Origin of the sequence: Nocardioides lentus (genome assembly GCF_039529515.1) — a bacterium.
Classification (GTDB): domain Bacteria; phylum Actinomycetota; class Actinomycetes; order Propionibacteriales; family Nocardioidaceae; genus Nocardioides; species Nocardioides lentus.
In genome coordinates this window covers 278,139-331,821 of the sequence record NZ_BAAAMY010000007.1, presented here as the reverse complement: position 1 = coordinate 331,821, position 53,683 = coordinate 278,139, and the positions used below count along the sequence as shown (strand labels likewise).

Here is a 53,683-nt window from a genome sequence, read left to right as displayed (position 1 = left end):
CCACAACGAGTTCTCCGGCCGTCTGGCCGCGGGCTTCACCGCCATCAACGACGGCCGCGGCAGCAGCGACTGCAACGGCCACGGCACCCACGTCGCCGGCACCGTCGGCGGCACCACCTACGGCGTCGCCAAGCAGACCACCCTCGTGCCGGTCCGGGTGCTCGGCTGCGACGGCAGCGGCACCAACTCCGGCGTCATCGCCGGCATGGACTGGGTCGCCGGTCGTGGCGGCCCGGCCGTCGCCAACATGAGCCTGGGTGGCGGCGCCAGCACCGCCACCGACTCCGCCGTGGCGCGCATGACCAGTGCGGGCGTGACCACCGTCGTGGCGGCGGGCAACGAGAACCAGAACGCCTGCAACGTGTCCCCGGCGCGCGCCTCCTCGGCGATCACCGTGGGTGCGACGACCAGCAGCGACGCGCGCTCGTCGTTCTCCAACTGGGGCTCCTGTGTCGACATCTTCGCTCCGGGGTCCTCGATCACCTCGGCGTGGATCGGCAGCAGCTCGGCGACCAACACCATCTCGGGCACCTCGATGGCCTCGCCGCACGTCGCCGGCGTCGCCGCGCAGTACCTGCAGCTCAACCGGGGCGCGAGCCCGGCGACCGTGACCAACGCGATCGTCGGCAACGCCACGACCGGCGTGGTGTCCGGCACCAACGGCTCGCCGAACCGCCTGCTGTTCACCAACTACTGAGCAGCCCGGCCCGCAGGGCCGCGCCTACTCCGCCCCCTCCGGGGGTGCGGGATCTCGGGGAGACAGGGCCGTCCGCCACCCGGCGGGCGGCCCTGTCGCGTCCGTGCTCCGGCACCGGTCTAGTCATTTCGCGGAATCCGTGACGTCCGCGGTGCTGGCATCCCTAGGCTCACCGGACAACGGTGCCGCGAGGGGCCGTGGTCACAGGAGGCACAGATGAGCACCTGCCCGCGGTGCGGCAACCAGCTCTCGGCAAACGACACGCTCTGCCCGTTCTGCTCGCTGCCGGTCGGCGGCGACGGGGAGAGCACCCGCATGGCCCCCGGGTCGTCCGGACCGCAGGGGTGGCCCCCGCAGGGTCAGCCGCCCCAGGGCCCGCCGCAGGGCCCGCCGCAGGGCCCGCCGCAGGGTCCGCCGCCGTACGGGCAGCAGGGCTGGGCGGCGCCGCCGGCGGGCCAGCAGCCCTACCCTCCGCAGTCCTACCCCCCGCAGGGCTACGGCCCCCCTCCGGGCTACGGGTCCGGGCCCGGGCAGGCCTACGGCTCCCCGCCGTACGGACCCGGCCCCGCGCCGGGCCGCCCGGGCGGCCCGGGCGGCCGGCGCGGGCCCTCGCCGGTGGTGCTCGCCGCGGTGGCCGTGGTCGTGCTGCTCGTGGTGGGCCTCGGTGCCTGGGCGCTGACCGCGGCGCTGTCCGGCGACGACACCGACACCGCGCAGCAGGGCACCGATCCCGCGACGACGGAGTCCTCGAGCAGCGCCACGCCCTCGGAGTCGCCGAGCCCGACCGAGTCCGAGACCCCGAGCCCGAGCCCGTCCGAGTCCGCCTCGTCCGGCGGCGGAGGTGGCGACTCGCGCACGACGTTCGACCTGTCCGACGGCGAGGTCACCATCCCGCTGACGGTGACCTCGACCGGCCGACTGGTCGTGACCGCCGACCCCGACGACGACGACATCACCCTGACGATCACCGACCCCGACGGCGAGGAGGTGTGCGACGTGGACGCGTCGTTCACCGAGGAGGAGTGCTCGTTCCAGGCCGGGACCACCGGCGAGTACTCCATCGTCATCGGCGTCTACGGCGGCGGCACCGGCGGCACCGGCGAGGTCAGGATCGAGTGACGGCCCGGCGCGCGGCCCACCACGACCGCAGCGTCCCGACGGCGCCCGTGCACCACAGCGCCCAGACCACGAGCAGCGGCTGGAAGAGGAGCCGGACCGCCCGGCCCGCGTCGGTGTCGAGGCCGAAGCCGTCCGCGCGGGTCAGGAGCTGACTGACGTTGCCGGGGAACACGGCGACGAACAGCGCGGCGACCACCAGGCCGACCCGGGGCCGCTGCGACGCGGGAGCCAGGAGCAGGGCCAGCCCGAGTGCGAGCTCCACCACCCCCGAGACCCACACCACGACACGGGGCGCCGGCAGGAACGGCGGCACCTGGGCGAGGAACTCGTCGGTCACGGCGAAGTGGGCGGTGCCCGCCAGGAGCAGGAACGCGGCCAGCAGCAGTCGCCCGAGGGTCCGCGCCCGTCCCGCCCCCCCGCTCATGGGCGCGACACCAGCCGCGCGCGGAGCGCCGCCTCACGACCCAGGCGGCGGGCGTCGCGCTCGCGGCGCTCGGCGACGACGGCGGCCAGGAACGCCTCGGGCGGCGTCCCGGGTGGGGGCGCCGGCGCGACGTGCGTCAGCACCCGGCCCGCGAGGTCCTCGGCGAGCGCCGAGCGGCGACCCGCGTCGAGGCCCGCGGAGCGGGACAGGTACTGCCGCACGGCGAGCGCGAGGGGTGTCGGCAGCGCCGTGATGTCGGCACCGGACGCCCAGGCGGCCAGGGGCGGCGGCATCAGGGGCGGGGGGACCAGCCTCAGCGGCACGCGCTCGCGCACGACGTAGGTCCCCGCGGCGTAGTCGCCGAGCCGCTTGCCCTTCGAGGACAGCAGGGCCGAGAAGAAGGCGGGCACGCCGGTGAAGGCGTAGATCTCCACGAAGCCGATCATCGATCGCACGATCGCGTGCTGGAAGGAGATCGGGCCCGCGTCCTCCCGGACCGTCCGCAGCCCGAAGCACAGCTTGCCGAGCGACCGGCCGCGGCTGAGGGTCTCGACCGTCGTGGGCAGGACCAGGAACACCAGGACGAGCAGACCGACGGACCCGATGCCCTGGACGGCGCCGCTGCCGCCGCTCACCGCGAGCAGCACGGTGAAGGCCCCGACGACGAGCGCCACGAGCGTCACCACGACGTCGACCGCGCCCGAGCCCATCCGCAGCGCCAGCCCCGCCGGGGGCAGGTCGAGCGCCACCGCCTCGCCGGTGACGAGGTCGTCCTCGGTGAGCGTCGCGAGCTCCGGTCGGCCCGACCGCGGACCGTGGGTCGCGGGCGGCGACGTGCGCGGGGCGTCCACGGGGGTCATCGTAGGCGTCGAGGCCCCACGCGGTCGGGTGCCGCGTCCCTAGGATGGTCGGGTGGACCTCGACTCCTACGTGGCCGCCCACGCCGGCGAGTGGCGCCGCCTCGACGAGCTCGCGCGCCGCCGCCGGCTCAGCGGTGCCGAGAGCGACGAGCTGGTGGAGCGCTACCAGCGGGTCGCGACCCACCTCTCGGTGGTGCGGACCTCCGCGCCCGACCCGTCCCTCGTGGCGCACCTGAGCTCCCTGCTCGCGCGGGCCCGGACCCGCTCGGCCGGGGCGCGGGTCACCACGTGGCGCAGCGTCGCGGGCTTCTTCACCGAGCGGTTCCCCGGTGCGCTGTACCGGCTGCGGTGGTGGTGGTTGAGCACGCTCGCGGCCAACGTGGTGGTGACCGGCGTGATGATCCTGTGGCTGCTCGCGAACCCGGCGGTCGAGCAGACGCTGCTCAGCCCCGAGCAGGTCGACGCGCTCGTCGCCGAGGACTTCGAGGACTACTACAGCGAGTACGCCGCGCAGGAGTTCGCCGCCCAGGTCTGGATCAACAACGCCTGGGTCAGTGCGCTGTGCCTGTCGCTGGGCATCCTCGGGCTCCCCGTGGTCTACCTGCTGTTCCAGAACCTCGCGAACCTCGCGGTGATCGGCTCGATCATGCACCGCAACGACGAGGGCCCGCACTTCTGGGGCCTGCTGCTGCCCCACGGCCTGCTGGAGCTCACCGCCATCTTCGTGGCCGCGGGCGTCGGCCTGCGGCTGTTCTGGTCGTGGGTCGCGCCGGGGGACCGGACGCGGGCGGCGTCCCTGGCACGCGAGGGCCGCACCGTCGGGACCGTCGCGCTCGGTCTGGCCGCCGTCCTGCTCGTCAGCGGCCTGATCGAGGGCTTCGTGACACCCTCACCGCTCCCGACGTGGGCGCGGGTCGGCATCGGCGTCGTGGCCGAGGTCGCGTTCCTGGCCTACGTGTTCGTGCTCGGACGCGCGGCGTACGCCCGGGGCCACGACGGCGACCTCGACGCCAGCCTGCTCGAGGACCGCGTCGCCACGGCCTCCTGAGCCGCGCCTCGCCTCGCAGGCTCGGCCGTGACGGCTCAGAGCAGGCCGCGGGCCTTCAGCGAGAGGTAGTGGTCCGCGAGGGCCGGCGGCAGCCGCTCGGCGTCGGCGTCGACGACGTCCACGCCGAGCGCGCGCAGCAGGTCCGCGGTCCGGCGGCGCCGGCCGAGCGCCTGCTCGGCGGCCGCAGCGCCGTACACCTCGGCGACGGTCCCGCGCGAGGCCGCCAGCCGCTCCAGCTCGGGGTCGCGGACCGAGGCGAGCACCACCCGGTGGGTGCGCACCAGGCTGACCAGCGCCGGCAGCAGGCTCTCCTCCACCGCGGCCGGCTCGAGCGGCGTCAGCAGGACCACCAGGCAGCGGCGGCGACCGGTCTGCGCGACGGCCGCGGCCAGGGCGGTCCAGTCCGCCTCCGCCAGCACGGGGTCCAGGTCCGCCATCGCGTCGGCCAGGACGCCGGCGACCGCGCGGGACCCGCCGGAGCGGACCCGCGCCCGCACGCGGCGGTCCCCGGCCAGGAAGTCGACCCGGTCCCCGGCCCGGGCGGCGAGGGAGGCCAGCAGCAGCGCGGCGTCCATGGCCGAGTCGAGCCGGGGGACGTCGTCGACCCGGCCGGCCGAGGTGCGGGAGGTGTCGAGGACCAGCACGACCCGCCGGTCCCGCTCGGGCTGCCAGGTGCGGACCACGACGGTGCGGCTGCGCGCGCTGGCGCGCCAGTCGATCGAGCGGACGTCGTCGCCCTCGACGTAGTCGCGCAGGGAGTCGAACTCCGTGCCCTGGCCCCGCACCCGCACGGCGGCGCGCCCGTCGAGCTCGCGCAGTCGCGCCAGCCGGCTGGGCAGGTGCTTGCGGGACGCGAACGGCGGGAGGCTGCGGACCACGCCGGGGACCTGCCGGGTCCGCTGGCGCCAGACGAGACCCAGCGGGCCCCGGACCCGGACGGTCACGCCCACCGCGCGCAGGTCGCCGCGACGGACCGGCCGGAGCGGCGTGACGAGCCGACGACCGGCGCCGGCGTCGAGCCGGAGCCGGTGGCGGTTCTCGGTGGCGCCGGCGGTGGGCTGCCAGGCGTCGCGCACGGCGACCTCCAGGGCCCGGGTGCCGGTGTTCTCGACGACGAGCGTCGAGCCGGTCGCCTCACCGGTGCGGACCGGGGCGGTCGGCTCGCGGCGCGCCACGACCCGCTCGGGCGCTCCGGCCAGCAGCCGGTCGACGAGGACGGCGAGCGCGACCAGGCCGACCCACGCCCAGCCCGTCGCCGCGCCGGGCCGCAGCACCAGGGGCAGGACCCCCACCACGAGCAGCAGCGGCACCCGGCCGGTGATCACCACGGGCGTGCCGTCCTCACGTCCCCGTCCTCATCGGGGCACCGGGACCGACGCGAGGGCCGAGGCCAGCACCTGCGCGACGTCGGTGCCCTCGAGCTCGGCCTCGGGCCGCAGGCCCAGCCGGTGCGCGAGGGTCGCGTGGGCCAGGGCCTTCACGTCGTCGGGCGTCACGTAGTCGCGGCCGTTGAGCCAGGCCCAGGCCCGGGAGGTCCGCAGCAGGGCCGTCGCGCCGCGGGGGCTCACGCCCAGGCTCAGGGACGGGGCCTCGCGGGTCGCCCGCGCCACGTCGACGACGTAGCCGACGACCTCCGGCGCCACCTGGACCCGGCCCACCGCCGCGCGCGCCGCGGCGACGTCGGCGGGTCCGGCCACCGCCCGGACGCCGGCGCCCGCGACGTCCGTGGGGTCGAACCCGGCGGCGTGGCGCCGCAGCACCTCCATCTCCTGCGCGCGCTCTGGCACGCCGAGGACGACCTTGAGCAGGAACCGGTCGAGCTGCGCCTCGGGCAGCGGGTAGGTGCCCTCGTACTCGACCGGGTTCTGGGTCGCGGCGACCATGAACGGCACCGGCAGCGAGCGCGACGTGCCGTCGACCGAGACCTGACCCTCCTCCATCGCCTCGAGCAGGGCGCTCTGCGTCTTGGGCGGCGTGCGGTTGATCTCGTCGGCGAGCAGGAGCTGGGTGAACAGCGGGCCCTCGCGGAACCGCAGGTCGCCGCCGCCCGCGTCGACGACCATGGAGCCCGTGATGTCGCCCGGCATGAGGTCGGGCGTGAACTGGACCCGACGGGTGCCGACGTCGAGCGCACCGGCCAGCGTGCGCACCAGCAGGGTCTTCGCGACCCCCGGCACCCCCTCCATCAGCACGTGGCCCCCGCACAGCAGGGCGACCAGCAGGCCGGACACGGCGGCGTCCTGGCCGACGACGGCCTTGGCGACCTCGGTCCGCACGGCGGAGAGCCGTTCGCGCACGGCGTCCGGGACGTCGGGGCCGTCGGGGCCGTCGGGGCGCCCGGGGGCGTCGTGCGCGCCGTGGGGGTCGCCGGCGGGATTCGGGCCGGGGACGGGGGTGGTGGTCACGGGTGTCGTACCTCTCTGTCGAGCTCGGCCAGGCGGCCGGCGAGGGAGCGGAGCTCCTCGTCGGAGCCGGGGGCCTCGGCGGTGGGGGAGATCAGCCACGCCACCTCGTCGGGGGTGCGCCCGGTGTGGCGGGCGACCTCCACGACGAGGGGGTCGGCACGGGGGTCGGCACGGGGGTCGGGGTCCCGGACGGGCAGGCCGAGGCGGACCGCCGTCCGCTGCCGGGTCCCGCGCCGCAGCGCGGCGGCGGCGTGGCCGCGGTCCCGGGCGCGGTGGTAGAGGCGACCGCGGCTCACGGTCGTCTCCGTGGCCCGGACCGTCACGGGGAGCGGCTCGGTGACGAGCGGGCCGAACCTCCTGCCCCGCCAGAGGATCGCGACCAGCGAGGCCCCGAGGAGCAGCCACAGGGACGGCACGAGCCAGGCGGGCAGCAGCGAGCCCACGGTGACCGCGTCGTCCGCCGAGACCTCCGTGGGGTCGGGCACGTACCAGACCAGCCGGTCGCCGGCGCCGAGCAGGCGCAGCGCGACGGCGGCGTTGTCGGCCTCGAGGACCCGTCCGTTGGAGAGCGTCTGCTCGGCGCCCAGCAGGAGCAGCCCCGGCCGCACCTGGGCGAGGACCGCGGCGCCGTCGACGACGAAGCAGCCCGGCAGGGGATAGGCGTCCGCGCCGTCGGCGGCCAGCGACAGCCCCGCCAGGTCGACGCCCACCCTCCGGGCGTCGCAGGCGGCGGGGACGTCCCCTCCCGGGGCCGCGAGCACCGGGGAGGTGTCGGCGTCGAGGAGGTCGAGCACCGCGACCCCCGGGCCGGCCACGACCACCCGGCCGGCCGCGGCGTCCTCGAGCAAGCGCCGCGCGGTCGTCGAGCCCAGGGACGAGGGTGACGTGACGAGCACCGTCGTGCGGTCGTCGACCCCCGCCGCCGTCAGGGCGTCGGCGTCGCGCACCACCTCGACCTCCACCCCCTCGTCGGCCAGCACCCGTGCGAGGGCCTGCCCGCCCGCGGAGTCCGGGTTGTCCGGGTCGAGCGGGTCGCTGCGGTCGGCCGTCGCGGCGCCGAGCACGACCACGCCGAGGGCCGCCAGCACCGCGAGGACCACCACGACGGTCGAACGACGGGGGAGCAGGCGGCGACCCGGGCGGGTGCCGATCCCGGCGCTCACCGCCGTCCCGCCAGGTCGTCGTCCAGGCGCATGACCGCGGTGACCTCGTCGGCCCCGACCCGCCGGTCGCCGTAGGCGACGCCGTCGAAGAGCCGGGCGGCGCGGTGCAGGCCGGCCGCACGGTCGCGGCGCCCCGGTGCCGGGCCGCCGGCCGGCTCCGCCACCTCGGCCAGGGCGGCCGCGACCTCGCGCGCCGTGGCGCCGGGCTGGTCGGCCAGCCGCCCGGCCTCCACCTGACGGACCGCCAGCGCGCGGAACGCGTCGAGCAGCGCCTCCTCGGGGCGGCCGGCGGCGAGGGCGGCCTCGGCGCGCGCGCGGAGGTCCCCGGAGCCCAGCCCGGTCCCGGTGATCGCGTCGGGGCCGGGACGACGAGGGTCCCGCTCCGAGCGGGCTCGGGCCACCAGCCAGGCCAGCGCCAGCGCTCCGGCGAGCAGCACGACCATCACCGCGGCCGCGACCAGCGGGTCGGCGGCCCCCGCCGCCGCGAGACCGGCGTCGAGCCGGCGTCCCAGCCACTCGAGGAACCGCAGGACGGGGTTCTCGGCGTTGTACTCGGGGCGCAGCAGCTCGCGTCGCAGCAGCGCGCGGCCCTCGTCGCCGTCGGGCGACAGTCCGCTCATGCGCCCGTGATCCCGGCCCGGGTCATCAGCTCGACGTCGAAGGCCTCCTTGCGCATCCGCTGGTCGACGTACTGCAGCGAGGTGACGGCGGCCGTGAAGGGCGACACGAAGGCGGCGGCGACGACGGTCGACAGCGCCTGGGCGAGCACGAAGACGAGCAGCTCGTAGCCCGCGAAGAGGGGGAGGACCAGGGCGAGCTGCGACAGCAGGGAGATCGGGACCGTGAGGACGCTGCTCGCGACCTGCGTGATCAGCGAGGTCAGCAGCGCGATGCCGAAGGTCCGCCAGAACTGGCGGCGCGTGAGCGTGAAGGCCCGACCGAGGGAGCCGAACACGCCCCGCCGCTCCAGCATCAGCGCCGGGACGGCCAGGTAGGAGACCCGGATCCAGGCCCACACGAGCAGGGCGAGGAACGCCGGCACGGTCACGAGACCGAAGAGCACGAGGACCACCGGCTCGCCGACGGCGAGCACCAGGACGACCCACAGGCCGATGTAGAGGCCCACGACGACGCTGGTGGCGGCCCCGACCAGGACGACCAGGCCGACCAGGCGCCAACGGGCGCCGTGCGTGGCGCGCCACGCCTCGCCCAGGGAGAGCCGACGGCCCACCGCCGCCGCCATCGTCACGTGGGCGACCATCCCGGTCACGAGGATCAGGCCCAGGGACTGGGCGAGCACGCCGAGGACGAGCGCCCCCAGCACCCCCAGGATCCCGAGCGCGTCGCCCAGGTCGGTGGGCTCGCCCTGGGGCGTCATCGCCGTGCCCGACGAGGTGAGGCCCAGCGAGAGGTCCATCGTCAGCGACAGGACGGCGGTGACGAGCACCGGCAGCGCCATCGCGGCCGCGGCGACCAGCACCGCCGAGCCGACCGTCGCCCGGGGGTTGAAGCGGATGATCCGGAACGCCGCGTCGTACATGTCGCCGAGCCGCAGCGGGCGCAGGGGGACGGCGCCGGGCTTGTGGGCGGCCGCCGCCGCGAACCCGGGACCGCCGGGTCCCCAGGGCGTCGGGCCCGACGGGGGACCGGACGGAGGACCGGACGGGGGACCGGACGGGGGACCCGGCCAACCGCTCGCGGGGGGACCCGACCCGGTGGCCGGCGGAGGACCCGGCGGTGTGGGCGGTCCGGCTGGACGCGACGATGGGGCTCCCGGGGCGGGGAACCGGTCCTCGGACGTCATGCACCTCTCCTTGCTGGGCCCTCGCTGGCGCACCGGCGAGCCGCCATCCTGTCAGGCGGGGGCGCGATTTGAAGTCGCCCGGCGACCTCTGCCAAGATGTCCAGGTTGCTCCGGCGGGTTGCCGGGGTGTGGCTGGACTTGACCACTTCATCGCGTGTCCCAGGGATTCTGCGGTTCGTGGTGCGGCCACACCGATCCTGGAGACCCGATGCGCCTCATCCCGATGAGGCGGCTCAGCCGGCCGGCACCTCCCGCGTGCGCACGATCGTCCGGAAACCAGGACGACACGCCCGACCGCGGGGGTCGGCGGAACGAGTGAGCGTGACGCGGAACGGCCCAGCCCGGGTCGGCGCCGATGACCGAGCCGACCGGGCACGCACGACCAGCCCCGGTACACGTACGAGTTAGGACACCTCAGACCTATGGCGGGACAGAAGATCCGCATCAGGCTCAAGGCCTACGACCACGAGGTGATCGACACCTCCGCGCAGAAGATCGTCGACACGGTCACGCGGACCGGCGCGCGCGTCGCGGGCCCGGTGCCGCTGCCGACCGAGAAGAACGTGTACTGCGTGATCCGCTCGCCCCACAAGTACAAGGACTCGCGCGAGCACTTCGAGATGCGCACGCACAAGCGCCTCATCGACATCATCGACCCCACGCCGAAGACCGTCGACTCGCTCATGCGTCTCGACCTGCCTGCCGGCGTCGACATCGAGATCAAGCTCTGAGGTCTGACGACATGACTTTCGAACGCACCCTCAAGGGCCTGCTGGGCACCAAGCTCGGCATGACCCAGACCTGGGACGCCGACAACCGCGTCGTCCCCGTCACGGTGATCGCCGCGACCACCAACGTGGTGACCGCGATCCGCCGCCCCGAGACCGACGGCTACAACGCCGTCCAGGTCGGGTTCGGCGAGATCGAGGGCCGCAAGGTCACGAAGCCGGTCGCCGGACAGTTCGCCAAGGCGGGCGTCACCCCTCGCCGCCACGTCGTGGAGATCCGCACCGCGGACACCTCCGGCTACGAGGTCGGCCAGGAGATCACGGTCGAGGAGTTCGCCGTGGGCGACGCCGTCGACGTGACCGCCACCAGCAAGGGCAAGGGCTTCGCCGGCACGATGAAGCGTCACGGCTTCTCCGGCGTCGGCGCCTCCCACGGCGCGCACCGCAACCACCGCAAGCCGGGCTCCATCGGAGCCTGCGCGACGCCCGGCCGTGTCTTCAAGGGCACCCGGATGTCCGGCCGGATGGGCGCGGAGACCGTCACCACCCAGAACCTCACGGTGCACGCCGTGGACGCCGAGCGCGGCCTGGTGCTCGTCAAGGGCGCCGTCCCCGGTCCCCGCGGCGGCGTCGTCGTGGTGCGCACCTCCGCCAAGAAGGGGGTCACCCGATGAGCAAGGTCGACGTCACCCTGCCCGCCGAGATCTTCGACGCGAAGACCAACGTGTCGCTGATCCACCAGGTGGTCGTGGCCCAGCAGGCCGCCGCCCGCCAGGGCACGCACGCCACCAAGACCCGCGGCAACGTCCGCGGCGGTGGCCGCAAGCCGTACCGCCAGAAGGGCACCGGTCGCGCCCGCCAGGGCTCGACCCGTGCGCCCCAGTTCGCCGGCGGCGGCACGGTCCACGGCCCGCAGCCGCGTGACTACAGCCAGCGCACCCCGAAGAAGATGAAGGCCGCCGCCCTGCGCGGTGCCCTCTCCGACCGGGCCCGCAACGGCCGCGTCCACGTCGTCGACGGCCTCGTCGACGGCGACGCGCCCTCGACGAAGGCGGCGCTCGCGGTGCTCCGGGGCCTCTCGGACCGCACCCGCTTCCTCGTGGTGCTCGACCGCGACGACCACCTGGGCTGGCTCTCGCTGCGCAACGCGCCCGAGGTCCACCTCATCGTCGCGGACCAGCTGAACACCTACGACGTGCTCGTCTCCGACGAGGTCGTCTTCAGCCAGACCGCGTACGACGCGTTCGTGGCGGCCCACAGCAAGGGCCGCGCCGCGGGCGAGGAGGGCGACAAGTGAGCACCCTGCACAAGGACCCGCGCGACATCCTGATCGCGCCCGTGGTGTCGGAGAAGAGCTACGGGCTCCTCGACGCGAACAAGTACACGTTCGTCGTGCGCCCCGACGCCAACAAGACCGAGATCAAGATCGCCGTCGAGAAGATCTTCGGCGTCAAGGTCACCTCGGTCAACACCCTGAACCGCCCCGGCAAGGCACGCCGCACCCGCTACGGGATCGGTCGTCGCAACGACACGAAGCGCGCGATCGTCAGCCTCGCCGAGGGTGACCGCATCGACATCTTCGGCGGTCCGACCGCCTGAGGCGGTCGCGAGCAGAGGTAGAAGGACACCCACATGGCTATCCGCAAGTACAAGCCGACCACCCCGGGCCGCCGCGGCTCGTCGGTCGCCGACTTCGTCGAGATCACCCGGACCACTCCGGAGAAGTCGCTGACCCGCCCGCTGGCGAAGAAGGGCGGCCGCAACAACCAGGGCCGCATCACCACCCGGCACCAGGGTGGCGGCCACAAGCGTGCGTACCGCGTCATCGACTTCCGTCGCTACGACAAGGACGGCGTGCCGGCGAAGGTCGCGCACATCGAGTACGACCCGAACCGCACCGCGCGCATCGCGCTGCTGCACTACGCCGACGGCGAGAAGCGCTACATCGTGGCGCCGCGCGGTCTGCGTCAGGGCACGGTCGTGGAGTCGGGCCCCGGCGCCGACATCAAGACCGGCAACAACCTGCCGCTGCGCAACATCCCGGTCGGCACGACGATCCACTGCGTCGAGCTGCGCCCGGGCGGTGGCGCCAAGATCGCCCGCTCGGCCGGCAACTCGGCCCAGCTGGTCGCCAAGGAGGGCTCGCGCGCCACGCTGCGCATGCCGTCCGGCGAGATGCGCTTCGTCGACGCCCGCTGCCGCGCCTCGCTGGGCGAGGTCGGCAACGCCGAGCAGTCCAACATCAACTGGGGCAAGGCCGGCCGCATGCGGTGGAAGGGCAAGCGCCCGACCGTCCGCGGTGTCGTCATGAACCCGGTCGACCACCCGCACGGCGGTGGTGAGGGCAAGACCTCCGGTGGTCGCCACCCGGTCTCGCCCTGGGGCAAGCCGGAGGGCCGCACGCGCAAGCGCAAGGCCAGCGACAAGCAGATCATCCGCCGCCGCCGCACCGGCAAGAAGCGTTAAGGGAAGTAGACGATGCCTCGCAGCCTCAAGAAGGGCCCCTTCGTCGACGACCACCTGATCAAGAAGGTGGACGCGGAGAACGAGAAGGGCAGCCACAACGTCATCAAGACCTGGTCGCGCCGTTCGATGATCGTGCCGACCATGATCGGTCACACCATCGCGGTGCACGACGGCCGCAAGCACGTCCCGGTCTTCGTGACCGACGCGATGGTCGGCCACAAGCTGGGCGAGTTCGCCCCGACCCGCACGTTCCGCGGGCACGTGAAGGACGACCGGAAGGGACGCCGCCGATGAGCACCGCAGAGCGCCAGCGCACCAGCGCCCGCCGCAGCTCGCTGCTGGGCGACGCCCCCGGCGCCTTCGCGAGCGCCCGCTTCGTGCGGATCACGCCGATGAAGGCCCGCCGGGTCGTGGACCTCGTCCGCGGCCTCCCGGTGGAGGAGGCCCGCGCCACGCTGCAGTTCGCGCCGCAGGCCGCCTCCGAGACGGTCCTGAAGGTGCTGGAGAGCGCCGTGGCCAACGCCGAGTCCACCGAGGACCTGCCGGCGGGCGACCTGGTCGTCTCCGTCGCGATGGTCGACGAGGGCCCCACCATGAAGCGGTGGCGCCCCCGCGCCCAGGGCCGGGCCACCCGGATCAACAAGCGCACCAGCCACATCACCCTCGCGGTGCAGCCGGCCTCCGTGGTCGGCTCCGCCCGCGGCACGAAGGGACGGACCGCCTGATGGGTCAGAAGATCAACCCGAACGGGTTCCGCCTCGGCATCTCGACCGACCACCGCACCCGGTGGTACGCCGACAAGCTCTACAAGAGCTACGTCGGCGAGGACGTCGCCATCCGCAAGCTGCTCTCCAAGGGCATGGAGCGGGCCGGCATCTCCAAGGTCGAGATCGAGCGCACCCGCGACCGGGTCCGCGTCGACATCCACACCGCGCGCCCGGGCATCGTCATCGGCCGCCGCGGCGCCGAGGCCGACCGCCTGCGCGGCGAGCTCGAGAAGCTCACCGGCAAGCAGGTCCAGCTCAACATCCTCGAGGTGAAGGGCGCCGAGACCGACGCCCAGCTCGTCGCGCAGGGCGTGGCCGAGCAGCTGTCGGGCCGCGTGCAGTTCCGCCGCGCGATGCGCAAGGCGATCCAGACCTCGATGCGCTCCGGCGCCAAGGGGATCCGGATCCAGTGCTCGGGCCGCCTCAACGGCGCCGAGATGTCCCGCACGGAGTTCTACCGCGAGGGCCGCGTGCCCCTGCACACGCTCCGCGCCGACATCGACTACGGCTTCTACGAGGCCCGCACGACCTTCGGCCGCATCGGTGTGAAGGTCTGGATCTACAAGGGCGAGGTCGCCGGCACCCGCGCGGAGCGCGAGGCCCAGGCCGCCGCCCGCGCCGGGGCCCCGGGCCGCGGCCGTGGTGGCGCCGGTGCCGCCCGTGGCGGCGAGCGTCCGTCGCGCGGCACCCGCGGCGACCGCCCCACCCGTTCGGCCCGCGAGGGTGCGGCTGAGACCGCCCCCACCGCCGAGGCCACGACCGCGCCCGCCGAGGCCCCCGCCACCGCGGCGGCCCCGACCGGCCAGGAGGGCTGAGAACCATGCTGATGCCCCGTCGCGTCAAGCACCGCAAGCAGCACCACCCCAAGCGTCGCGGCGCCGCCAAGGGCGGCACCCGCCTCGCGTTCGGTGACTTCGGCATCCAGGCCATCGAGGGGTCCTACGTCACGAACCGCCAGATCGAGTCGGCGCGTATCGCGATGACCCGTCACATCAAGCGTGGCGGCAAGGTGTGGATCAACATCTACCCCGACCGCCCGCTGACCAAGAAGCCGGCCGAGACCCGCATGGGCTCCGGCAAGGGCTCGCCCGAGTGGTGGGTCGCCAACGTCAAGCCCGGACGCATGATGTTCGAGCTGTCCGGTGTGAGCGAGGACGTCGCCCGCGAGGCGCTGCGTCGCGCCATGCACAAGCTCCCCATGAAGTGCCGCTTCGTGTCCCGTGAGGCAGGTGACCTGTGATGGCGACCAAGACCAGCAAGGCGCACGAGATCGACGACCTCGAGACCGCCGAGCTCGAGACCAAGCTGCGCGAGGCCAAGGAGGAGCTCTTCAACCTCCGCTTCCAGGCCGCGACCGGTCAGCTGGAGAACAACAGCCGGCTGCGCACCGTCAAGAAGGACATCGCGCGCATCTACACGGTCATCCGCGAGCGCGAGCTCGGGATCCGCACCGGGGTGGACTCCGCCGGCACCGACGACACCAAGTCCGAGACCGAGGAGGACGGCGCCGCATGAGCACCGAGTCCAGCGCCACCGAGCGCAACACCCGCAAGGTCCGCGAGGGCCTCGTGGTCAGCGACAAGATGGACAAGACCGTCGTGGTGACCGTCGAGGACCGCGTGAAGCACGCGCTCTACGGCAAGGTCATGCGCAAGAGCAGCCGCCTGAAGGCGCACGACGAGCAGAACCAGTGCGGCGTCGGCGACCGGGTCCGGATCATGGAGACCCGTCCGCTGTCCGCCACCAAGCGCTGGCGCATCGTCGAGGTCCTCGAGAAGGCCAAGTGAGCGGGGGCCGCACGCGGCCCGCCTCCACCGAGCTCCACCCGTCCGTACGCAGTTCCCCCAGGCTCACCTCCGCGTGAGAACCGGGGCGACAAGGAGAAGGCAATGATCCAGCAGGAGTCGCGGCTCAAGGTCGCCGACAACACCGGTGCCAAGGAGATCCTGTGCATCCGGGTTCTCGGTGGCTCCGGGCGCCGTTACGCCGGCATCGGCGACACCATCGTCGCCACCGTCAAGGACGCGATCCCGGGCGGCAACGTCAAGAAGGGCGACGTGGTCAAGGCCGTCGTCGTCCGCACCGTCAAGGAGCGCCGTCGGTCCGACGGGTCCTACATCCGATTCGACGAGAACGCCGCCGTCATCCTGAAGCAGGACGGCGAGCCCCGCGGCACCCGCATCTTCGGCCCCGTCGGCCGCGAGCTGCGCGAGAAGCGCTTCATGCGCATCGTCTCGCTCGCCCCCGAGGTGCTGTGATGCCCGCCAAGAAGGCCGCGAACCAGCCGAGGAAGTCCATGAAGATCAAGAAGGGCGACACCGTCAAGGTGATCGCCGGCACCGACAAGGGCGCCCAGGGCAAGGTCATCAGCGTGCTGCGCGAGCAGCAGCGGGTGATCGTCGAGGGCGTCAACCGGGTCAAGAAGCACACGAAGGTCGTCGACGCCGGCGGCCGCTCGGGCAAGTCCGGCGGGATCATCACCACCGAGGCCCCGATCCACGTGTCCAACGTGATGCTCGTCGAGGGCGACGGCGTGACGCGCGTCGGCTTCCGCCGCGACGAGGTCACCAAGCGCCGCAGCGACGGCTCGACGTACACCGCGCACCGCTCCGTGCGGGTCTCGCGCTCGACCGGTGAGGAGATCTGAGATGGCCGACACCGACGTGACCCCCATCGAGGAGCGGATCGACCCGGACCTGGACGTCGAGTCCAGCCCGACGATCTCCGCCCGCGAGATGCCCCGGCTCAAGAAGCGCTACCGCGCCGAGATCCTCCCCGCCCTGAAGGCGGAGTTCGAGATCGGCAACGTCATGCAGGTGCCCGGCCTGACCAAGATCGTGGTCAACATGGGTGTCGGCGAGGCGGCGCGCGACTCGAAGCTGATCGAGGGCGCCGTGCGCGACCTCGCGCTGATCACGGGCCAGAAGCCCGCGATCAACCGGGCCAAGAAGTCCATCGCGCAGTTCAAGCTGCGCGAGGGCATGCCGATCGGCGCCCACGTGACGCTGCGCGGCGACCGCATGTGGGAGTTCCTGGACCGGCTGCTGTCGGTCTCCCTCCCGCGTATCCGTGACTTCCGCGGCCTCGAGCCCCGCCAGTTCGACGGGCGCGGCAACTACACCTTCGGTCTGACCGAGCAGGTCGTGTTCCACGAGATCGACCAGGACAAGATCGACCGCACCCGCGGCATGGACATCACCGTGGTCACGACCGCCACGGACGACGACCAGGGTCGTGCGCTGCTCAAGCAGCTCGGCTTCCCGTTCAAGGAGAACTGACATGGCGAAGACTGCTCTGAAGGTGAAGGCGGCGCGCAAGCCGAAGTTCGCCGTCCGCGGCTACACGCGCTGCCAGCGCTGCGGCCGTCCCAAGGCCGTCTACCGCAAGTTCGGCCTGTGCCGGATCTGCCTGCGCGAGATGGCCCACCGCGGCGAGCTGCCCGGGATCACCAAGTCCTCCTGGTGAGCCCCACCCCGACGACCGCTGAAGGTCGCGACGCCCACGGCGCCGCGAAACCACAGAAGAGAGAGACCCACGCATGACGATGACCGACCCGATCGCAGACATGCTCACGCGTCTGCGCAACGCCAACCAGGCGTACCACGACGAGGTGTCGATGCCCTACTCCAAGCTGAAGGCCGGCGTCGCCGAGATCCTGAAGCAGGAGGGGTACATCACCTCCTTCGGCGTCACCGAGCCCGCCGAGGGCGAGGTGGGCCGCACCCTGACCATCACCCTGAAGTTCGGCCGCAACCGTGAGCGCTCGCTCGCGGGCGTGCGCCGCATCAGCAAGCCGGGCCTGCGGGTCTACGCCAAGAGCACCGGCCTGCCGCGGGTGCTCGGCGGGCTCGGCGTCGCCATCATCTCGACCAGCCAGGGTCTGCTCACGGACCGCCAGGCCAACCAGAAGGGCGTGGGTGGGGAAGTCCTCGCCTACGTCTGGTGAGGAGGAGTCACCCATGTCCCGCATCGGCAAGCTCCCCATCACCGTCCCCTCGGGCGTGGACGTCGCCATCGACTCCTCGCTGGTGACGGTCAAGGGGCCCAAGGGCACCCTGAGCCACTCCGTCGTCGAGCCCATCACGGTCTCGCAGTCCGACGGCGTGCTCTCCGTCGAGCGTCCCGACGACGAGCGCCTCAGCCGCTCCATGCACGGCCTGACCCGCACGCTGATCGCCAACATGGTGCACGGCGTGACCGAGGGCTTCGAGAAGCGCCTGGAGATCCACGGCGTCGGCTACCGCGTGCTGTCGAAGGGCCCCACCCAGCTGGAGTTCCAGCTCGGCTACTCCCACTCGATCACGTTCGACGCCCCCGAGGGCATCACGTTCACCGTCGACAACCCCACCCGCCTCGGCGTGCAGGGCATCGACAAGCAGCTGGTCGGCGAGACCGCGGCGAAGATCCGCGAGCTGCGTCGCCCCGAGCCCTACAAGGGCAAGGGCGTGCGCTACGCCGGCGAGCACGTCCGCCGCAAGGTCGGAAAGGCAGGTAAGTGACCATGGCGATCTCCCTGAAGCGCCGCAAGCACACCGCTCCGCGGGTCCGTGCGCGACTCCGCCGCCAGGCGCGTGGCCGCAAGCACATCAACGGCACCGCCGAGCGGCCGCGTCTCGTGGTCACCCGCAGCGCCAAGCACATCTCCGTGCAGGTCGTCGACGACCTGGCCGGGGCCACCCTGGTGCACGCGTCGTCGATGGAGGCCGACCTGCGGTCGGCCGACGGCGACAAGACCGCCACGGCCCGTCGCGTGGGTGAGCTCGTCGCCGAGCGCGCCACCGCCGCCGGTGTCTCCGCCGTGGTCTTCGACCGCGCCGGCAACAAGTACCACGGCCGGGTCGCGGCACTCGCCGACGGCGCCCGTGAGGGCGGCCTGACCTTCTGACCCGACGTCCACGGGGCCCCCGGGCCCCGGACGTCCTCCGAGCAAGAGAAAGAGGAGAACCATGAGCGGACCCCAGCGCGGTCAGCGCGCCGGTGGTGAGCGCCGTGGCAGCCGTGACGACCGCCGCGGCGGCCAGGCTGCCGACAAGACCGCCTACGTCGAGCGCGTCGTCGCCATCAACCGTGTCGCCAAGGTCGTCCAGGGCGGTCGGCGGTTCAGCTTCACCGCCCTCGTCGTGGTCGGCGACGGCGACGGCATGGTCGGCGTCGGGTACGGCAAGGCCAAGGAGGTGCCCGCGGCGATCGCCAAGGGCGTCGAGGAGGCCAAGAAGAGCTTCTTCCGCGTCCCCCGCAGCCAGGGCACCATCCCGCACCCGGTCCAGGGCGAGAAGGCGGCCGGCGTCGTCATGCTCCGTCCCGCCGCCCCCGGTACCGGCGTCATCGCCGGCGGCCCGGTGCGTGCGGTGCTCGAGTGCGCCGGCATCCACGACGTGCTGAGCAAGTCGCTCGGCTCGTCGAACCAGATCAACATCGTGCACGCGACCGTCGAGGCGCTGCGCATGCTGGAGACCCCCGAGTCGGTCGCGGCGCGCCGCGGCCTGCCCGTCGAGGACGTCGCGCCGGCGGCCCTGCTGAAGGCCCGGGCGGAGGTGGCTCCCTGATGTCGCAGCTCAAGGTCCAGCAGAAGCGGTCGAGCATCGGCTGCAAGCAGAACCAGCGGGACACCCTGCGTTCGCTCGGTCTCAAGCGCATCGGTGACGTCGTCGTCAAGGAGGACCGCCCCGAGATCCGCGGGATGGTGCACACCGTGCGCCACCTCGTGGAGGTCGAGGTCCTCGACGGCGCCGTCGAGAAGGGGGCGTGACCATGTCGCTCAAGATCCACCACCTCAAGCCCGCACCGGGCTCCAAGAAGGCCAAGACGCGCGTCGGTCGCGGTGAGGCCTCCAAGGGCAAGACCGCCGGCCGCGGCACCAAGGGCACGAAGGCCCGCAACCAGGTGCGCGTCGGCTTCGAGGGCGGGCAGATGCCGCTGCACATGCGGCTGCCGAAGCTCAAGGGCTTCAAGAACCCGTTCCGCGTGGAGTTCCAGGTCGTCAACCTGGACCGCCTCGACGCGCTCTACCCCGACGGTGGCCAGGTCACCGTCGAGGACCTCGTGGCCCGCGGCGCCGTGCGTCGCAACCAGCCGGTCAAGGTGCTCGGCACCGGGTCGATCGGCAGCCGCGTCGAGGTGAGCGCGAACGCGTTCTCCGCGTCCGCCCGCACCAAGATCGAGGCCGCCGGGGGCACGACGACCGTCGTGTGAGTCCCCGGACCGAGGCCCGGTCCACCCTGCAGCACCCAGCGCGACCCCCGCGCCGCCCCGTCGTACGAGCACCGTCTCGCCCGACGTGGGAGGCCGGGGGTCGCCTGTTAGGCTGCGACGGTTCTCGCGGAAGTCGGCGGGAGCCGTGCCGCTGGAGAGGAAGAGGAACCCGTGCTCAGCGCGTTCGCCAACGCATTCCGCACGCCGGACCTGCGGCGCAAGCTGCTGTTCGTCCTGTTCATCGTCGCCGTCTTCCGGCTGGGCTCCCAGGTGCCCGCCCCCGGGGTCGACGTCGCGAACGTGCAGCAGTGCATCTCGCTGCAGGAGGACTCCAGCGTCTTCAACCTGATCAACCTGTTCAGCGGTGGTGCGCTCTTCCAGCTCACCATCTTCGCGCTGGGGATCATGCCGTACATCACGGCGAGCATCATCCTGCAGCTGCTGGTGGTGGTGATCCCACGGCTGGAGGCCCTCAAGAAGGAGGGCCAGTCCGGTCAGACGAAGATCACCCAGTACACCCGCTACCTCACGCTCGCCCTCGCGGTCCTGCAGGCCACCGGCATCGTCGCGCTCGCGCGCTCGCGCCAGCTGCTGCAGTGCGACCTGCCCCTGCTGCACGCCGAGGACAGCATCGCGTCGTTCCTCGTCATCGTGGTCACGATGACCGCCGGCACCGCCGTGATCATGTGGCTCGGCGAGCTGATCACCGACCGTGGCGTCGGCAACGGCATGTCGATCCTGATCTTCACGCAGGTCGTTGCCACCTTCCCCTCGGCGCTCTGGCAGGTCCAGGCGCAGGAGGGCTGGGTCACCTTCGTCATCGTCATGGCCATCGGGCTCGTGCTCGTCGCGGCCGTGATCTTCATCGAGCAGGCCCAGCGCCGGATCCCGGTGCAGTACGCCCGGCGGATGGTCGGGCGGAAGATGTTCGGCGGCAGCTCGACCTACATCCCGCTGAAGGTCAACCAGGCGGGCATCATCCCGGTCATCTTCGCCTCCTCGCTGCTCTACCTCCCGGGGCTGGCGGTGCAGTTCAACGCCAACAGCACCTCGGGCTGGGTGTCGTGGCTGAACCGCTACTTCGTCAGCGGCGACCACCCGCTCTACATGGCGGTGTACTTCGCCATGATCATCTTCTTCACCTACTTCTACGTCTCGATCACCTTCAACCCTGAAGAGGTGGCGGACAACATGAAGAAGTACGGCGGCTTCATCCCCGGGATCCGGGCGGGCAAGCCGACGCAGGACTACCTCTCCTACGTCCTCTCCCGGATCACGCTGCCGGGTGCTCTCTACCTGGGTGTGATCGCGCTGATCCCGCTGGTCGCGCTGGCGCTCATCAACGCCAACCAGAACTTCCCGTTCGGCGGCACGTCCATCCTGATCATGGTCGGCGTCGCCCTGGACACGGTGAAGAAGATCGAGAGCCACCTGCAGCAACGGAACTACGAAGGATTCCTCCGCTGATGCGTCTGATCATCATGGGCCCCCCCGGGGCCGGCAAGGGCACCCAGTCGACCCGCATCGCGGAGACCTACGGCGTGCCCGCCATCGCCACCGGCGACATCTTCCGCGCCAACGTGCGCGAGGGGACGCCGTTGGGCGTCGAGGCGCAGCGCTACATGGACGCCGGCGACTACGTCCCGGACAGCGTCACCAACAGCATGGTGCGCGACCGGCTCGCCGCCGACGACTGCGCGGACGGCTTCCTGCTCGACGGCTACCCGCGCACGCTCGCGCAGGTCGACGAGCTCGACGGGATGCTCAAGGAGAACGACGTCGCCCTCGACGCCGTCCTCGTGCTCACCGTCGACCCCGAGGAGCTCGTCGAGCGTCTGGTGAAGCGGGCGGAGTCCGACGGGCGCTCCGACGACACCGAGGAGGTCGTCCGGCACCGCCAGGACGTCTACGCCGAGCAGACGGCGCCCCTCATCGAGGTCTACGCCGAGCGGGGCCTGCTCGTCACCGTCGACGGCATGGGTGAGGTCGACGAGGTGTCCGCGCGCGTGCGCACGGCCCTCGACGGCGTCGCCTGAGACCGGTCGTGGTCGCGCCGCTGCTGCGGCGGCTGCGGGGGATCGAGCTCAAGACCCCCGAGCAGGTCCGTGCGATGCGGGTCGCCGGGCTCGTCGTGGCCGACGCGCTGGCGGCGCTGCGGGACGCCGTCGTGCCCGGGGTGACGACGGCCCAGCTCGACCGGCTCGCCGAGACGGTGATCCGCGACGCGGGCGCGACCCCGTCGTTCCTCGGCTACCAGGGCTTCCCCGGCACGCTGTGCACCTCCGTCAACGACGTGGTGGTCCACGGCATCCCGGACGACACCGTGGTCCGCGAGGGTGACCTCGTCTCGCTCGACTGCGGGGCGATCGTCGACGGCTGGCACGGCGACTCCGCCCTCACCGTGGCGGTCGGCGACGTGTCGGCCGCCGAGCAGCACCTCGTGCGGGTGACCGAGGAGGCGATGTGGGCCGGGATCGTCGCGGCCCGCCCCGGCGCGCGCGTCGGTGACGTCTCCCACGCCGTGGAGAGCCATGCCCGCGCCGCCGGCCTGACGGGGATCGTGGCGGACTATACCGGCCACGGCATCGGGACCGCGCTCCACCAGCCCCCCGACGTCCCCAACGTGGGCCGACCCGGCCGGGGCGTCCGCCTCGAGGTCGGGATGGTGATCGCCGTCGAGCCGATGCTGACCCTCGGGGAGCCGGACACCGACCTGGACGAGGACGGCTGGACCGTCCGCAGCGCCGACGGCACGCGCGCCGCCCACAGCGAGCACACGGTCGCGCTCACGGAGTCGGGGCCCTGGGTGCTCACGGCCGCGGACGGTGGCCGCGACGCGCTGTCGCGGCGCGGCGTCACCCTCAGTCGGGACGCGGTGTAGCGACCGGGCCCGCGGGCGGCGCCCGTGGTCTAGCGTGACCTCCGAGGCGGACCAGGGGGGACACACTCGATGACCGATCAGCAGCACGCGGGCCCACCGGCCGGCGCCGGCGGGCCGTCCGTCCGGGTGACCCACCCGGGCGGCAGTGCCGTGCTCGGAGGCCCGTCGGTGACCATCGGCCGCGACGGACGCTGCGAGGTCGTCGTCGCCCACGACGACGTGTCGCGTCGCCACGCGGAGCTCCGTCGGTCCGGCGAGGGATGGTTCCTGGTCGACCTCGGGAGCACCAACGGCACCTGGGTCGACGGCCAGCGCATCAGCCACCTGCGCCTCGACGGGCACCCGGTGCCCGTGCGGCTGGGCGGGCGCGAGGGCCCCCTCGTCGAGGTCCAGGCCCTGGGCGCCGGGGTCGCACCCTCGCCCGTCGCGCCGCCGGCAGGCCCGCCGGGCGGTCCGTCGGGCGGGGCGCCCGGCGCGCTGCCGCCGACCCCCGCGTGGGGCAGCCCGCAGGCCCCGCCCCACCCGGCGACCCCGCCGTACGGGGCGCCGCCACCGTGGCAGGGCCCCCCGCCGCAGGGCCTCCCGCCGCAGGGCCTCCCGCCGCAGGGTGCCCCGGCGTACGGGGAGGGCCACCGGGGTCGGCCCGGGGGGGACCCCGGACGACCGGTCGTCGCGCCGCCCGGGCTCGTGGCCCACGGCCACACGGTGCTGCCGGACGCGCGCCCGGCCGGTCCGGCGGTGCTCACCATCGGCCGCAGCCGCAGCAGCGACGTGTTCATCGACGACCCGCTGGTCTCGCGCCAGCACGCGTCGCTCGAGCTCGGCCCCGTCCAGCCCGTCCTGCGCGACCTCGGCAGCTTCAACGGCACCCACGTCAACGGCGCCCGCATCACCGGCGCGGTCGGGCTGCGCGGCGGCGACGAGGTGGCCGTCGGCAACCAGACGTTCGTGTGGGACGGCTACCAGCTCGTCTCGCGCGCCGGGCGCAGCGACCTCACGCTCGGGGTCGAGGGCCTGACCCACGTCGTCAAGGGCGGCAAGCGGCTCATCGACCAGATCTCGTTCCAGCTGGAGCCCGCCACGCTCACCGGGGTGATCGGCCCCTCGGGCGCCGGCAAGTCCACGCTGCTCGGCGCCCTGACCGGGCTCAACCCCGCCTCCCACGGCAACGTCGTCTGGCAGGGCCACGACCTCTACACCCACTACGACCAGATGCGGTTCCAGATCGGCCTGGTGCCGCAGCAGGACATCCAGCACCCGCAGCTCACCGTCCGGCAGGGCCTCACCTACGCCGCCCGCCTCCGGCTGCCGCCCGACACCTCGCCCGAGGAGCTCACGTGGCGGGTCGACGGCGTCGTCGCCCGCATGCAGCTGCAGCGGCAGGTGGACAACCGCATCGGCACGCAGCTCTCCGGGGGGCAGAAGAAGCGCGTCTCCATCGCCACCGAGCTGCTCACCGCGCCTCCCCTGCTCTTCCTCGACGAGCCCACCTCGGGGCTCGACCCCGGCCTCGACCGCGACGTGATGCTCCAGCTGCGCGACCTGTCCGACGAGGGGCGCGTCGTCGTCGTGGTCACGCACTCCGTGCTCGCCCTCGACACGTGCGACAACGTCGTGGTCCTGGCGCCGGGCGGTCGCGTCGCCTACTTCGGACCCCCGTCCGGCGTCCTGGCGCACTTCCGGTGCGCGACCTACCCCGAGGTCTTCGACCTCCTCGACGAGCCCGACCTGTGGCAGCGGATCCCGCCGCCGCCGGGACCGCCGGGCGGCCACGCGTCGGCCGCCGGCGCCAACAGCGCGGTCACCCCGCCGCCCCCGCAGTCGCTCACCCGCCAGCTCGGGACCCTGGTCCGGCGCAACCTGTCGCTGCTCCTCGCCGACCGGCTGCTGCTCGCGATGCTGCTCCTGATGCCCCTGGTGCTCGGCGGGCTCAGCCGCCTCGTGCAGGGCGACGCCGGGATGTCGATGGCCGAGGCGGGCCTCAGCATGGGCGAGGCCCGGCAGCGGCTCACGATCCTCGTGGTCGCGGCCGCGCTGATGGGGGTCGCGGTGACGATCCGCGAGCAGATCAAGGAGCGGGCCATCTTCAAGCGGGAGTACGCCGTGGGGCTCTCACCCGGCGTCTACCTCGCCTCCAAGATCCTCGTGCTCGGCGTCGCCTGCTTCGGACAGGGCGTGGTGGTGACCGTCATCGGCACGGTCGGACTGCCGGGCCCCGACGACGGCGGGGTGCTCGGGCTGGGCACCGTCGAGCTCACCCTCGCGATCGGCGCCCTGGCCTTCACCATGGCCGTCACCGGGCTGGCGTGCTCGGCCGCGGTGACGAGCTCGGAGCAGACGATGCCCATCCTCGTCGGTCTGGTGATGGTGCAGCTGGTGCTGTCCGGGGCGTTGTTCGACGTCGACGACCGGCCGTTCCTCGAGCAGTTCGCCTGGCTGGCCCCCGCGCGCTGGGCGTACGCCGCCGCCGCCTCCTCGGTCGACATCCACGGGCCGCTCGAGCAGCAGCCGGGCGCCGTGCCCGACCCGCTGTACTCCTCCACGGCGGGCCAGTACCTGGGGGACATGCTGATGCTCGGGGTGCTGTGCGCGGCCACCGTGGTCGTCGCCTTCGTGCTCACGCGCCGCAGCGCGACCGCCCCCGACCGCTGAGGGAACAGCAGCCCCCCGCGCGTCGTTGTGCCGGGTGATGACTGACGTGACCACGACCGACGTGATGCCCGCCCTCTCCGTGCTCGACCTGGTGCCCGTGCGCAGCGACCAGACCAGCCCGGACGCCGTCGCGGCGGCACGCACGCTCGCCCGCACCGCGGACGAGGCCGGCTACCGCCGGTTCTGGGTGGCCGAGCACCACAACATGCCGGCCGTGGCGGCCACGAACCCGCCGGTGCTGATCTCGATGCTGGCCGCCGCGACGACGCGGATCCGGGTGGGCTCCGGCGGCGTCATGCTGCCCAACCACGCGCCCCTGGTCGTGGCCGAGCAGTTCGCCCTGCTCGAGGCGGCGTACCCCGGTCGCATCGACCTGGGGCTCGGTCGCGCGCCCGGCAGCGACCCGGTGACGAGCTGGGCCCTCCGGCACGGCGGGGGAGGGGTCGAGGAGGACGCGGCGCAGCGCTTCGCCGACCACGTCGACAACGTGCTCGCGATGATGGCGCCCGAGGGCGTGGGCATCCGGGCCGGTGGGTCCACCCACGCGCTCCGGGCCACGCCGCGGGCGACGTCGGTCCCGGACGTCTGGCTGCTGGGGTCCTCGGACTTCTCCGCGCGGCTGGCCGCCCGCAACGGGATGCCCTACGTCTTCGCGCACCACTTCGCGGGCCAGGGGACCGCGGAGGCCCTCGAGCTCTACCGCTCGCAGTTCCGTCCCAGCCCCGAGCTGGCCGAGCCGCGGACGTTCCTCACCGTCAACGTCGCGGTCGCCCCCGACGCCGACGAGGCGCGCCGCACCGCGCTGCCCCAGCTGCTCGCGATGCTGTCGCTGCGCACGGGCGGGCCGCTGGAGCCGCAGCTGCTGGTGGAGGAGGCGGAGAAGGTCGAGCTGCCCGCCCCGCACCGCGAGATGCTCGAGGCGATGGCCGAGCGCTGGGTGATCGGCGACCCCGTGAGCGCGCGCCGGCGCCTGGTGGAGCTCGCGACCCGGTACGAGGTCGACGAGGTCATGGTGCACCCGGTCGGCGGGGCCTTCACGGGCACCGAGGCCGACCGCTCGCCCGCCCGCGAGGAGACCCTGCGACTGCTCGCCGCGTGAGGCGCACCCGCCGGCCCGGCGCGGGCCGCTGCGGATTACCGGTCGTGGGCCCCCGTGACCTAGAGTGATTCCTTGGCCCCACGTGGGCCTGTCTCGTGGCGCCCAGCGGCTGCCCGCCTCGTGCGGGATCGGGAGTCACGTGGCCGTTCCACGAGGTCCGTCCGCCTCAGCGTCGCCACCCGGTGACGGGAGGCGGGGAGGTTCTGCGGGCCAACGGTAGACCAGCACCCCATCCGACGAGTCGAGACAAGCGAGGACATGCCGAAGAAAGAAGGCGTGATCGAGATCGAGGGCACCGTGATCGAGGCCCTGCCGAACGCGATGTTCCGCGTCGAGCTGAGCAACGGTCACAAGGTCCTCTCGCACATCAGCGGCAAGATGCGGCAGCACTACATCCGGATCCTCCCCGAGGACCGCGTGGTGGTGGAGCTCTCGCCGTACGACCTGTCCCGCGGGCGGATCGTCTACCGCTACAAGTAGGGCCGCCAGAGCGCCCTGCTGCTCCACCGACCAGCCGATCCCGAGAGGACCCTCCGCCGTGAAGGTCAAGCCCAGCGTCAAGAAGATCTGCGACAAGTGCCAGGTGGTCCGCCGCCACGGCCGCGTCATGATCATCTGCGACAACCCCCGGCACAAGCAGCGCCAGGGCTGAACGCAGCCGATCAGCAGCTCCCGCACCACCGCAGCACAACTCCATCGCACGACGTGATCGCTGACCCGGGGCAGCCCCGGGCCACCCACCTCCGGAGCAGGGGCCGGAGCCCGCAGCACGACCGCGGGACGCGACACGCCTCGACACCCCTGTGAGACCCGAAGGGACACCGCCAGCACATGGCACGCCTCGTTGGAGTCGACCTCCCGCGCGAGAAGCGCGTGGAGATCGCTCTCACCTACATCTACGGCATCGGCCGTACCCGCTCCCGTCAGCTGCTCGCCGCGACCGGCGTGGACCCGGACACCCGGGTCCACCAGCTGGGCGACGACGAGCTGGTCAAGCTGCGCGACGAGATCGAAGCGAACTTCAAGATCGAGGGTGACCTGCGCCGCGAGGTGCAGGCCGACATCCGTCGCAAGATCGAGATCGGCAGCTACCAGGGCCGCCGCCACCGCCAGGGCCTGCCCGTGCGTGGCCAGCGGACCAAGACCAACGCGCGCACCCGCAAGGGCCCCAAGCGCGCCGTCGCCGGCAAGAAGAAGGCCAGGTGACCTCCGTCGTCCCCGCCACCGGCGCGGGACGACGTCGCAGCACCTGACCGACCACCACCCAGCACAGGAGCGAACGCATGCCACCCAAGAGCCGCAGCGCGGCCGGCGCCAAGAAGGTGCGCCGCAAGGAGAAGAAGAACGTCGTCCAGGGCGAGGCTCACATCAAGAGCACGTTCAACAACACGATCGTCACCATCACCGACCCCACCGGGGCGGTGATCGCGTGGGCCTCCGCCGGCACCGTCGGCTTCAAGGGCTCCCGCAAGTCCACGCCGTTCGCCGCGCAGATGACCGCCGAGGCGGCGGGCCGTCGGGCGATGGAGCACGGGATGAAGAAGATCGACGTCTTCGTGAAGGGCCCGGGTTCGGGCCGCGAGACGGCGATCCGGTCGCTGGGTGCGATCGGCCTCGAGGTCGGCACCATCCAGGACGTCACGCCCACGCCCCACAACGGATGCCGGCCGCCCAAGCGGCGCCGCGTCTGAGCCCCGTCGACCCCAGCACCCCGAGGAGCACCTGAGACATGGCCCGCTACACCGGCCCCATGACCAAGAAGTCGCGCCGACTCGGCGTCGACCTGGTGGGAGGCGACGCCGCGTTCGAGCGACGCCCCTACGCGCCCGGCCAGCACGGCCGCGGTCGCATCAAGGAGAGCGAGTACCTCCTGCAGCTGCGCGAGAAGCAGAAGGCCCGCATCTCGTACGGCATCCTGGAGCGCCAGTTCTTCAACTACTACGCGGAGGCCTCGCGGCGCACCGGCAAGACCGGTGACAACCTGCTCCAGCTGCTGGAGTGCCGCCTGGACAACGTCGTGTACCGCGCCGGCTTCGCCCGCACGCGTCGCCACGCGCGCCAGCTGGTCAACCACGGCCACTTCCTGGTGAACGGCAAGAAGGTCAACATCCCGTCGTACCAGGTCAGCCAGTACGACATCATCGACGTCAAGCAGAAGTCGCTCGAGACCACGCCGTTCATCGTGGCTCGTGAGACCCACGGCGAGCGCGTCGTCCCGGCCTGGCTCCAGGCGCTGCCCGACCGCATGCGGATCCTCGTGCACCAGCTCCCGGTGCGCGCGCAGATCGACGTGCCGGTCCAGGAGCAGCTGATCGTGGAGTTCTACTCCAAGAAGTGATCCCCGCCCGCCGGCCCCCGCGACCCGGGGGCCGGCGGCGTCACCACGGCTGCACCGCCACCCACCGCAGCCACGCCTCGCCTCCGCCGCCACGCAGTTCGGGCCCGTCAAATAGTGGGTGGGCCCGGAAAGGACAGAACCAGTGCTCATCGCACAGCGCCCCACCCTCTCCGAGGACGTCGTCGACGACTTCCGCTCGCGGTTCGTCATCGAGCCCCTCGAGCCCGGCTTCGGCTACACCCTCGGCAACTCCCTGCGCCGGACGCTGCTGTCGTCCATCCCCGGCGCGTCGGTCACCAGCATCAAGATCGACAACGTGCTCCACGAGTTCTCGACCATCGAGGGCGTCAAGGAGGACGTGACCGAGGTGATCCTGAACCTCAAGTCGCTGGTCGTCTCCTCCGAGCACGACGAGCCCGTCACCATGTACCTGCGCAAGTCCGGCGCGGGCGAGGTCACCGGCGCCGACATCGCGCCGCCGGCCGGCGTCGAGGTGCACAACCCCGACCTGGTCCTCGCGACGCTGTCCGACAAGGGCCAGCTCGAGATGGAGCTGGTCGTCGAGCGCGGTCGCGGCTACGTCTCCGCCGTGCAGAACAAGGGCGCCGACAACGAGATCGGGCGCATGCCGGTCGACTCGATCTACAGCCCCGTCATGAAGGTGACCTACAAGGTCGAGGCCACCCGTGTCGAGCAGCGCACCGACTTCGACCGTCTCGTCATCGACGTCGAGACCAAGCCGTCGATCCGCCCCCGCGACGCGATCGCCTCGGCCGGCAAGACCCTCGTCGAGCTGTTCGGGCTGGCCCGGGAGCTCAACGTCGAGGCCGAGGGCATCGACATCGGTCCCTCGCCGGTCGACGAGCAGCTGGCCGCCGACCTGGCGCTGCCGGTCGAGGACCTGCAGCTCACCGTCCGGTCCTACAACTGCCTCAAGCGCGAGGGCATCCACACCGTCGGCGAGCTGATCAGCCGGTCCGAGCAGGACCTGCTGGACATCCGCAACTTCGGTGCGAAGTCCATCGACGAGGTCAAGGCCAAGCTGGTCGAGATGGGCCTGTCCCTCAAGGACAGCGCGCCCGGCTTCGACCCGACCGCCGCCCTCGCGGCGTACGGCGACGACGACAACGACGACGCCTACGTCGAGGACGAGCAGTACTGAGCACCACCCGCCCACCGCACGTCACCCACTGAGGTCGCTCCCACCCGGGAGCGGCCGACTACCCCGGTACCTGGAACGGCCGGAGGAGTTGGAGAAGAACCATGCCGAAGCCCACCAAGGGCCCCCGTCTCGGTGGCAGCCCCGCCCACCAGCGGCTGATCCTGCGCAACCTCGCGACCTCGCTGTTCGAGCACGGCAAGATCACCACCACCGAGAAGAAGGCGCGGGTGCTGCGGCCCTACGCCGAGAAGCTGATCACGAAGGCCCGCAAGGGCGACCTGCACAACCGTCGCCTGGTCCTGCGCGAGCTCTTCCCGAGCGTCGACCGCGCCGCCGAGGCCGAGGGGGTGCACGTGGTCAACAAGTACCCGCAGCACCGCCTCTTCACGGAGATCGCGCCGATGCTGGCCGACCGTCCGGGCGGCTACACCCGCATCACGAAGCTCGGCCCCCGCAAGGGCGACAACGCGCCGATGGCCGTGATCGAGATCGTCACCGACGCCTACACGCCGTCCAGCGGCACCAGCAAGGAGACGACCGTGAGCAGCAGCGACGACACCGCCCCCGCCCCCGTGGCCACCACGGACGAGCCGACCCTGGTCGACGAGTCCGCCCGCGAGGAGGAGGCCGGCGAGGCCCCCACCGCGCAGGACGCCACCGGCGGGGAGTCCGGCACGGACGCGGTCGTGGAGGAGGCCTCCGCGGAGGCCGAGCCCGCGGCCGGGACCGACGACCCCGCGACGCAGGCCGCCGCGGAGGACGCCGCCCCCGCGAGCGAGGACGACAAGAAGAGCTGACCCCCAGCGCTTCGTCGCCGACCCGTCGTCCCCCCGGACGGCGGGTCGACGTCATTCCCGGGGTGTCACGTCAGCGGGTCGCCTCGGGGTCGTTCCAGGTGCGGGCGACGAGCGCGGCGGCCTCGTCGGCCCCGACCCCGGCGCGCCGGGCGGCCGCGACGTAGGCGGCCACCGCCGCCGCCAGGTCGATCCCGCCGCTGCTCCGCGCGACGAAGGTGCCGCGACGGCCCTCGGTCACGACGACGCCGTCCGCCTCGAGCTCGCGGTAGACCCGCGCGACGGTGTTGACGGCGAGACCCTGGTCGGCCGCGAGGCCGCGGACGGTGGGCATCCGCGTGCCGGGCGCCAGCCGCCCGTCGGCGGCGCGGGCCGCGATCGCCGCTCGCAGCTGCTCGTACGGCGGTCGGGGGTCGTCGGGGTCGGCGACGGGCAGGTCCACGGGGGCGTCCACGCCGTCACGCTAGCCGGGGGCCGTGCGGTAGAAACCACCCATGAGCCACCCCGATGCCGCGACCGCCGTCCCCACGGTGCTGGTCGTCGGCGAGGCGCTGGTCGACGTCGTCCGCGCCGACGACGGCACCACCACGGACCACCCGGGCGGCAGCGCCGCCAACGTCGCGGTCGCGCTGGCACGCCTGGGCCGGCCGGTCCGGTTCGCGACCTGCTTCGCCGACGACCGCCTGGGTCGGCTGCTGGCCGACCACCTGGCCCGTGACGCCGTGGGGCTCGCCGCGGAGCCCGGGGCGGTGGTGGACCACACCTCCTCGGCCGTCGTCACGCTCGCGCCCGACGGGTCCGCGACCTACGAGTTCGACCTGGACTGGCGCCTGGGCCCCGTGGAGGCGGGTCCCGGGACCGTCGCCGTGCACGCGTGCTCGCTGGGCGCCGTGCTCGAGCCCGGCGCCGCCGACGTCCTGGCGCTGGTGCGGGCGCTGGCGCCCCAGGTCCTGGTCTCCTACGACGTCAACGTGCGCGCGGTCGTCACCGGCACCGGGGCGGACGTCGTCGCCCGCGTCGAGGCGCTCGCGGCCCTCTCCGACGTCGTCAAGGCCTCCGACGAGGACCTCGCCCACCTCTACCCCGACCGTGACGTGACGGCCGGCGCCCGTCACGTGCTCGGGCTCGGCCCGGCGGTCGTCGTCCTGACGCGCGGGGCCGACGGTGCGACGTGGGTCGCCGCCGACGGGGAGACCTCCGTGGCGGTCCCGCGGGTCGTGGTCGCCGACACGATCGGCGCGGGCGACACCTTCTGCGCCGCCGTCGTCGACGCCCTGTGGTCCCGTGGTGCCGTCGGGCCCGGGGCCCGCGAGGCCGTCCTCGCCCTCGACCACAGCGCGCGGGCGGACGTGCTGACCCGCGCCGCGGCCGCGGCGGCGGTGACGGTGTCCCGCCCCGGCGCGGACCCGCCGTACGCCGCCGAGCTGGCGGGCGGGCCGACCTCGCGGCCCGCCGCACCCGGTCGCGGTCCGGACCCGATCGGGTGAACCGCTGTCGGCCGGCGGCGGGGTGACCTAGCCTGGCCCGGCGCCCGACCGCTTCCCCCGGTGCGTCGCCCGCCGCCCCCGAGAGCCAGGACCGCCCCGTGATCCCTCCCCGCCGACGAGCGCCGGGCCGGCGCGCGACGCTGCCCGCGACCCTCCTCCTGACGCTCGTCCTGACGCTGCTCGGCGCCCTGGCGCCCTCCGGCGCGGGCGCCGCCAGCGACGTGCCGCGCACCAACACCGAGCGCTTCTACGCCGGCGAGCCCTACACGGGGATGTTCGCCGACCCCGCCGTCATGCGGGTCGGCGGTCGCTTCTACGCCGTGGCCACCAACCACGACGGCCTCAACCTGCCCCTGATGAGCTCCACCGACCTGCGCACGTGGCGGCCGCGGGCGCCGCTCACCGACTACCGCCGGTGGACCGACTGGCGCGGCTACAACGACGCCCTCCCGGGCCGACCCGCGTGGGCGGCGTCCATCGCGACCACGTCCAAGCCCCAGTTCAGCCAGTGGGCGCCGTCGGTGGCGCGGGTGAAGGGCCGCTTCGTCGCGGCGTACTCCGCCGCCCAGACGCTCGAGACGCCCCGCCGGCCGCGTCGCAGCTGCATCGGGCTCGCGGTGGCCGACCGCGCCGCCGGGCCGTACGTGCCGGTCTCGCGGGAGCCGACCGTCTGCTACCCGCCCTCCCCGCGCGGCGTGATCGACCCCGACCTGCACGTCACGCCGGACGGCACGGCGTACCTGCTGTGGAAGCAGGAGGGCGTCGTGGACCGCTCCGAGCCGAAGCTCATGGTCCAGCGGCTGTCCGCCGACGGCCTGCGGCTCAAGGCGGGCTCGCGGCCGGTGGAGCTGCTCCCGCTCGTGCGCGGCACGTGGAAGGGCGGCGTCATCGAGAACCCCTCGATGGTGCGTCACGGGGGCCGGACCTACCTCTTCTACTCCGCCCACGACTGGTACTCCGCGGACTACGCGACCGGGTACGCCGAGTGCGCGGGCCCGCTCGGACCGTGCGTCGACCGCACCCACGCCCGCCCGCTGCTGGCCTCGGACGGGGCCGTCAAGGGCCCCGGGGGGGCGGACGCCTTCACCGACCGCGAGGGCCGGCTGCGTCTCGCGTACGCGGCGTGGGACCCGGGGCGCGTCGGGCCCGGGGGCACCCACGCCCGGATGCTGCACGTCGCGCGGCTGCAGCGGGTCGGGGGAGCGCTGCGCGTCGCCGAGCGCGGCTGAGACGGGTACGGCGGGCTCGCGGGGTGCTGGCTACCCTCCCCGTGTGAGCGACACGGACGAGGCGACCCGCGACGAGGTGCAGCAGTGGCGTGAGGCCCACGCCAGGGTCGTGGGACTGACGACCGGCCTGTCGCCCGACCGGGCCTCGACGCCGGTGCCGGCCTGCCCGGACTGGAGCGTCAAGGACCTGCTCGCCCACGTCGTGGGCGTGGCCGCGGACGTGGTGGGCGGCGACGAGCCGGACGACCACAACGAGGCGTGGACGCAGGCCCAGGTCGACGCGCGACGCGACGCGGACGTCGCGGACCTGCTCGCCGAGTGGGCCGGTTCCGCGGAGCGGCTCGTGGCGTGGATGGGCGAGCACGGGACCCGGCCGCTCAACGACGTCGTGATCCACGAGCAGGACCTGCGCGGCGCCCTGGGGGAGCCGGGCGCCCGGGACACGACCGGGCTCCGCACGATCCGCGACCGCATGGCCGCCCGGTTCTCCACGGCTGCGGAGGCCCTGCCGCCCCTGCTGATGGTCGAGCACCGCGACGACGACGTCGAGCCCTGGCACCACGTCACGCGTGGCTCCGAGAACGACGCCGCGGTGGTGCTGTCCGCGGACGGCTTCGAGCTGTTCCGCGCACTGACGTCCCGCCGCACCGCGGAGCAGGTGCGCGCGATGACCGTGCGCGGCGACGTCACGCCGTACCTGGACGCGCTCGCCGGCCTGGGTCCGCTGCCCGACCGGCCGCTGCCGGAGTAGCCGACCCCGGACGGTCCGCCGACCGTGTAACGCCCGCGGCGGCTCGGGGCAGGAGGAGGGTGAAGCCCCCTCGGGGGACCCTCCCGCCCCACGAGGTGCGCTGTGCCCGCCGACCGCGTCCCGCCCCTGCGCCCGGGCGCGGTGTGCCCGGGGGAGCGGTGGACGTCACCCGGCCGACGGGGCCCGGGGCGGACGGATCTGCTCGGCGGGGGCGGCCGGATCCCCCGGACGCTCGCCCAGGTGCTCGCGCAGTCGACGCAGCCCCCGGTGCCGGGCGACGCGGACCGCGACCGCGCTCACGCCCAGTGCCCGGGCCGCGGCGGCGTTGTCGAACCCGAGCCCGTCGACGAGGCCGACCGCGTCCCGCTCCCGCGGTGGGAGCGTCGACAGCGCGTCGCGCACCCAGTCCGCGCCCTCGAGGACGAGGGCGTGGTCCGCGGCCTGGAGGTGGTGGGCCTCCAGGTCGCCGGGCTCGGTGCGACGTCGCTCGGAGCGTCGACGGTTGCCGGCGCCCAGCTTGCGGGCGATGCCGAACAGCCAGCCCGCGAAGTCGGACGAGGACCCGGAGAAGTCGGCGATCTTGGCCGCGGCGACCAGCCAGGCCTCGTTGGCCACGTCCTCGGGCGCGGCCATCGCGTCGCCGGTGGGTCGGGTCGACAGCCACGCCACGAGGCGGCCGGCATGGGCGGAGTGCAGGGCGCGCCAGGCGTCGGGGTCGCCGCCCTTCGCGGCGGCGACGAGGTCGTCGTCGCTCATCCGCGTCCCGGAGCGGCGGCGGGGCCCTCGTCCGACCCGCGGCCCGCACCGGCGGACCGCCCCCGGTCCTGACCGCGGGCCCGGTCGCCCCCACGGTCGGCGCCACGGTCGGCGCCACGGTCGTCGGGCCGCCGGTCGAGGCCCGGGGGCGAGGTCGGACGCGCGCTGGCGGGCGGCGAGGCCGGCGTCGTGGGCAGGTCGGAGGCGCGCGGCCGCCCCGCGGGCGTCGTCGGTCGGGACGGGGCCGCGCCGCCCGAGCGGTCCCCGGGACCCGCGGTGCCGGTGTCGCGGCCGGTGTCGCCGCCGTCGCCGCCGTCGCCCTCGGTGTCGTCCCCCGCGGCCGGACCCGTGGCGGAGGACCCGTTGCCGCCGGGGCCACGGCCGTCGTCGGGCCGGGGGTCGCCGTCGGGCCCCGTGCTCGGCCCGGTGCTCGGCCCGGTGGGCGTCGAGGTCCCGGGGTCACCGGGGCCGGTCCCGTCACCGGTGCTGCTGCCGGGAGTCACCGGGCCGGTGGGCGAGGGGCGGATCACGTCGGGCGTCGGCAGCCCGGGCACGGTGACGGCCCCGGTCGCCCACGCGGCGCCGGCGGTGAGCGTCAGCGCACCCAGCACCCCGGCCACGGCCGTCGCGGCGCGCCCCACCGGGGTCGGCGACGGGGAGCTGTGCTCGGCGAGGGCGGCGAGCCGCTCCGCGAAGCCCCGGGGGGCCTCGACGTCGGGGACCTCCAGGCGCAGCTCGGGACGTCGCGGCACGGCCGGCTCCTCTCGGGTGGACGGGGGACGACCGTCCGCCGTCGGACCAGCCGGGGGGGGAGGAGGGCCGACGGCGGCGGCCGTCGCAGGGTTCCTGCCGCGAGGGCTCGGGGTCGTTACGCCGTCGGCGGAGGGTTCTCCGCGACTTCCCGTCCCCGCCCGGGCTCAGCGCTTCAGGAGCTGGCGTGCCATGACGACGCGCTGCACCTGGTTGGTGCCCTCGTAGATCTGGGTGATCTTCGCGTCGCGCATCATCCGCTCGACCGGGTAGTCCCGGGTGTAGCCGGACCCGCCGAGCAGCTGCACGGCGTCGGTGGTGACCTCCATCGCGACGTCGGAGGCGAAGCACTTCGCCGCCGCCCCGAAGAAGGACAGGTCCGGGTCGTCGCGCTCGGACTTGGCGGCGGCGACGTACACCATCTGACGGGCGGCCTCGAGCTTCATCGCCATGTCGGCGAGCATGAACTGCACGCCCTGGAACTGGGCGACGGCCTGGCCGAACTGCTCCCGCTCCTTCACGTACGAGGTGGCGAAGTCGAGGGCGCCCTGGGCGATGCCGACGGCCTGGGCGCCGATGGTGACGCGCGTGTGGTCGAGGGTCTTCAACGCGGTCTGCAGGCCGGTGCCGGGCTCGCCGACGATGCGGTCGCCGGGCAGGCGGACCTTGTCGAAGTGCAGCTCGCGGGTGGGGGAGCCCTTGATGCCGAGCTTGCGCTCCTTCTCGCCGAAGGTGAAGCCCTCGTCGCCCTTCTCGACCACGAACGCGCTGACGTTGCGCCCGCGGGCGCCGTCGGGGTCGGTCACGGCGAGGACGGTGTAGAACTCCGAGACGCCGGCGTTGGTGATCCAGGACTTCTGCCCCGAGAGCACCCAGTCGTCGCCGTCGCGCACCGCGCGGCACCTCATCGAGGCGGTGTCGGAGCCGGCCTCGCGCTCGGAGAGGCCGTAGGAGAAGCCCTCGCCCGCCGCGAGGCGGGGCAGGTACCGCTGCTTGACGTCGTCGCCGCCGGCGATGATCACCGGCATCGAGCCGAGCTTGTTGACCGCGGGGATCAGCGACGACGACGCGCAGACCCGGGCGACCTCCTCGATGACCAGGCAGACGGCCAGCGCGTCGGCGCCGACCCCGTCGTACGCCTCGTCGACGTGGGGGGCGTGGAAGTCCGAGGCCACGAGGGCGTCGTGCGCCTCCTGCGGGTAGCGGGACTCCTCGTCCACCGCGGCGGCCCAGGGGGCGATCTTGTCCTCGGCGAGGTCGCGGACCGCGGCCTTGAGCTCCTGGTGGTCGTCGGAGAGGCGGAACTGGTCGAAGTCGCTCATGAGGGGCTCCCGGGGCGGGTCGGTGGTACGGAGTACTCCTTGGATGGTACGCAGTACCCATGTCGGAGTCCACGCGCGAGCGCCTGGTCGCCGCGGCGTACGCCCTGTTCGACGAGCGCGGCTACGACGCGACGACGGTCGACGCCGTCGCGGAGCGGGCCGGCGTCGGCCGGACCACGTTCTTCCGGGCGTTCCGCTCCAAGGACGACGCGGTCCTGCCCGACCACGACGCGGTGCTCGCGCGCGTCACCGCCCGGCTCGAGGCCGCCCCGGCGACCGCGGCCCCCGCGACGGTGGCGACCGCCGCCTCGGAGGCCGCGCACCTCGTGCTCGCCCACTACCTGGACGAGGGCGAGCGGGCCCGGGCGCGCTACCGGCTGACGCGGACCGTCCCCGCGCTGCGGCAGCGCGAGGTCGCCGGCCTCCAGGCCTACCAGCGCGTGTTCCGCGAGTTCTTCCGCGGCCGGGTCGGCGACGGCGAGACCGGGGAGGTGCGGGCCGAGGTGCTCGCCGCCGCCGTCGTCACCGCCCACAACCACGTGCTGCGGCGCTGGCTGCGCGAGGAGGAGCCGGAGCCGGTCGGCGCCCTCGACCGGGCGCTCGCCGACGTGCTGGCGGTGCTCGGCCCCCACCGGCCCGGGACGGGACGCACCCGCGTCGTGGTCCTCGAGGCCGACGACGACCTCGACACCGTCGTGCCTGCCGTCCGGGCGGCGCTGGAGCGCCGCGAGCCGTAGGCTCGCCGCCGTGTCCGAGGCCAGCGACCACCCCTCCGCGCCCGGGGCGCTCCCCGAGCTGACCCCCGCCGAGCAGCGCGTGCTCGGCAGCCTCCTGGAGAAGGAGGTGACGGTTCCCGGCAGCTACCCGATGACGCTCGCCGGGCTCCGCTCGGCGTGCAACCAGGCCTCGAGCCGCGAGCCGGTCACGGCGTACGAGGACGCCGAGCTGCAGGCCGTCCTCGCCGGTCTCAAGGACCGTGGGCTCGTCGGCGTCACGTGGGCGGACCGCGGGCCGCGGACCCTCAAGTACGTGCAGCGGCTCTCCGTCGTCCTCGACCTCGCCGAGGACGCCCGGGCCCTGCTCACGGTGCTGCTGCTGCGCGGCGCGCAGCCGCCGGGCGCCCTGCGCTCGCGCACCGAGCGCCTGCACGCCTTCCCGGACCGGGAGTCGGTCGAGGCGTGCCTCGCCGCGATGGCCGCCGCGCAGGCGCCGCTGGTCGAGCAGCTGCCCCGGCGCCCGCGCGAGCAGGACCACCGGTGGCGCCACCTGCTCGGTGGGCCCGAGGAGGCCGCGGCCGAGACCGGGCCGCCCGCCGGGACCGACCGCGAGCAGGTGCTCGCCGACGGGCCGCAGGCGCGCGACGCGGCGGTGCGGGCGTCGTACGACGCGGTGGCGGGCGCCTACGCCGACGCCCTCGGCGACGAGCTCGACGACCTCCCCCTGGAGCGCTGGCTGCTCGGACGGGCGGCCTGGCTGGCGGGGGAGCGGCCCGTGGTCGAGGCGGGCTCCGGGCCCGGCCACGTCACGGCCTTCCTCGCCGACCACGGCGTGGAGGCGCACGGCGTCGACGCCTCCCCGGCCATGGTCGCCGTGGCCCGCGAGCGCCACCCGGACGGGCACTACGAGGTCGGGGACCTGCGCCGCCTGATGCGCCCGACCTCGGCGGACGGCTGGGGCGCCGTCCTGGCCTGGTACTCGCTGGTCCACCTCGCGCCCTCGGAGCTGCCCGACGCCCTCGCCGCGCTGGTGCGGCCCCTCGCGCCCGGCGGCTGGCTCGTGCTCGCGCTGCACGCCGGCAGCGGGGTCCGGCGCGCCGGGACCTGGTACGACGCGGAGGTCGACCTGGGCTTCGTGCAGCACGAGCCCGCCGAGGCGGTCGCGCTGGTCGAGGCGGCCGGCCTGGTGGACGTCGAGTGGTACCGGCGGGGCCCGCTCGCCGCCCGGCGGGAGACCACCGAGCGGCTCTACGTGCTCGCGCGCCGACCGGGCTGAGGCCCAGCGCCCGGTCCGGGGCTGGGAGGATGCCCGGCGTGCGGATCCGTCTCGACCTCGCCTACGACGGCGCCGGCTTCCACGGCTGGGCCGCGCAGCCCGGCCTGCGCACCGTCCAGGGCGCCCTGGAGGCGGCGCTCGCGACCGTGCTGCGGCACGACGACGTCGCGGTGACGTGCGCCGGTCGCACCGACACCGGGGTGCACGCGCGCGGTCAGGTCGCCCACCTCGACCTGCCAGACGGGCTCCTGGAGGCCGCCGCGGGCCGGGCCGCCGACGCGCCCGTCGACGCGCTGCGCCGCCGGCTCAACGGGCTGCTCGACCCCGACGTCCGGGTCCACCGCGTGGGTGTGGCGCCCGACGGCTTCGACGCCCGCTTCGCCGCGCTGTGGCGTCGCTACGTCTACCGGGTGGTCGACGACCCCGCGGCCGTCGACCCGCTCACGCGCGGCCACGTGCTGGCGTGGCCGCGTCCGCTCGACGTCGGGGCGATGGACGCCGCGGCCCGGGGGCTGCTCGGGGAGCACGACTTCGCGGCGTTCTGCAAGCGGCGCGAGGGCGCCACGACGATCCGCACCCTGCTCGACCTGCGCTGGGAGAGGCGCGACGGGCTCGCGGTCGGCACGGTGCGCGCCGACGCCTTCTGCCACTCCATGGTGCGGGCGCTGACCGGCTGCCTGCTGGCGGTGGGCGAGGGGCGCCGCGACACCGGCTGGCCCGCGACGGTCCTCGGCGCCGGCGTGCGCGACCCCGCGGTGACCGTGGCGCCCGCCCACGGGCTGACCCTCGAGGAGGTCGGCTACCCGGCCGACGAGGACCTGGCGGCCCGCCAGCGCGAGACGAGGACGGTGCGGACCCTGTGAGCACGAGCGACGAGCCGGGCGAGCACTACTTCACCGCCGACCCTGCGGTGGCGTTCAGGCGTGAACCGGTGACGGCGAGCGTGTGGGGCCGCGACCTGGACCTGGTCACGGGCAGCGGGGTCTTCGCGCGCGGCCGGCTCGACGTCGGCACGGCGATCCTGTTCCGCGAGACCTCACCGCCGTCCGACGCGGGGCGGGTGCTCGACCTCGGCTGCGGGTGGGGCGTCGTCGGCCTCGCGATCGCCGCGGCGGTGCCCGACGCGCGGGTCACGTGCGTCGACGTCAACGAGCGGGCGCTGCTGCTGACCCGCGAGAACGCCGCGGCGCTCGGCCTGGCCGACCGGGTGGACGCGCTGCTGCCCGACGACGTCGACCCGGCGACGACGTACGACGAGATCTGGTCGAACCCGCCGATCCGGGTGGGCAAGGCCGCCCTCCACGAGCTGCTGCTCAGGTGGCTGCCCCGTCTCGCCCCCGGGGGCCGGGCGGTGATGGTGGTCGGCAAGAACCTCGGCGCCGACTCGCTGCAGCGCTGGCTCACCGAGCAGGGGTGGCCCACCGCGCGGCTGGCCAGCGCCAAGGGCTTCCGCGTGCTCGAGACGCGTCGCGCCTGAGGTCGGTGGGTGAGATCGGCGGGTGCGGTCGGCGGGTGCGGTCGGCGGGGTAGTCCCCGACGTGGTGACCGTCGCTCCGCGGCAGGCGGGGTGGTCCCTGACGTCCTGACCGTCGTGGAGCGCTTCCGGCGGTCGGGACGTCAGGGACTACCCGGGGTGGTCGGAACGTCGGGGACTACCCGAGGGGTGGTCGGAACGTCGGGGACTGTCCCGACGCAGGGGCCCGGGGTCGGGTCAGGCCGTGTGCTTGCGGACCTCGGCCTTGCCGAGGGCGGACTTGTGGACCTCGTCGGGGCCGTCGGCGAAGCGCAGCGTCCGGATCCCGGCGTACGCCGCGGCGAGGGGGAAGTCCTGTGACAGCCCGCCGCCGCCGTAGACCTGCATGGCGCGGTCGAGGATGGTCTGCACGGCGACGGGGGTGGCGATCTTGATGGCCTGGATGTCGCCGTGCGCGGCGCGGTTGCCGGCGGTGTCCATGCGCCAGGCGGTGTGCAGGGTCAGCAGCCGCAGCTGGTCGACGGCGACACGGGCCTCGGCGATCCACTCGCGGATCACGCCCTGCTCCGAGAGCGGCTTGCCGAAGGCGACCCGCTCCTGCGCCCGCACGCACATCAGCTCGATCGCGCGCTCGGCGACGCCGATGGAGCGCATGCAGTGGTGGATCCGGCCGGGTCCGAGGCGGCCCTGGGCGATCGCGAAGCCGTCCCCCTCGCCGCCGATCAGGTTCTCGGCGGGCACCCGGACGTCGGTGAGCCGCAGCTCGGCGTGGCCGCCGTGGTCGTGGTCGTCGTAGCCGAACACCTCCATGCCGCGCAGCACCTCCAGCCCGGGGGTGTCGCGGGGGACGAGGATCATCGACTGTTGGCGGTGCCGGTCCGCGGTCGGGTCGGTCTTGCCCATGACGATGAAGATCTCGCAGTCGGGGTTCATCGCCCCGGTGATCCACCACTTGCGGCCGTTGACGACGTAGTCGTCGCCGTCGCGGGTGATCGAGGTGCCGATGTTGGTGGCGTCGGAGGACGCGACGTCGGGCTCGGTCATCGCGAACGCCGACTTGATCTCCCCGGCCAGGAGGGGCTCGAGCCACCGCTGCTTCTGGGCCTCGGAGCCGAACATGGCGAGGGTCTCCATGTTGCCGGTGTCGGGCGCCGCGCAGTTGAGCACGGCGGGCGCGAGGCCGATCGCGCGGCCGGTGATCTCGGCGAGGGGGGCGTACTGCAGGCTCGTCAGGCCCGCGCCGCGGCCGTCCGGGTCGTGCTTGGGCGGCAGGAACAGGTTCCACAGGCCGCGCTCGCGCGCCTCGGCCTGCAGCTCCTTGAGCACCGGCACACGGCTCCAGGCCCACCGGTCGTCGGACTCCGCGACCTGCGCGGCGAAGGTGGCCTCGGCCGGGTGGACGCGGGTGTCCATGAAGTCGGTGAGCCGCTCGATGAGCTCGGTGGTGCGGGCGTCGTGGGCGAAGTCCATGGGTGCTCTCCTGGCGGGGTGCGGCGGGTACGGCGGGGGCCGGGGTGGGCGGGTGGTCAGTCGGTGCCGTGCAGGGCGTCGAGCCCGGTGGCGAGCAGCGGCACGGTCGCCTGACCGATGCCCTCGAAGCCGTCGCCGACGGTCTGGCCCTGGATGTGGCGGTAGTGGATGCCCTCGAGGATCACGGCGAGCTTGAAGAAGCCCAGGCCGAGGTGCCAGCGGAGGTCGTCCAGGTCGTGGCCGGCCGCGGCGTAGCGCCGCTGCACCTCGTCGGGGTCCGGGTAGCCGGGTGCGAGCGAGGCGTCGGAGACGCTGCGCTCCTGGCCGCCGAGGTCGAGGCGGGCCAGCCGGTCGTAGACGAGGAGCAGCGCGAGGTCGGTCATCGGGTCGCCGAGGGTCGCCATCTCCCAGTCGACGACGGCGGCGACCTCGTCGTCGGGGCCCACGAGCAGGTTGTCGAGGCGGTAGTCGCCGTGGACGATCGCCGCCCGGTCGGTGGTGGGCACGGCGGCGGCCAGCTCGGCGGCGAGCTCGTCGGCGCCCGGGAGGTCGCGGTCGCGGGAGCCCTCGAGCTGGCGGGTCCACCGGCGCACCTGGCGCTCGAGGAAGCCCTCGGGCCGGCCGAACTCGGCGAGCCCCACCGCGGCCGGGTCCACGTGGTGGAGCGCGGCGAGCACGTCGACCATCCGGCCGGTGATCGCGGCGGTCCGCCCGGCGCCGAGGGGCTCGAGCTGGGCGGCGGTGCGGTACGGCGTGCCGTCGACGCGCTCCATCAGGTAGAACGGCGCGCCGAGCACGTCGTCGTCGGTGCAGTGGGCGTGCATCGCGGGCACGGGCACGTCGGTGCCGTGCAGCGCGGACATCACGGTGTACTCGCGGCCCATGTCGTGGGCGGTGGCCTGCACGTGCCCGCGGGGCGGTCGGCGCAGCACCCAGGTCCGCTCGCCGTCGGTGACCTCGAAGGTGAGGTTCGACTTGCCACCGGCGATCAGCCGCCCGGTCAGCGGGCCGGCGAGGTCGAGCCCGCCGGTGGTGGTGAGCCACCGGGTCGCGGCGGCGAGGTCCTGACCGGCGGGCTCCGGCTCGAACGGGCGCCCGGCGCTCATCGGGCGGCCGCCTCGACGCGGGTGCGGAGCCTGCGCATCCCCCGCAGCCAGCCGTCGGTGTCGGCAGCGCGCGAGGAGTAGTAGTCGGCGACCTCGGGGTGGGGGAGCACCAGGAACCGGTCGTCGTCGAGGGAGGAGACCCAGGCGTCCGCGACCTGCTCGGGGGTCAGGGCGCCGTCGCGCGAGAGCAGGGCCGTGAGGGGACCGGCGTGCTCCAGCATCCGGGTCCGCACGCCCTGGGGGCAGATGGCCTGCACCGTGACGCCGCGGTCGCCGTACGTCATCGAGAGCCACTCGGCGAAGGCGACGGCGCCGTGCTTGGTGACCGTGTACGGCGCGTTGCCGATCATGCCGAGCAGCCCGGCGGCGCTGGCGGTGACCACGAACCGGCCACCCGTGCCGCCGGGGGTGTCGAGCCAGGTCGGCACGACCGCGCGGGCGAGGCGCACGTGGGCCATGACGTTGACCTCGAGGGCCTGCTCCCAGACCTCGTCGGGGGTGTCGAGGCCCCCGCCGACGTCCACCCCCGCGTTGGCCATCAGCACGTCGAGGCGGTCGAGGTGCTCGCGGGCGGCGCCGACCAGGCGGCGGGCCCCGGCGTCGGTGGCGCAGTCCCCGGGCTCGGCGTGGCCGCCGACCTCCTCGGCGACCTCCGCGGCGAGCGCGGGGTCGAGGTCGTTGACCACGACACGGGCGCCCTCGGCGGCGGCACGGTGGGCGAGCGCCCGCCCGATGCCGCGCCCGGCGCCGGTGACCAGGACCCCCCGGCCCTCGAGCCGGCCGGCCGCCATCAGACGCCGCCGCGCAGCAGGACGCCGCCGTCGAGCACGAGCGTCTGCCCGGTGACCCAGGCGGCGTCGTCGCTCGCGAGGTAGGCCACCGCGCCCGCGACGTCCTCGGGGACCCCGAGGCGCTTGAGCGGGTACGGCGCGGAGACCTCCTCCTCGCGACCCTCGTACAGGGCGGTGGCGAACTTCGTCTTCACCACGGCCGGTGCGACCGCGTTGACGCGCACGGTCGGGCCGAGCTCGACGGCGAGCTCCTCGGTGAGGTGGATCAGCATGGCCTTGGTCGCGCCGTAGAAGGCGATGCCGGGGGCGGGTCGCAGCCCGGCGACCGACGCGACGTTGACGACGGCGCCGCCGTGCTCGCCCATCCAGGCGGCGTGCCCGCGCTGGATCCAGGACAGGGCGGCCAGGCAGTTGACCTCGACGGTCTTGCGGGCCGCGCCCAGGTCGAGCTCGAGCAGGGGGCCGTACGTCGGGTTGATGCCCGTGTTGTTGACCAGGACGTCGAGGCTGCCGAAGGTGGCGAGCGTCCGCTCGACGACCTCGGCCTGGTGGTCGGCGTCGTCGGCGCCGCCGGGGATGCCGAGCGCGTGCTCCTCGCCGCCGAGCTGCGCCACCGCCTCGGCCAGCGGCTCGGGCTTGCGACCGGTGACGACCACGCGGGCGCCCTCGTCGACGAGGCGCTGGGCGATGGCGAGGCCGATGCCGCGACTGGCGCCGGTGACGACCGCCGTACGGCCCTCGAGTCGGCTGGTCTGGTGGGCCACGGGCGCCTCCTGGGTGCGGGGTCGTTGCGCCGGACTAAGCGCTTGCTTACCATCGCTGACGTGACTGCCGCCGTCAACCCTGCCGAGCGCGGCGGCGAGCGCCTCGCGCGGGCGGCGGCGGAGGCCTTCGCGGCGCGGGGCTTCCACGGCACCACCACCCGCGACGTCGCGGCGGCCGCGGGCCTGAGCCCGGCGGCGGTCTACGTGCACCACCGCTCCAAGGAGGAGCTGCTGGCCGCGCTCTCCTTCGAGGGCCACCGCCGCGTGCTGGCCCTGGTGCTCGACGCGGTCGCGGCCGGCGACGACCCGGTCGAGCAGCTCGGCGGGCTGGCCGAGGCGTTCGCGCGCCACCACGCCACCGAGCACGTCTCGGCGCGCGTGGTGAACTACGAGCTCGCCGCCCTCTCCGAGGCCCACCGCGCCGAGGTGTCCGCGCTGCGCCACGAGATCGAGGCCGCCGTGCGCGACGTCGTCCGTCGCGGCGTGGCCGTCGGCGTGTTCTCGACGCCCGACCCGGACCTCACCGCCGCCGCGCTGCTCTCCCTGGGCATCGACCTCGCCCGCTGGTGGCGCCCCGGCGGGCGCTGGAGCCCCGACGAGGTGGCCGCCCACTACCGCGGCCTCGCCCTGGCCATGCTCGGCGCGTAGCCCCGCTCGGCCCCGACGCCCCTCGGCACGCGCACGGTAATGCGGGTGCGGGCGGCGGCGGGGCTCCGGGAGGATGGTCCCTCGTGGGACACGTGGACGTCAGTGGGGTGCGGGTCGACCTGCCCGACGGGCGGGTGCTGCTCGACGAGGTGTCGTTCCGGGTCGGCGAGGGCCAGAAGGTGGCCCTGGTGGGGGCGAACGGCGCGGGCAAGACCACGCTGCTGCGCGTCGTCACCGGCGAGCTGGCGCCGCAGGCCGGATCGGTCGTGCGCACCGGCGGGCTCGGGGTGATGCCGCAGTTCGTCGGCCAGGGCGTCGTGCCCGGCTCGGGGGACAGCCCGACCGTGGCCGACCTCCTCGCCTCCGTCGCCCCGCCGCGCGTGCGCGAGGCCCTGGCGCGCGTCGACGCCTGCGAGCTCGCGCTCATGGAGGTCGACGACGAGCCCACCCAGATGGCGTACGCCGGGGCGCTGGCCGAGCTCGGGGACGCCGGCGGCTACGAGCTCGAGGTGGTGTGGGACACCTGCACCACCGCCGCCCTGGGCGTCGGGTTCGACCGTGCCCGCCACCGGCTGCTGCGCACGCTGTCGGGCGGGGAGCAGAAGCGCCTGGTCCTGGAGTACCTGCTGCGCGGCCCCGACGAGGTGCTGCTGCTCGACGAGCCCGACAACTACCTCGACGTGCCCGCGAAGATCTGGCTCGAGCAGCGTCTGGCGGCCAGCGAGAAGTCGGTGCTGTTCGTCTCCCACGACCGCGAGCTGATGGCCAACGCGGCGACCCGCGTCGTCACCGTCGAGCTCGGGCCCGGCGGCGCGGACGGGACGGGCAACCGGGTCTGGACGCACCCGGGCGGGTTCGCGTCGTACCACCAGGCGCGCCGCGACCGGTTCGCGCGTTTCTCCGAGCTCACGCGACGCTGGGAGGAGGAGCACGTCAAGCTCCGGACCCTGGTCTCGACGCTGAAGCAGAAGGCGACCTTCAACGACGGCATGTCCTCGCGCTACCGCGCCGCCCAGACCCGCCTGCGCAAGTTCGAGGAGGCCGGGCCGCCCACCGAGCAGCCGCGCGAGCAGCAGGTCTCGATGCGGCTGCGCGGGGGGCGCACCGGCAAGCGCGCCGTGGTCTGCGAGCACCTGGGGCTGACCGGCCTGATGGCGCCGTTCGACCTCGAGGTCTGGTACGGCGAGCGGGTCGCCGTGCTCGGCTCCAACGGCTCGGGCAAGTCCCACTTCCTGCGCCTGCTCGCGGCGGGCGGCTCCGACCCGCTCTCCGCCGACCTCGACCGCGGCGCCGTCGGGGACGGTGACGTGCCGCCGCCCGCGCCGGTCGAGCACACCGGGGTGGCGCGCCTCGGCGCGCGGGTGCGACCGGGCTGGTTCGTGCAGACCCACGAGCACCCCGAGCTGGTCGGGCGCACCCTGCTCGAGGTGCTCCACCGCGGCCAGGGACGCCGTGACGGGATGGGCCGCGAGGCCGCGTCGCGGGTGCTGGACCGCTACGAGCTCAGCGCCGCCGCCGAGCAGCGCTTCGAGCAGCTCTCCGGTGGTCAGCAGGCCCGGTTCCAGATCCTGCTGCTCGAGCTGTCGGGGGCGACGCTGCTGCTGCTCGACGAGCCCACCGACAACCTCGACGTGCAGTCGGCCGAGGCGCTCGAGGCGGGGCTGGAGTCCTTCGACGGCACGGTCCTCGCGGTCACCCACGACCGCTGGTTCGCGCGGGGCTTCGACCGCTTCCTCGTGTACGGCGCCGACGGCACCGTCCGCGAGACCGACGGCCCCGTCTGGGACGAGGGGCGGGTCCGCCGGGATCGTTGAGGGCGCACCCGTTGTGGGCCCGCTGTGACCTGTGCCACTCTCCCGGCGTGACCGTCACGGCCGAGCCGACCACCCCGACGTACCTCGACGAGCGGCTGGCGCACTGGGCGCGCGCCACCCCGGGCGCCGAGGCGATGACCTACCTCGACCGGTCCTGGACCTGGTCGCAGTGGCACGACCGTGTGCGGCGGCTGACCGGTGCCCTGCGCGAGCGGGGGGTGGGGCGCGGCGACGTCGTGGCGTTCCTCGACAAGAACCACCCCGCCTGCGTGGAGCTGACCTTCGCCGCCGCGGCGCTGGGGGCGGCCACCGCCATCGTGAACTTCCGGCTCGCCGCCGACGAGATCGACTACGTGCTCACCGACTCCGGCGCCCGGCTGCTCGTGGTCGGCACCGAGCTCATGGGCGCCGTCGAGGCCGTGCGCGACCGGCTCGCCCGCGTCGAGCACGTCGTCGAGGTGACGCCCCACGGCGCACCGGGCGACGCCTACGAGGAGATGCTCGCCGCCGCCTCGCCCGCCGACCGCGACCCGGCCGTCGAGCCGACCGACACCGCCCTGGTCATGTACTCCTCCGGCACGACCGGGCGACCCAAGGGCGTGATGATCAGTCACGCCAACCTGCTCGCGCACACCCTCGCCGCCCACGAGGGCTGGGGCTTCGACGAGGGCGACAAGAACATGGTCTCGATGCCGCTGTTCCACGTCGGCGGCTCGTCCTACGTGCAGTTCGGGATCCACGACGGGGTCCCGAGCGTGATGACCCGCGACCCCGACGGCGCGTCGCTGGCCGGGGCCATCCTGGCCGGCGCCAACCGCACCTTCCTGGTCCCCGCGGTGCTCGCCCAGGTGCTGGCGTCGGGGGAGCAGGCGATCGCCGTCTTCGGACGGCTGAAGACCTACTGCTACGGCGCCGCGCCGATGCCCCTGCCCCTGCTGCGCGCCGCCATCGCGGCCTGGCCCGACACCGACTTCATCCAGGTGTACGGCCTGACCGAGGTGTGCGGCGTGATCACCCACCTCATGCCCGAGGAGCACCGCGACGAGGCGCACCCCGAACGTCTCGTCAGCGCCGGGCGGCCCATCCCGGGCGTCGAGGTCAGGGTCGTCGACGTCGGCACGCTCCAGGACGTGGCCGCGGGCGGGCACGGCGAGCTGTGGTTCCGCACCCCGCAGCTGATGCAGGGCTACCTCGGCAGGCCCGAGGCCACCGCCGAGGTGATCACCGCGGACGGCTGGTTCCGCACCGGCGACATCGGCACCGTCGACGCCGACGGCTACGTCTACGTCACCGACCGCCTCAAGGACATGATCATCTCGGGCGGGGAGAACATCTACTCGCCCGAGATCGAGCGGGTGCTCGCCGAGCACCCCGCCGTCGCGGAGGTCGCCGTCATCGGGGTGCCGGACGAGCGGTGGGGCGAGACCGTCCGCGCCGTCGTGTCGCTGCGGCCCGGCGCGTCGGCGACCGCCGAGGAGCTGATCGAGCACTGCCGGGGCTCGCTGGCCCGCTACAAGTGCCCGTCGTCGGTGGAGTTCCTCGAGGCCCTGCCCCGCAACCCGACCGGCAAGATCCTCAAGCGCGACCTCCGTGAGCCCCACTGGGGCGAGGGCGACCGCCGGATCTGAGGGAGCCGGTCGCCCGCTCAGCCGGCGGCCGCGATGGCGACCAGGTCGCGCACCGGCCCCGCGGGCGGCGTGCGGCGGCCGACCCAGACCGCGCGCAGGCGACGCGTCAGGTCGAGGTCCGCGAGCGGCACCGCGACCAGGTCGCCGGCGGCCAGCGGGGCGGCGACCGTCCGACGGCTCACCACGGCCGGCGCCGCGCCCGCGAGCACCGCCTCGCGCAGCGCGGTCGACGTGGTCAGCTCGACGGCCGGCGGCGCCATGCTCAGGCCGTGGGCGGCCAGGGCGGTCTCGAGCACCTCGCGCGTGCCGGACCCCTGCTCGCGCGAGGTGAGGCCGAGCCCGGCGACCTCGGCCGCCCCGAGCGCCGTACGACGGGCCAGGGGGTGGTCGGGGGCGCAGACCAGGACGAGCTCGTCGGTGCCGACGTCGGCCCAGGCCAGCCCGCGGGGCGCCTCGACGCCCTCGACGAACCCGAGGTCGGCGCGGTGGCCCAGCACCGCGGCGACGGCACCCGCGGAGTTCGTGGCGGTCATCGAGACCTCCACCGGGACGTCGGACGACTGGGAGCGCAGCCGCACGAGCCACCGCGGCAGCAGGTGCTCCGCCACCGTCATGCTCGCCGCGACCCGCAGGTGGCGCTGCTCGTCGGCGCGGAGCGCGCCGAGCGCGACCTCCACCTCGCCCGCGACCTCGAGCAGCCGCGTCGACCACTCGACCACGACCGTGCCGGCGGGGGTGAGCTCGGAACCGCGCGCCCCCCGCCACAGCAGCGGCACCCCCAGGAGCGCCTCGGCGGCGCGGACCCGCTCCGAGGCGCCCTGCTGGGACAGGCCCTCCGCCCGCGCCGCCGCCCCGATGCTGCCGTGACGGGCGATGCCGACGAGCAGGGCGAGGGTGCGGAGGTCGGGGAGGGCCACGCCACAAGGCTAGCTTGTGGACACACCGGATCCCGGTGACTACTGCGGGTCCTCGTCGCCGCGCAGCATGGACGCATGAGCATCACCGCCCCGCCGCGCCCCGCCGCCACCCGCCTCGCGCCGAACTGGTTCGCCGCGGTGATGGGCACGGGCATCGTGGCCTCCGCGGCAGCGACCCTGCCGCTCGCCGGCCCGATGGTGACGGGCGGCCCGGGTGCGCTCCTCGCCGGTCTCGCGACCGTCGTCTGGGCGCTCGCGGTCGTGCTGCTGGTGGTCGTCACCGCGGCCTCGGTCGGCGGGGGCGACTGGCGCGACCACGCGGGCCTGTCGCACTTCCTCGGCGCCCGCGCCATGGCCCCGATGAGCGTCGCCTCGGCGACGCTACTCGTCGGGCACCGCGTGCTCGGCGAGCCCGCGGCGTACGGGCTGGCGCTGGCCCTGTGGGTCGTCGGCACCGGGCTGGGGCTCGCGACCGCGACCTCCGCGCGGATCCGCGCCCACCGCCGCGGCCCCGCCGAGGCCGCCTGGCTGATGCCCGTCGTGCCGCCCATGGTGTCGGCCGCGGTCGGGGCGCTGCTCGCCGTCCGCTCGCCCGAGCCGCTCGCCACCGCCCTGCTCGTCGCGTCGTGGGCCTGCTTCGCCACCACGCTCGCGCTGGGCGCCCGACCCGCCGCGGCCGTCGTCCGTCGGGTGCTGGGCGGCGACGTGCCGGCGGCCGTGCCGACGCTGTTCATCGTGCTCGGCCCGCTGGGCCAGTCCGCGACCGCGGCCCTCCTGCTGGCGCCGGGCCGCACCCTGGCCGTGGTCTACGCCGCCGTCGTGGTGGTCGCGGCCCTGGCGTGGCTGGGGCTCTCCGCCGTCCTCGTCGCTCGGCGGCGCCCCGCCTTCGCGATGACCTGGTGGGCCTTCACCTTCCCGGTCGGCACCGTCGTGACGGGCCTGTCGGGCCTCGCCCACGCCACCGGCTCGTCCGTCGCCGCCGTCCTCGCGGTGACGACGTACGCCGGGCTGGTCGCGGCCTGGGTCGTGGTCGGCGCGCGCACCCTGCGCGGCCTGCGCGCGCTCGTCGGCTGACGGCCGCGCCGCGACCCCGGTCACGCCGGCCCCGATCCGCCTCGTCCCGCGGGCCCGTCGCGGTAGCGTCCGGGCATGGGCAGCCCGCTGGTCGCGGTCGTCGCCGACGACGACCCCGACATCACCGACCTCATCGACGTCGTGCTCAGCAGCGTGGGTCTGCGGGTCGTGCACGCCGCCGACGGCGCCGAGGCCATCGCCGCGGTGAGGGAGCACGCACCCGCGATCACCACCATCGACCTCGGCATGCCGGGCGTCGACGGGCTGTCGGCACTGAAGCGCGTGCGCGAGTTCAGCGCGACCTACCTCATCGTCGTCAGCTCGCGCTCCGCCGACGAGGACGTCATCGCGGCCTTCGAGGCCGGCGCCGACGACTACCTCGTCAAGCCCTTCAGTCCCAAGGAGCTGCAGCTGCGCGCGGAGGCGATGCTCCGGCGCGCCGCGGCCGCGCCGCGCACCCCGCCGGCGGCGGAGGAGGGCTGGGCGGTCGCCGCCGCCCGCGAGTTCCGTGAGTCCCTGGGCCGCAGCCAGGCCACCGAGCCGGCCGTCACCGCCGACCCCGGCGCACCCGTGTACGACGCCCTGCGCGAGGAGGAGCCCGGGGTCCCCGCCACGCCCACCCCGCCCCCCACGGCCACCCCGACGGCCCCAACGGCCCCGACGAGCCCGGCGGACCCGTCTCCCGCGGCTCCGACCTCCGCGGCCCGGGCGGCCGCGGCGCCCGTCGACCCCCCGCTCGTGAGCTGGCAGGGCGACGTCGCCCGCCTCGGGACGCTGCTCGTCGACACCCGCGGCGGCCACGTCGAGCTCGCGGGCCGGCGGGTCGACGTCCCGGCCGAGGAGCTCGACCTGCTCGTCGCGCTGCTGCGGACCGGACGGCGGGTGCGCAGCCGCGCCGACCTCGTCCTCGCCATGCGCGGCCACGCCGGCGCGACCTCGCACTTCGTCAACGAGGCCGACAAGCGGGCCGTCGACGAGCACGTCGCCAGCCTCCAGCGCCATCTCGGCGACGACCCGGCGCACCCGCGCCTGATCGAGACCGTCCGGGGCGTCGGCTTCCGCCTGGCCCTGCCCTCCGACTGACCGGCGGGACCGACCTCCGCACCCCCTCGGCGGGCTGCCCGCCAGTGGAACGGGGTCAGTCGCGGGTGACGGGGTCCGAGACGGTGCGCTCGGCGGAGTCGAAGATGCCGATCGGGACCTCGGCGGTCACGGTGCGGCGCAGGTAGTCGTCGCTGCCCGCGACGGTCTCGACGTAGACGGTGCCGGTCACGGTCAGCTCGATCCCGCGGGTGCCGCGCGGCACGGACCCGAGCCTCTGGTCCTGCAGCTCGAAGGAGCCCTTCGGCGAGGTGATCAGCATCCCGCGGCGGGTGGCCGTCGGCTCCGGGTCCAGCGTCACGTCGCGCGCCTGCGCGTCGAGACGGTACGGCGGGCGGCCGGCGTCCCCGGCGCGGTCGCCGTCGCCGACGACGGCGGAGGTGACGCGGATCCGGTCGAGGTAGACCTCGCGCTTGGTGGCGAAGGGGTCGCGCTCGCCGCGGGCGGTGTCGAAGGCCTGGAGGGTGAACGTGAGGTACTTCCCGCCCTTCGGGAACCACTCGTGGGTCCGCGGGGTGCGCGCCGTCGGGTACATCGTCAGCACGACGTCGAGGTCGTCGACGCCCCGCAGGGCGGTGTGCACCTGGGTGGTGCCGTCGCGGGTCAGCTCGGAGTCGATCGGGTCGGCCGCCGCGGGGGAGGGGGCCGCCTCGGCCGCCGCCCCGCCGCCCCCGACGAGGCCGGAGGCGTACCCGCCGACGTCCTGGGCGACCCCGCAGGAGGAGGTCGCGAGGACGGTGCCCGCGAGGAGCAGCCCGAGCGCGGCGCGGGTGCGCCGCGTGAGGGAGGTGGTGGTGGCGCTGCTGGTCATGAACGGAACCCCCGGTGGCGCTTCATGATCTTGATGACCATCCACGCGGTCTGGACGACGGTGATGATGCCGAGCACCGGCCACCCGACCGACAGGGCGGTGGAGCGGAGCTCGACGGAGAGCTGGACCCAGATCGCGAGGCCGGCGGCGACGACGACGAGCAGGGTCAGGTACGGGTAGAGCCAGGCGCTGCCGCGGCCGCTCTCGGCCTTCGCCTGCGCGGCCCAGTTGTCCGACTGCTGGTGGGAGAAGAACTTCAGCCAGGCCCGGACGAAGTGGCCCATCCGGACCCACATGTAGACCTCGGCCTGCACCAGGGTCGCGGCGAACAGGTAGTCGCGCCGGTTGGCGTTCTCCATCGACCGCACGACCTTCAGGTTGAGCAGGATCGCGACGCTCGGCGGGATCAGCCACCAGGCCTGGAAGACGAACGCGTCGATGCTCAGCGAGCCGATCAGCAGCAGCAGGAAACCCACGCGGGTGAGGATGTTGAGCACCATCGAGGCGTGCTCGAACCAGCGCAGGCGCAGGTTCGGGTGCAGCGGTTGACCGCGGGTGTCGCCGCGCTGGCCGGGCCACATCAGGTCGATGGCGCCGAAGTTCCACTTCACCTGCTGCGCGTCGAGCGAGCGCAGGGTGGTCATCCCGCCGACGTGCGCGCGGGCCGTGGCGCTGATCTTGGTGAGGTAGCCGGCGCTCTTGATCTGCAGCGACAGCAGGGAGTCCTCGACCTCGCTGTCGTTGACCCACGGCGTCCGCTGGTGGCTCTGCTCCATGACCTCGCGCAGCGCGCCGGTCGAGAAGATCGAGAACTGGCCGCCGAGGACGGCCATGTTGCGGCCCCGCAGCAGGTTCTGCATGTTGAACGCCGCGAACTGGGCGCGCTGCCCGGCGACCAGCCAGCGGCCGACCCGGCTGTCGAGGGCGCTGTCGTCGATCGAGTAGATCGCCGAGATGCCGCCGATCCGGTCGTCGCTGGTGATCTCCGCGACGAGCGACTCCACGGCGGTCGGCTCGGGGGTGGTGTCGCCGTCGACGCCGAGCATGTAGTCGAAGTCCGAGACCAGCGAGTAGCCGTGGTTGAGCGCGCCGACCTTCTTGTCGGGGTTGACCCCGATGTCGTGGACGTAGATCTCGGTGGACTGCTCGCCCAGCGCGGTGACACGGGTGTGGGGCCCGGCCCAGTGGGAGGCGATCTC

Annotated in this window: 65 protein-coding genes and 1 pseudogene (2 of these 66 only partly in view); 48 read left to right on the top strand and 18 right to left on the bottom strand. The window is 74.1% G+C overall.

What is annotated here, in order from left to right:
* Positions 1-697, top strand: the 3' portion of a protein-coding gene (locus ABD158_RS15985) for a S8 family peptidase (RefSeq protein ID WP_344008574.1). 500 nt of this gene lie to the left of the window's left edge; only the last 697 of its 1,197 coding nucleotides appear in the window; the start codon falls outside the window, past its left edge; its stop codon occupies positions 695-697.
* A 216-nt stretch (positions 698-913) separates the two neighbouring features.
* Complete coding sequence (locus ABD158_RS15980; protein WP_344008573.1) at positions 914-1,816, top strand: hypothetical protein; 903 nt, start codon at positions 914-916, stop codon at positions 1,814-1,816.
* Here ABD158_RS15980 and ABD158_RS15975 read toward each other — a convergent pair.
* Entirely contained in the window at positions 1,803-2,240 is a 438-nt protein-coding gene (locus tag ABD158_RS15975) for a DoxX family protein (RefSeq protein ID WP_344008572.1), read from the bottom strand. The two genes, ABD158_RS15980 and ABD158_RS15975, sit on opposite strands and share 14 nt — an antisense overlap.
* Positions 2,237-3,091 (bottom strand): RDD family protein, encoded by an 855-nt coding sequence (locus tag ABD158_RS15970; RefSeq protein WP_344008571.1) that lies wholly within the window; start codon positions 3,089-3,091, stop codon positions 2,237-2,239. The genes ABD158_RS15975 and ABD158_RS15970 overlap by 4 nt, the downstream gene beginning before the upstream one ends.
* Positions 3,092-3,152: 61 nt before the next feature.
* Between ABD158_RS15970 and ABD158_RS15965 the strand changes: the two genes are divergently transcribed.
* Complete coding sequence (locus ABD158_RS15965) at positions 3,153-4,148, top strand: stage II sporulation protein M (RefSeq protein WP_344008570.1); 996 nt, start codon at positions 3,153-3,155, stop codon at positions 4,146-4,148.
* Positions 4,149-4,183: 35 nt separating this feature from the next.
* On the opposite strand, the gene ABD158_RS15960 is transcribed toward ABD158_RS15965, so the two are convergent.
* The 5 genes from ABD158_RS15960 to ABD158_RS15940 form a co-directional block, all read right to left on the bottom strand.
* A complete protein-coding gene (locus tag ABD158_RS15960; protein WP_344008569.1) occupies positions 4,184-5,476 on the bottom strand; it encodes a DUF58 domain-containing protein in 1,293 nt (430 codons plus the stop codon).
* Between the two features lie 27 nt (positions 5,477-5,503).
* The gene (locus tag ABD158_RS15955) at positions 5,504-6,445 is read right to left on the bottom strand and encodes an AAA family ATPase (protein WP_344008604.1); all 942 of its coding nucleotides are present in this window, start codon (positions 6,443-6,445) and stop codon (positions 5,504-5,506) included.
* A gap of 104 nt (positions 6,446-6,549) precedes the next feature.
* Positions 6,550-7,716, bottom strand: coding sequence for a DUF4350 domain-containing protein (locus tag ABD158_RS15950; protein ID WP_344008568.1), 1,167 nt, complete (start codon positions 7,714-7,716; stop codon positions 6,550-6,552).
* Entirely contained in the window at positions 7,713-8,336 is a 624-nt protein-coding gene (locus ABD158_RS15945) for a DUF4129 domain-containing protein (RefSeq protein WP_344008566.1), read from the bottom strand. The genes ABD158_RS15950 and ABD158_RS15945 overlap by 4 nt, the downstream gene beginning before the upstream one ends.
* Complete coding sequence (locus ABD158_RS15940; RefSeq protein WP_344008565.1) at positions 8,333-9,256, bottom strand: hypothetical protein; 924 nt, start codon at positions 9,254-9,256, stop codon at positions 8,333-8,335. The genes ABD158_RS15945 and ABD158_RS15940 overlap by 4 nt, the downstream gene beginning before the upstream one ends.
* A gap of 686 nt (positions 9,257-9,942) precedes the next feature.
* On the opposite strand from ABD158_RS15940, the gene rpsJ reads away from it, so the two are divergent.
* From rpsJ to rplQ, 33 genes and pseudogenes are all read left to right on the top strand, one after another.
* Entirely contained in the window at positions 9,943-10,251 is a 309-nt protein-coding gene (gene rpsJ / locus ABD158_RS15935; RefSeq protein WP_240239255.1) for a 30S ribosomal protein S10, read from the top strand.
* Between the two features lie 11 nt (positions 10,252-10,262).
* Positions 10,263-10,922 (top strand): 50S ribosomal protein L3, encoded by a 660-nt coding sequence (rplC, locus tag ABD158_RS15930; protein WP_344008563.1) that lies wholly within the window; start codon positions 10,263-10,265, stop codon positions 10,920-10,922.
* A pseudogene (gene rplD / locus ABD158_RS15925) lies at positions 10,919-11,524 on the top strand (50S ribosomal protein L4); the annotation flags it as partial. The gene rplC and the pseudogene rplD, both read left to right, overlap by 4 nt.
* A 17-nt stretch (positions 11,525-11,541) precedes the next feature.
* Positions 11,542-11,847 carry a 50S ribosomal protein L23 gene (rplW, locus tag ABD158_RS15920; RefSeq protein ID WP_344008561.1) on the top strand — a complete coding sequence of 102 codons (306 nt, stop codon included), beginning with the start codon at positions 11,542-11,544 and terminating at the stop codon, positions 11,845-11,847.
* Between the two features lie 33 nt (positions 11,848-11,880).
* On the top strand, positions 11,881-12,714 hold the full coding sequence (rplB, locus tag ABD158_RS15915; RefSeq protein ID WP_344008560.1) for a 50S ribosomal protein L2: 834 nt from the start codon (positions 11,881-11,883) through the stop codon (positions 12,712-12,714).
* 12 nt (positions 12,715-12,726) lie between these two features.
* Positions 12,727-13,008 (top strand): 30S ribosomal protein S19, encoded by a 282-nt coding sequence (gene rpsS, locus ABD158_RS15910; protein ID WP_344008559.1) that lies wholly within the window; start codon positions 12,727-12,729, stop codon positions 13,006-13,008.
* Entirely contained in the window at positions 13,005-13,439 is a 435-nt protein-coding gene (gene rplV / locus ABD158_RS15905; protein ID WP_344008558.1) for a 50S ribosomal protein L22, read from the top strand. The genes rpsS and rplV overlap by 4 nt, the downstream gene beginning before the upstream one ends.
* Entirely contained in the window at positions 13,439-14,296 is an 858-nt protein-coding gene (rpsC, locus tag ABD158_RS15900) for a 30S ribosomal protein S3 (RefSeq protein WP_344008557.1), read from the top strand. The genes rplV and rpsC overlap by 1 nt, the downstream gene beginning before the upstream one ends.
* 5 nt (positions 14,297-14,301) lie before the next feature.
* Positions 14,302-14,721 (top strand): 50S ribosomal protein L16, encoded by a 420-nt coding sequence (gene rplP, locus ABD158_RS15895; protein WP_344008556.1) that lies wholly within the window; start codon positions 14,302-14,304, stop codon positions 14,719-14,721.
* Positions 14,721-14,996, top strand: coding sequence for a 50S ribosomal protein L29 (rpmC, locus tag ABD158_RS15890; protein WP_344008555.1), 276 nt, complete (start codon positions 14,721-14,723; stop codon positions 14,994-14,996). The genes rplP and rpmC overlap by 1 nt, the downstream gene beginning before the upstream one ends.
* Positions 14,993-15,268: a 30S ribosomal protein S17 gene (gene rpsQ, locus ABD158_RS15885; RefSeq protein ID WP_344008554.1), complete on the top strand. Its 276-nt coding sequence runs from the start codon at positions 14,993-14,995 to the stop codon at positions 15,266-15,268. The genes rpmC and rpsQ overlap by 4 nt, the downstream gene beginning before the upstream one ends.
* Before the next feature lie 102 nt (positions 15,269-15,370).
* Complete coding sequence (rplN, locus tag ABD158_RS15880; RefSeq protein ID WP_344008553.1) at positions 15,371-15,739, top strand: 50S ribosomal protein L14; 369 nt, start codon at positions 15,371-15,373, stop codon at positions 15,737-15,739.
* A complete protein-coding gene (gene rplX / locus ABD158_RS15875) occupies positions 15,739-16,128 on the top strand; it encodes a 50S ribosomal protein L24 (protein ID WP_425573217.1) in 390 nt (129 codons plus the stop codon). Before rplN ends, rplX begins: the two co-directional genes overlap by 1 nt.
* Before the next feature lie 88 nt (positions 16,129-16,216).
* A complete protein-coding gene (rplE, locus tag ABD158_RS15870; protein WP_344008602.1) occupies positions 16,217-16,759 on the top strand; it encodes a 50S ribosomal protein L5 in 543 nt (180 codons plus the stop codon).
* Position 16,760: 1 nt separating this feature from the next.
* Positions 16,761-16,946 carry a type Z 30S ribosomal protein S14 gene (locus ABD158_RS15865; protein WP_194698512.1) on the top strand — a complete coding sequence of 62 codons (186 nt, stop codon included), beginning with the start codon at positions 16,761-16,763 and terminating at the stop codon, positions 16,944-16,946.
* 73 nt (positions 16,947-17,019) lie between these two features.
* The gene (rpsH, locus tag ABD158_RS15860; RefSeq protein ID WP_344008552.1) at positions 17,020-17,427 is read left to right on the top strand and encodes a 30S ribosomal protein S8; all 408 of its coding nucleotides are present in this window, start codon (positions 17,020-17,022) and stop codon (positions 17,425-17,427) included.
* Positions 17,428-17,440: 13 nt separating this feature from the next.
* Positions 17,441-17,980, top strand: a complete 540-nt coding sequence (rplF, locus tag ABD158_RS15855; RefSeq protein WP_344008551.1) for a 50S ribosomal protein L6 — start codon at positions 17,441-17,443, stop codon at positions 17,978-17,980.
* Positions 17,981-17,982: 2 nt separating this feature from the next.
* Entirely contained in the window at positions 17,983-18,366 is a 384-nt protein-coding gene (rplR, locus tag ABD158_RS15850) for a 50S ribosomal protein L18 (protein ID WP_344008550.1), read from the top strand.
* 61 nt (positions 18,367-18,427) lie between these two features.
* Positions 18,428-19,027 carry a 30S ribosomal protein S5 gene (gene rpsE / locus ABD158_RS15845; protein ID WP_344008548.1) on the top strand — a complete coding sequence of 200 codons (600 nt, stop codon included), beginning with the start codon at positions 18,428-18,430 and terminating at the stop codon, positions 19,025-19,027.
* Positions 19,027-19,230, top strand: a complete 204-nt coding sequence (gene rpmD / locus ABD158_RS15840; RefSeq protein ID WP_344008547.1) for a 50S ribosomal protein L30 — start codon at positions 19,027-19,029, stop codon at positions 19,228-19,230. Before rpsE ends, rpmD begins: the two co-directional genes overlap by 1 nt.
* Before the next feature lie 2 nt (positions 19,231-19,232).
* Complete coding sequence (rplO, locus tag ABD158_RS15835) at positions 19,233-19,673, top strand: 50S ribosomal protein L15 (RefSeq protein ID WP_344008601.1); 441 nt, start codon at positions 19,233-19,235, stop codon at positions 19,671-19,673.
* 171 nt (positions 19,674-19,844) lie between these two features.
* Positions 19,845-21,140: a preprotein translocase subunit SecY gene (gene secY, locus ABD158_RS15830; protein WP_344008546.1), complete on the top strand. Its 1,296-nt coding sequence runs from the start codon at positions 19,845-19,847 to the stop codon at positions 21,138-21,140.
* Entirely contained in the window at positions 21,140-21,709 is a 570-nt protein-coding gene (locus tag ABD158_RS15825) for an adenylate kinase (RefSeq protein ID WP_344008545.1), read from the top strand. Before secY ends, ABD158_RS15825 begins: the two co-directional genes overlap by 1 nt.
* Positions 21,710-21,717: 8 nt before the next feature.
* Complete coding sequence (map, locus tag ABD158_RS15820; protein ID WP_344008544.1) at positions 21,718-22,554, top strand: type I methionyl aminopeptidase; 837 nt, start codon at positions 21,718-21,720, stop codon at positions 22,552-22,554.
* Positions 22,555-22,623: 69 nt separating this feature from the next.
* Positions 22,624-25,206, top strand: a complete 2,583-nt coding sequence (locus ABD158_RS15815) for an FHA domain-containing protein (protein ID WP_344008543.1) — start codon at positions 22,624-22,626, stop codon at positions 25,204-25,206.
* A gap of 46 nt (positions 25,207-25,252) precedes the next feature.
* Positions 25,253-26,305 carry an LLM class flavin-dependent oxidoreductase gene (locus tag ABD158_RS15810; RefSeq protein WP_344008542.1) on the top strand — a complete coding sequence of 351 codons (1,053 nt, stop codon included), beginning with the start codon at positions 25,253-25,255 and terminating at the stop codon, positions 26,303-26,305.
* Between the two features lie 258 nt (positions 26,306-26,563).
* Entirely contained in the window at positions 26,564-26,785 is a 222-nt protein-coding gene (infA, locus tag ABD158_RS15805; protein ID WP_240239214.1) for a translation initiation factor IF-1, read from the top strand.
* 58 nt (positions 26,786-26,843) lie between these two features.
* Positions 26,844-26,957, top strand: a complete 114-nt coding sequence (gene rpmJ / locus ABD158_RS15800) for a 50S ribosomal protein L36 (RefSeq protein WP_299050523.1) — start codon at positions 26,844-26,846, stop codon at positions 26,955-26,957.
* 179 nt (positions 26,958-27,136) lie between these two features.
* Complete coding sequence (rpsM, locus tag ABD158_RS15795; protein WP_344008541.1) at positions 27,137-27,511, top strand: 30S ribosomal protein S13; 375 nt, start codon at positions 27,137-27,139, stop codon at positions 27,509-27,511.
* Between the two features lie 77 nt (positions 27,512-27,588).
* Positions 27,589-27,996, top strand: a complete 408-nt coding sequence (rpsK, locus tag ABD158_RS15790) for a 30S ribosomal protein S11 (protein WP_344008539.1) — start codon at positions 27,589-27,591, stop codon at positions 27,994-27,996.
* Between the two features lie 38 nt (positions 27,997-28,034).
* A complete protein-coding gene (gene rpsD / locus ABD158_RS15785) occupies positions 28,035-28,643 on the top strand; it encodes a 30S ribosomal protein S4 (RefSeq protein WP_344008538.1) in 609 nt (202 codons plus the stop codon).
* A 142-nt stretch (positions 28,644-28,785) separates the two neighbouring features.
* Positions 28,786-29,805, top strand: coding sequence for a DNA-directed RNA polymerase subunit alpha (locus ABD158_RS15780; protein WP_344008537.1), 1,020 nt, complete (start codon positions 28,786-28,788; stop codon positions 29,803-29,805).
* Between the two features lie 101 nt (positions 29,806-29,906).
* Positions 29,907-30,602 (top strand): 50S ribosomal protein L17, encoded by a 696-nt coding sequence (rplQ, locus tag ABD158_RS15775; protein ID WP_344008536.1) that lies wholly within the window; start codon positions 29,907-29,909, stop codon positions 30,600-30,602.
* Positions 30,603-30,672: 70 nt separating this feature from the next.
* On the opposite strand, the gene ABD158_RS15770 is transcribed toward rplQ, so the two are convergent.
* Positions 30,673-31,053, bottom strand: coding sequence for a GntR family transcriptional regulator (locus ABD158_RS15770; RefSeq protein WP_344008535.1), 381 nt, complete (start codon positions 31,051-31,053; stop codon positions 30,673-30,675).
* Between the two features lie 40 nt (positions 31,054-31,093).
* Between ABD158_RS15770 and ABD158_RS15765 the strand changes: the two genes are divergently transcribed.
* From ABD158_RS15765 to ABD158_RS15755, 3 genes are all read left to right on the top strand, one after another.
* Positions 31,094-32,086: a PfkB family carbohydrate kinase gene (locus tag ABD158_RS15765; protein WP_344008534.1), complete on the top strand. Its 993-nt coding sequence runs from the start codon at positions 31,094-31,096 to the stop codon at positions 32,084-32,086.
* 98 nt (positions 32,087-32,184) lie between these two features.
* The gene (locus tag ABD158_RS15760; RefSeq protein ID WP_344008533.1) at positions 32,185-33,315 is read left to right on the top strand and encodes a glycoside hydrolase family 43 protein; all 1,131 of its coding nucleotides are present in this window, start codon (positions 32,185-32,187) and stop codon (positions 33,313-33,315) included.
* 43 nt (positions 33,316-33,358) lie between these two features.
* Positions 33,359-34,066 carry a maleylpyruvate isomerase family mycothiol-dependent enzyme gene (locus ABD158_RS15755; RefSeq protein ID WP_344008532.1) on the top strand — a complete coding sequence of 236 codons (708 nt, stop codon included), beginning with the start codon at positions 33,359-33,361 and terminating at the stop codon, positions 34,064-34,066.
* Between the two features lie 165 nt (positions 34,067-34,231).
* On the opposite strand, the gene ABD158_RS15750 is transcribed toward ABD158_RS15755, so the two are convergent.
* From ABD158_RS15750 to ABD158_RS15740, 3 genes are all read right to left on the bottom strand, one after another.
* Positions 34,232-34,822 carry an RNA polymerase sigma factor gene (locus ABD158_RS15750; RefSeq protein ID WP_344008531.1) on the bottom strand — a complete coding sequence of 197 codons (591 nt, stop codon included), beginning with the start codon at positions 34,820-34,822 and terminating at the stop codon, positions 34,232-34,234.
* Positions 34,819-35,574 carry a hypothetical protein gene (locus ABD158_RS15745; protein WP_344008530.1) on the bottom strand — a complete coding sequence of 252 codons (756 nt, stop codon included), beginning with the start codon at positions 35,572-35,574 and terminating at the stop codon, positions 34,819-34,821. The genes ABD158_RS15750 and ABD158_RS15745 overlap by 4 nt, the downstream gene beginning before the upstream one ends.
* A gap of 165 nt (positions 35,575-35,739) precedes the next feature.
* Positions 35,740-36,894: an acyl-CoA dehydrogenase family protein gene (locus tag ABD158_RS15740; protein WP_344008528.1), complete on the bottom strand. Its 1,155-nt coding sequence runs from the start codon at positions 36,892-36,894 to the stop codon at positions 35,740-35,742.
* A 59-nt stretch (positions 36,895-36,953) separates the two neighbouring features.
* Between ABD158_RS15740 and ABD158_RS15735 the strand changes: the two genes are divergently transcribed.
* The 4 genes from ABD158_RS15735 to ABD158_RS15720 are packed head-to-tail and all read left to right on the top strand — an operon-like array spanning position 36,954 to position 40,363.
* The gene (locus ABD158_RS15735; RefSeq protein ID WP_344008527.1) at positions 36,954-37,631 is read left to right on the top strand and encodes a TetR/AcrR family transcriptional regulator; all 678 of its coding nucleotides are present in this window, start codon (positions 36,954-36,956) and stop codon (positions 37,629-37,631) included.
* A 10-nt stretch (positions 37,632-37,641) separates the two neighbouring features.
* Positions 37,642-38,886, top strand: a complete 1,245-nt coding sequence (locus ABD158_RS15730; protein ID WP_344008526.1) for a DUF480 domain-containing protein — start codon at positions 37,642-37,644, stop codon at positions 38,884-38,886.
* A 38-nt stretch (positions 38,887-38,924) separates the two neighbouring features.
* Positions 38,925-39,749 (top strand): tRNA pseudouridine(38-40) synthase TruA, encoded by an 825-nt coding sequence (truA, locus tag ABD158_RS15725; protein WP_344008525.1) that lies wholly within the window; start codon positions 38,925-38,927, stop codon positions 39,747-39,749.
* The gene (locus ABD158_RS15720; protein WP_344008523.1) at positions 39,746-40,363 is read left to right on the top strand and encodes a class I SAM-dependent methyltransferase; all 618 of its coding nucleotides are present in this window, start codon (positions 39,746-39,748) and stop codon (positions 40,361-40,363) included. Before truA ends, ABD158_RS15720 begins: the two co-directional genes overlap by 4 nt.
* Before the next feature lie 234 nt (positions 40,364-40,597).
* On the opposite strand, the gene ABD158_RS15715 is transcribed toward ABD158_RS15720, so the two are convergent.
* Genes ABD158_RS15715 through ABD158_RS15700 form a run of 4 tightly spaced genes read right to left on the bottom strand, consistent with a single transcriptional unit; the run spans position 40,598 to position 44,491 of the window.
* Entirely contained in the window at positions 40,598-41,830 is a 1,233-nt protein-coding gene (locus ABD158_RS15715; RefSeq protein ID WP_344008521.1) for an acyl-CoA dehydrogenase family protein, read from the bottom strand.
* A gap of 56 nt (positions 41,831-41,886) precedes the next feature.
* The gene (locus ABD158_RS15710; protein WP_344008520.1) at positions 41,887-42,936 is read right to left on the bottom strand and encodes a phosphotransferase family protein; all 1,050 of its coding nucleotides are present in this window, start codon (positions 42,934-42,936) and stop codon (positions 41,887-41,889) included.
* Entirely contained in the window at positions 42,933-43,727 is a 795-nt protein-coding gene (locus ABD158_RS15705; RefSeq protein WP_344008519.1) for an SDR family NAD(P)-dependent oxidoreductase, read from the bottom strand. The genes ABD158_RS15710 and ABD158_RS15705 overlap by 4 nt, the downstream gene beginning before the upstream one ends.
* Positions 43,727-44,491 (bottom strand): SDR family oxidoreductase, encoded by a 765-nt coding sequence (locus ABD158_RS15700; RefSeq protein WP_344008518.1) that lies wholly within the window; start codon positions 44,489-44,491, stop codon positions 43,727-43,729. The genes ABD158_RS15705 and ABD158_RS15700 overlap by 1 nt, the downstream gene beginning before the upstream one ends.
* Before the next feature lie 60 nt (positions 44,492-44,551).
* On the opposite strand from ABD158_RS15700, the gene ABD158_RS15695 reads away from it, so the two are divergent.
* The 3 genes from ABD158_RS15695 (at position 44,552) to ABD158_RS15685 (ending at position 48,581) form a co-directional block, all read left to right on the top strand.
* Positions 44,552-45,139 carry a TetR-type transcription factor C-terminal domain-containing protein gene (locus ABD158_RS15695; RefSeq protein ID WP_344008517.1) on the top strand — a complete coding sequence of 196 codons (588 nt, stop codon included), beginning with the start codon at positions 44,552-44,554 and terminating at the stop codon, positions 45,137-45,139.
* Between the two features lie 83 nt (positions 45,140-45,222).
* Positions 45,223-46,953 carry an ABC-F family ATP-binding cassette domain-containing protein gene (locus ABD158_RS15690; protein WP_344008515.1) on the top strand — a complete coding sequence of 577 codons (1,731 nt, stop codon included), beginning with the start codon at positions 45,223-45,225 and terminating at the stop codon, positions 46,951-46,953.
* Positions 46,954-47,000: 47 nt separating this feature from the next.
* Positions 47,001-48,581, top strand: coding sequence for a long-chain-fatty-acid--CoA ligase (locus tag ABD158_RS15685; protein WP_344008513.1), 1,581 nt, complete (start codon positions 47,001-47,003; stop codon positions 48,579-48,581).
* Positions 48,582-48,598: 17 nt separating this feature from the next.
* Here the strand turns inward: ABD158_RS15685 and ABD158_RS15680 are convergent, their stop codons facing one another.
* A complete protein-coding gene (locus ABD158_RS15680) occupies positions 48,599-49,498 on the bottom strand; it encodes a LysR family transcriptional regulator (protein ID WP_344008512.1) in 900 nt (299 codons plus the stop codon).
* A gap of 75 nt (positions 49,499-49,573) precedes the next feature.
* Between ABD158_RS15680 and ABD158_RS15675 the strand changes: the two genes are divergently transcribed.
* Positions 49,574-50,572, top strand: coding sequence for an SLAC1 family transporter (locus tag ABD158_RS15675; RefSeq protein ID WP_344008511.1), 999 nt, complete (start codon positions 49,574-49,576; stop codon positions 50,570-50,572).
* 75 nt (positions 50,573-50,647) lie between these two features.
* Complete coding sequence (locus ABD158_RS15670) at positions 50,648-51,655, top strand: response regulator (protein ID WP_344008510.1); 1,008 nt, start codon at positions 50,648-50,650, stop codon at positions 51,653-51,655.
* 55 nt (positions 51,656-51,710) lie between these two features.
* Here ABD158_RS15670 and ABD158_RS15665 read toward each other — a convergent pair whose 3' ends face one another.
* Both ABD158_RS15665 and ABD158_RS15660 read right to left on the bottom strand, forming a co-directional pair.
* A complete protein-coding gene (locus ABD158_RS15665) occupies positions 51,711-52,484 on the bottom strand; it encodes a hypothetical protein (RefSeq protein WP_344008508.1) in 774 nt (257 codons plus the stop codon).
* On the bottom strand, positions 52,481-53,683 hold the 3' portion of the coding sequence (locus tag ABD158_RS15660; RefSeq protein WP_344008506.1) for a glycosyltransferase family 2 protein. It continues 255 nt past the right edge of the window; the window shows 1,203 of its 1,458 coding nt (coding positions 256-1,458); the start codon falls outside the window, past its right edge — the gene reads right to left on this strand; it ends in the stop codon at positions 52,481-52,483. Before ABD158_RS15660 ends, ABD158_RS15665 begins: the two co-directional genes overlap by 4 nt.

What these genes read in the sequence shown, in the direction of transcription:
- ABD158_RS15940 (WP_344008565.1), bottom strand. Translation starts at nt 9,256, where the DNA reads ATGTACGACGCGGCGTTCCGGATCATCCGCTTCAACCCCCGGGCGACG.
- ABD158_RS15710 (WP_344008520.1), bottom strand. Translation starts at nt 42,936, where the DNA reads ATGAGCGCCGGGCGCCCGTTCGAGCCGGAGCCCGCCGGTCAGGACCTC.
- rpsK (WP_344008539.1), top strand. Translation starts at nt 27,589, where the DNA reads ATGCCACCCAAGAGCCGCAGCGCGGCCGGCGCCAAGAAGGTGCGCCGC.
- ABD158_RS15980 (WP_344008573.1), top strand. Translation starts at nt 914, where the DNA reads ATGAGCACCTGCCCGCGGTGCGGCAACCAGCTCTCGGCAAACGACACG.
- rplO (WP_344008601.1), top strand. Translation starts at nt 19,233, where the DNA reads ATGTCGCTCAAGATCCACCACCTCAAGCCCGCACCGGGCTCCAAGAAG.
- ABD158_RS15765 (WP_344008534.1), top strand. Translation starts at nt 31,094, where the DNA reads ATGAGCCACCCCGATGCCGCGACCGCCGTCCCCACGGTGCTGGTCGTC.
- rpsJ (WP_240239255.1), top strand. Translation starts at nt 9,943, where the DNA reads ATGGCGGGACAGAAGATCCGCATCAGGCTCAAGGCCTACGACCACGAG.
- rpsH (WP_344008552.1), top strand. Translation starts at nt 17,020, where the DNA reads ATGACGATGACCGACCCGATCGCAGACATGCTCACGCGTCTGCGCAAC.
- ABD158_RS15975 (WP_344008572.1), bottom strand. Translation starts at nt 2,240, where the DNA reads ATGAGCGGGGGGGCGGGACGGGCGCGGACCCTCGGGCGACTGCTGCTG.
- rpsM (WP_344008541.1), top strand. Translation starts at nt 27,137, where the DNA reads ATGGCACGCCTCGTTGGAGTCGACCTCCCGCGCGAGAAGCGCGTGGAG.
- ABD158_RS15675 (WP_344008511.1), top strand. Translation starts at nt 49,574, where the DNA reads ATGAGCATCACCGCCCCGCCGCGCCCCGCCGCCACCCGCCTCGCGCCG.
- rplQ (WP_344008536.1), top strand. Translation starts at nt 29,907, where the DNA reads ATGCCGAAGCCCACCAAGGGCCCCCGTCTCGGTGGCAGCCCCGCCCAC.
- ABD158_RS15825 (WP_344008545.1), top strand. Translation starts at nt 21,140, where the DNA reads ATGCGTCTGATCATCATGGGCCCCCCCGGGGCCGGCAAGGGCACCCAG.
- rplB (WP_344008560.1), top strand. Translation starts at nt 11,881, where the DNA reads ATGGCTATCCGCAAGTACAAGCCGACCACCCCGGGCCGCCGCGGCTCG.
- rplN (WP_344008553.1), top strand. Translation starts at nt 15,371, where the DNA reads ATGATCCAGCAGGAGTCGCGGCTCAAGGTCGCCGACAACACCGGTGCC.
- ABD158_RS15735 (WP_344008527.1), top strand. Translation starts at nt 36,954, where the DNA reads ATGTCGGAGTCCACGCGCGAGCGCCTGGTCGCCGCGGCGTACGCCCTG.
- ABD158_RS15945 (WP_344008566.1), bottom strand. Translation starts at nt 8,336, where the DNA reads ATGAGCGGACTGTCGCCCGACGGCGACGAGGGCCGCGCGCTGCTGCGA.
- rpmC (WP_344008555.1), top strand. Translation starts at nt 14,721, where the DNA reads ATGGCGACCAAGACCAGCAAGGCGCACGAGATCGACGACCTCGAGACC.
- rpsC (WP_344008557.1), top strand. Translation starts at nt 13,439, where the DNA reads ATGGGTCAGAAGATCAACCCGAACGGGTTCCGCCTCGGCATCTCGACC.
- rpsQ (WP_344008554.1), top strand. Translation starts at nt 14,993, where the DNA reads ATGAGCACCGAGTCCAGCGCCACCGAGCGCAACACCCGCAAGGTCCGC.
- ABD158_RS15705 (WP_344008519.1), bottom strand. Translation starts at nt 43,727, where the DNA reads ATGGCGGCCGGCCGGCTCGAGGGCCGGGGGGTCCTGGTCACCGGCGCC.
- rplE (WP_344008602.1), top strand. Translation starts at nt 16,217, where the DNA reads ATGCCCCGGCTCAAGAAGCGCTACCGCGCCGAGATCCTCCCCGCCCTG.
- rpsS (WP_344008559.1), top strand. Translation starts at nt 12,727, where the DNA reads ATGCCTCGCAGCCTCAAGAAGGGCCCCTTCGTCGACGACCACCTGATC.
- rplF (WP_344008551.1), top strand. Translation starts at nt 17,441, where the DNA reads ATGTCCCGCATCGGCAAGCTCCCCATCACCGTCCCCTCGGGCGTGGAC.
- rplC (WP_344008563.1), top strand. Translation starts at nt 10,263, where the DNA reads ATGACTTTCGAACGCACCCTCAAGGGCCTGCTGGGCACCAAGCTCGGC.
- infA (WP_240239214.1), top strand. Translation starts at nt 26,564, where the DNA reads ATGCCGAAGAAAGAAGGCGTGATCGAGATCGAGGGCACCGTGATCGAG.
- rplV (WP_344008558.1), top strand. Translation starts at nt 13,005, where the DNA reads ATGAGCACCGCAGAGCGCCAGCGCACCAGCGCCCGCCGCAGCTCGCTG.
- rpmD (WP_344008547.1), top strand. Translation starts at nt 19,027, where the DNA reads ATGTCGCAGCTCAAGGTCCAGCAGAAGCGGTCGAGCATCGGCTGCAAG.
- ABD158_RS15815 (WP_344008543.1), top strand. Translation starts at nt 22,624, where the DNA reads ATGACCGATCAGCAGCACGCGGGCCCACCGGCCGGCGCCGGCGGGCCG.
- ABD158_RS15865 (WP_194698512.1), top strand. Translation starts at nt 16,761, where the DNA reads ATGGCGAAGACTGCTCTGAAGGTGAAGGCGGCGCGCAAGCCGAAGTTC.
- ABD158_RS15665 (WP_344008508.1), bottom strand. Translation starts at nt 52,484, where the DNA reads ATGACCAGCAGCGCCACCACCACCTCCCTCACGCGGCGCACCCGCGCC.
- ABD158_RS15715 (WP_344008521.1), bottom strand. Translation starts at nt 41,830, where the DNA reads ATGGACTTCGCCCACGACGCCCGCACCACCGAGCTCATCGAGCGGCTC.
- ABD158_RS15740 (WP_344008528.1), bottom strand. Translation starts at nt 36,894, where the DNA reads ATGAGCGACTTCGACCAGTTCCGCCTCTCCGACGACCACCAGGAGCTC.
- rpsD (WP_344008538.1), top strand. Translation starts at nt 28,035, where the DNA reads ATGGCCCGCTACACCGGCCCCATGACCAAGAAGTCGCGCCGACTCGGC.
- ABD158_RS15670 (WP_344008510.1), top strand. Translation starts at nt 50,648, where the DNA reads ATGGGCAGCCCGCTGGTCGCGGTCGTCGCCGACGACGACCCCGACATC.
- ABD158_RS15750 (WP_344008531.1), bottom strand. Translation starts at nt 34,822, where the DNA reads ATGAGCGACGACGACCTCGTCGCCGCCGCGAAGGGCGGCGACCCCGAC.
- rplR (WP_344008550.1), top strand. Translation starts at nt 17,983, where the DNA reads ATGGCGATCTCCCTGAAGCGCCGCAAGCACACCGCTCCGCGGGTCCGT.
- rpsE (WP_344008548.1), top strand. Translation starts at nt 18,428, where the DNA reads ATGAGCGGACCCCAGCGCGGTCAGCGCGCCGGTGGTGAGCGCCGTGGC.
- rplX (WP_425573217.1), top strand. Translation starts at nt 15,739, where the DNA reads ATGCCCGCCAAGAAGGCCGCGAACCAGCCGAGGAAGTCCATGAAGATC.
- rplP (WP_344008556.1), top strand. Translation starts at nt 14,302, where the DNA reads ATGCTGATGCCCCGTCGCGTCAAGCACCGCAAGCAGCACCACCCCAAG.